The following is a 57,671-nucleotide window of genomic DNA, read 5'->3' as shown; positions in this document are numbered from 1 at the left end:
CACCCTCTCTTTGAAGGAGCCCAGCATGATTGTCTACGCATCCAATGTGCTAGAGGAAGACATTCAGCCGAAAGCAGAAGGCAATGTCCTCATTTATTCTACCCATACTCATGAAGCGTACGAACCTATTACTAAAGCGGTCGATGGAAAAGTGGCAGCCTCTCATCATTCAGAAAATATTGTAAAAGTAGGCGGCAAACTGAAAGATAACCTACTTGTCAATGGAGTGACGGCCGAACAGCTGGATATCGATATTGTGAAAATTATGCAACAAAAGAAAATTCCCTATCACCGCTCTTATGCGGCCATCCGTCCCTATGTTGAGGAAAAAGTGAAGAGTAAATCATACGACTTGGTTATTGATCTGCATCGAGATTCTTTAGGACCTTCAAGGACGACAATTACACATAACAACCAACGATATGCAAAGGTCGCGTTTGTTGTCGGAAGGGATCATCCTTTTTTCGAAAAAAACTTAACTAAGGCAAAACAATTAAAAAGTGAAATGGATAAGCGAGTACCCGGAATTACAAGGGAGATTATTGTTAAAGGCGGCCGTGGAGTAGATGGCAAATACAATCAGGATTTGGACACGAGCATGATCTTGGTCGAGCTTGGCGGTGTGGGAAATAACGAAGCAGAGCTAAATCAGACAGTTTCGATTATTGGAGAATCCGTATCTGCTTTACTGACTGTGCAATAATCTTTCAAATATTGAAGTCTGCACGGTTCACTGCTATAATTCAATTAGTCTAAATAGGTTCGTAAACGTAGGAGTGAACAGGGATGAATCAAGAACAAAGATTGGCACGTCAAAAGAATATACGAAATTTTTCTATTATCGCCCATATCGACCACGGGAAATCGACGCTGGCTGATCGGATTTTGGAGAAAACAGAAACAGTAAGCTCACGAAAAATGAAATCACAAACATTGGATTCCATGGACTTGGAACGTGAGCGCGGCATCACGATTAAATTGAATGCCGTCCAATTGACATACAACGCTAAAGATGGAGAAGAATATACCTTTCATCTAATTGACACACCAGGACACGTCGACTTTACCTATGAGGTATCGAGAAGTTTGGCTGCCTGTGAAGGTGCAATCCTAGTAGTGGACTCCGCTCAAGGAATCGAAGCTCAGACATTGGCAAACGTCTATCTGGCACTCGACAATGACTTGGAAATTTTACCCGTTATTAATAAAATCGATCTTCCGGCTGCTGATCCAGAGCGTGTCAAACAAGAGATTGAAGATGTTATCGGACTCGATGCGTCTGAAGCAGTTCTTGCATCAGCAAAAGCTGGTATCGGTATCGAAGAGATCCTTGAGCAAATCGTCGAAAAAGTACCTGCACCACAAGGAGATCCTGATGCTCCATTGAAAGCGCTAATCTTTGACTCTCACTATGATCAATATAAAGGCGTCATCGTCAATATCCGGATTGTTGAAGGAAGAGTAAAGCCTGGCGATAAAATTCGGATGATGGCGACAGGGAAAGAATTTGAAGTCATTGAGACGGGTGTCTTTACGCCCACCATTTCCCCACGAGAAGAATTAACAGTTGGAGACGTCGGGTTTTTATCGGCGTCCATTAAAAATGTAGGGGATACACGCGTAGGGGACACGGTCACAATTGTTGACAATCCTGCAAGTGAGCCGTTGCCAGGTTATCGTCGGATGAATCCGATGGTTTTCTGCGGTCTTTATCCAATTGACACATCAAAATACAATGATTTACGTGAGGCTCTTGAAAAACTGGAGCTTAATGACTCTGCCCTCGAATATGAAGCGGAGACTTCACAAGCACTTGGATTCGGTTACCGCTGCGGTTTCCTAGGTTTACTGCATATGGAAATCATCCAGGAACGGATCGAGCGCGAATTTAAAATCGACTTGATCACGACGGCACCAAGTGTTATCTATAAAGTCAATTTGACAGATGGTTCTTCCATTAATGTAGATAACCCATCCATGATGCCGAGCGCACAAAAAGTCGACTTTGTAGAAGAGCCATACGTCAAAGCTTCCATTATGGTACCGAATGATTATGTAGGAGCTGTAATGGAATTATGCCAGCACAAGCGCGGCGACTTCATTACGATGGATTATATGGACAGCACTCGCGTCAATGTGATTTATGAGCTTCCATTGGCTGAGATTGTTTATGACTTTTTTGATCAATTAAAATCGAGCACGAAAGGTTATGCATCTCTTGACTACGAGCTAATCGGCTATAAACGTTCGAAACTCGTGAAAATGGATATCCTGTTGAACGGCGAACAAGTCGATGCTTTGAGTTTTATCGTCCATAATGATTTCAGTTATGAACGCGGCAAAGCAATCGTAGAAAAGTTGAAGTCCTTAATTCCAAGACAGCAATTTGAAGTGCCGGTACAGGCAGCGATTGGTCAAAAGATCGTTGCACGTTCGACAATCAAATCAATGGGTAAGAACGTCTTAGCTAAGTGTTACGGTGGAGATATTTCACGTAAACGTAAACTTCTTGAGAAACAAAAAGAAGGTAAGAAGAAGATGAAGCAAGTGGGCTCTGTAGAAGTTCCGCAAGAAGCATTCATGGCGGTACTGAAGATGGATGAGGATTAACTAGCGTAGGTATGCGATTTGTATATTGTGTGGGTTGTTAATATAAATGATTTGCCACCGTGTTGCCATCATATAAAAAATACGGTGGCAGTGCAAAATAGTGAAAACTGTGTTTCATTTTAAAGCTTGCATGAATTGTTCAAAGATATCAAGCGTTTCAGTTTGCATCTTTTGCGTTAAGTGTGAATAGGTGCCGATGGTAATGGCTGATCTACTATGACCGAGTCTTGCTTGGACAACTTTCACCTTTGCACTATTTTCCATGAGTATTGTTACATGGGTATGACGCAGTGTATGGAAGTTGAAATCAATACTTGGAGTATCTTGCATCTCCCGGGTATTATATTTAATGACACTAGCGTGATAATGCTACCAAATTTTTCACTCAGACATGTTTGATTTTGTATAATGGGCACCGTACTTGAGCTGATTTTTCTGAATCCAAGTGCGGTGTTTTTTTAATGTCTGGACGATTGTAGTGCTCAATGAAATCTGACGTTCAGATGATATCGTCTTAGTTGTGTCGAATACCCACTGACTGTTTTCGTTGATCATAGCTTGCTCTACATGTAATGACCTCTCGCTAACTCGATATATCCCCGCAAGCCCACACTTCACTCACCTGCAAACCTGTATGCAGTCCAATATGGAAAGGAAAGTATAGCGGATGATCTTTTTTCAACTGCTCGCTAATCTTCTTTAAGTCCTCTATCGGTAAAATCTTTAATTCCTTCTCAGAACGCTTTCTTTCGTCATAAGATGGATTAGCATAGGATTTTTCTTTGTTTAAGCCCCATGGATGCACAGCGCGTCGTAGTGCGTGGTTAACGACATTTCCAAAGATACTCAATGACTTTTTGGCATAACTTTCTCTATATAAATCATTCGCAAATTGTTGCAAGATAGCGTGAGTCAAAGACCGCAACCGAAACCGGAACTTTCCAATTGCCGACTTAATTTGAAAACGAATAGCCTTTTCAAAGTTCAGCTGCGTATTATCCTTAAGACTCACTTCTGTGTATCCTTTGAACCGGTAATCCATAAAGTCTGCAACGGTCATTGTAGTTGGCTCGAAATACATACCCGTGTTTTCATATTCTGTTATTGCTTGTCTCGACGCTTACTCTACTTCTTTCTTGTCAGGCACTACCACGTGTTCAATCCTATGCCGTTTGCCATCCGCCATGCCCAAGTCAAAATAATAGAAACAGTTTTTACCTCTCTTACATAGTCATCCATGTATGATTTCCGCTTCCTTAAAATTATTCAAATAAACAAATGATTAAAATTTCATCCCCGCTTTCAATATTTGTAGGAACAGCAATACAAAGTGTTGGACGGGCGTGTCGGCTCACTGGAAGACACCATGTGGATTGATGGTTCACCAGGATAAAAGATTAACCGTAAATGGAAACGAAAGGTCATGGAATGTTTACGCTAAAATCTCATGACAAACAGACCGCAAAGCGCGGTCTACACTCACCATTTGGTGTAATTACAGTCTCAGCAAGTAGGGCTATTAATAAACATAGTAAATTTGGGACAACAGGAGAAGAGCATGAGCAAAATTTCGATTTATGAAATCAACACCATGCGGGAGCAATTGCCGTTAGAGGTATTGCAAGACATACACCTACACATAGATGATTGGCGTGCCAACGGCGGCAATCATGATGATCAGTATGTTTGGCAGCAGTTGAGATATCGGAAAATATAGTGGGGAGGAATCAGGATGAACAGTGAAGAGTTTTATATGAGGATGATACACATGAATGTACACCCAAGTCTTTTTAAAAAAATCATAGTTGTGCATGAGGAAACTACATCGAAACGTCAAGAGTTAGAGTTTCCTTCAAATATTGAAACGACAATAACCGATAGAGACATGTTGTTGATACAGATTGACCATGCGTTGGATTTGTGGGGACGCAGATCGTTTTATGCAGCTGACCAATGCGTTAAAAGGAACGGAGGTTTTGGTATGACAACTGAAACGAATGCGGCACGGTTGCAGGAGGTAGTGCGTTAGGTCGAATCGATACGGAAACTATCGTTAAATGACATGAGATGGCTCATCCAGCAAGCAGAACGATCGCAGGATGCGGAAATGCTAAATGAATCCCTGTCGGAAGAATCAAGAGGAAACTGTCAAGCGGCTTTAAATTATAAACGGGAAAACGCCTGTCTGCGGGAATTGGTAAAGATATTGAAACTACTTGCTACACATTGCGACGCTGATGGAAGAACGATACAACATAAGTGGTCAGCGTTAGGTATGAGCCATTCTACGTATTGTTAGAGGATGCGACAGTCAAGTGGAAGTGGAAAGTGAGCGAGCTGTTCCGTTTCCCGCAGATGTGGAATGCTGGCGCTGATAACAGTGAGCCGGCGAAGGAATTTAAGACGAATAAGCGCAGCATTGCGCTCGTTGTGATGGATCAGGCAGAGCGGGGCAAATTGAGCAGCGGCGGTTTGGGTTGTTTGGAAACTAAAAATCGGGGAGTGATTGGAATGGAAAATGTAAATGTGTATCAATTAGAAGTGCAAGCCGTTTATTGCATTATCGATGGAGTATTAAGACATAAAAAAGACAGGATTTCTCCCATCATGGCTGACATTATTATAACACACAAGGAGGGGTCCTTTGGGTGTTATTCAAGAAGATGTATACGTTAAGAGAGCAGGCAAGTTTGTAAAAGTGAAAAACGCGGTTTATCGAGTGATGGATAAGTTCATAGATGAGTCGGACAAGCCGGGAGAGGGATTCGGGAAGCAAATCTTCAACTGGCAGGATGATAAGCCGTTGTTTTATGAAGTTAGTTATACAAAAAGATTAAAATCAGTCCCTCGAATAGGGACTGACCTCACTTAATTATTCATGTCTTGTATACCAGGGCTGTGCTCATTAGGCATGTCAGGCATAAGTGGGACCGGGAAGCCAGCTGGTGGAAGGGTTACGTTAAGTTCTTCCTTATTTCTACTAGGAGACTGGCCTTGGAAAACTTCACCGATTCTAGTCGGGTCTAATCTGAAATTGAATTGTGCATTATGATAACCTAATTCAACATATTTTCTACATTCAGGATATTTATTAATATCGTAATTCGGGACTGGGAAAAGCTTGCCCCATTCAACGCCTAGAGTTTCCAACGCTTTAGCGAATGCATTTTGATGTGCATTATCTCTGACAATAAGAAACGCTAAAGTTTCACGGAAAGTTTTATTGGAGCTCATTTCATAAATTCGAGTTTTTTGTAAGACGCCAGTTGATTCCAATACTAGGTTATCAAGCAAATCACCAATCAAATTGCCGTGGCTATAAACCCAAGAACCGTTCCAAGGATTTCCTGCGGCGTCAACGGGAAGAGAAGCTTGAGCGCCCATGATGAAATGATGAGGATTTGCGTGTCTTACCGCATCTTCTAGTGGTGCATGATCTCTTCCGCTATTACCTGGTAAATCGGTATCACCAGAGCCATTTAGTAATTGATTGATTGTATTTTGCACAAGCTCAACATGAGCGATTTCTTCCAAAAATACACCGCGGAGTAAATCTCGATATTGTGTGTCTTTTCCGCGGAAATTAGAACTTTGAAAGAAGTACTGCATCATGGTTCTCATTTCTCCATAATGACCTCCTAGAATTTCCTGCAGCACCTTCGCAGCTGCAGGGTCTGGTTGATCGGGAGGAGTGATAGGGTTAATCAATTCTTCTTTGTAGTAATACAAATTTAGCACCTCATTTATTGTTTGTAATACTCAGTATCAGACAAAATGAAAAAAATATTCTTATTTTATAAAAGTCTACTGGAAAAACCGGGGACAACATTTGATTGCAGCATAGAGCTGCGTCATTTGTTGTCCTCTTTTTTTATTTCGCAAAAAGGGAGTGAGGTCATATGAAGTGCTGTTTCATTTAAAGAAATACCTGTCCTTTTCATAAAGCTATGTACATCAAGCTTGAATTGATAAGAGTAAACTTCCTTACTTTTCTTTCTTTCTAAATACTCCTTTAACACCATACTTCTCGTAAGACTTCCCCCAATTTCTAATTTGTGTATCAGCCTTCACGCCATATTTTCTGGCTAATGTCTTATATCTAGAATTACCATCAAGATATTCATGAATAATTATCATCTTAAATTCATTACTATACTTAGCCATAATAAAACACCCCAAAAGTTAGGTTTTGAAACTCTAACTTTTGGGGTGTACATCATATCCTTAATTGGACGGACCGCTTTTTTCCAATAATAGAGGCATCTTTATTGTTTAAAGCCGTCTTTATAAAAAGGAATAAAAGTAGTTAATTACTTTTTAATTATGTTGAGATGTTAATGTGCATCAGGGAATACTCGTTTCATTGCTTCTGAAAACTCATCAAAGAATCCTTCTACTGGCTCTCCCGCTCTAACTTTTTCCCTATAATCGGTCATTCTTTCGACGAAATCTGGATTAAGGGAAACGTAGACATTCTCGATAGCAGAATTAGAAGATCGGACTTTTTCTGCAACTTTATCCTCCAGCTCTTTTGTTGCTTCTTCCACTGCCTTATCCTTTAAGACAACAGCAACATAAGCGTTATGATCAGTAACCAGTACAGTGGCATTATCCACCTCTGTCAGTTCAGTGATTTTGTCTGCAGCTTCATCAGCAGTCTCTACCTTGGTCTCGTTAGTACTAGGGGAAGTAGCATCTTCGTCAACTGTATCATTTGATGTTTCATTCGTAGTAGTATTTTTTTCAACGGGAGTTGTGTTATCCTTTTTTGTTCCGCAACCCATCACGACCAGTGCAACCAAAAGAACAATCATTAAAAAACTTGTTTTTTTCATATACTTTCCTCCTTATAGCGTATTCACATCTAGTGTGTCCATATAGAAGATTTTTAATGTGTCTAATACCAATAAAAATCGTGACCCTTTAATAAGAGTCATGAAATCACTGCATGGATGCTTGAATAGATTTTTCCTCCTATTGCCATCCAGCCAAGCGAACAGCGAAAATTTTACTAAGCGACCCTAAGTAACTTTGTGTTAAAACAAACCTTGACAAACACGCATGGCTAAAACGTTTGTATAGTATCTCGCGATGCTGTATGATACAGTTTGTTAAGTCTAATCAGCAAGTAGCATTCATGGCGGTTCTGAAGATGGATGAAGATTAACTACGACTTTAAAGAGAGGGCAGAAGCGCCCTCTTTTTGACGTTTACATATTGAATTAAGATAGAAGGAAGTGACCGCATGCGGGGTGTGTATATCCATATACCGTTTTGCCAGCAAATTTGCCATTACTGTGATTTTAATAAAGTTTTCTTAAAGAATCAGCCTGTCGATCAATATATTGAATCGATCGGAAAAGAGTTTCAATTGATGAAGGAGGCAGGTCATTCATTTGAACAAGTGGAAACGGTCTTTTTAGGCGGGGGAACACCGACCGCCCTTTCTGTTCTGCAACTCGATCGATTGTTGACAATAGTCGGGCAGTACATTGATGTCCCGTCGTTGCGCGAATTTACGACAGAAGCAAATCCGGATGATCTATCCGAAGCACAACTCTTCATTTTAAAGGAGAAAGGGGTCAATCGTTTATCGATTGGCGTCCAGTCGTTTAATGAACGCTTATTAAAGCAAATCGGTCGAACGCATTCTGTCGAGGATGTGGAACGCGTGATTACTACTGCCCGATCCATTGGTTTCGAAAACATCAGCTTAGATTTAATGTATGGCTTGCCGAACCAAACAGTTTCGAAGTGGCAAGAAACGCTTGACCGGGCCCTAGCTCTCGACTTACCGCATTACTCTGCTTATTCCTTAATCGTCGAACCGAAAACTGTATTCTACAACCGAATGATCAAAGGAAAGTTGCCGTTGCCTGGAGTAGATACCGAAACAGAAATGTTTGAAATGGTCATTGACCGGATGAATGCAGCAAATAGACAACAGTACGAGATCAGTAATTTTGCCATTCCGGGCTATCCTTCGTTTCATAACTTGATTTATTGGGAAAACTCTCACTATGCAGGTATTGGTGCAGGCGCACATGGCTATTTAGGGACGAAACGTTATGCCAACGTAGGTCCGCTAAAACATTATATCGACCATTTGGAAGAGGGGATATTACCTCTTAAAGAAGTACATGAAGTTACAGCAGGCGAATCGATGGAAGAAGAAATGTTTTTAGGTCTGCGAAAAATCGAAGGTGTTTCCATGGAGCATTTCGCACGGAAATTCGGGCGGCCGATTCAAGAAGTATTTGGACAATCCATTGAAAAGTTGCAGCAGCAAGGCTTACTGCAAATGAAAGAGGATCGTCTCTGTCTGACGAAAAAAGGTGTCTTTCAAGGAAATACTGTATTTGAACAATTTTTACTTGAAGAGTGAGCTTGATTCATTGACAGGTAAAATGTAATTTGATAAATTATGAGTAGTATTAGCACTCGAAGTTAATGAGTGCTAACAGGAGTGATGATCATGTTGACAAACAGACAATTGCTCATACTACAATTGACGGTGAAAGATTTCATCGAGTCTGCTCAACCCGTAGGCTCTAGGCAACTGTCAAAGAAACCGGAGGCGCCGTTTAGTTCGGCCACTATCCGGAACGACATGGCGGACCTCGAGGATTTGGGGTTTCTTGAAAAGACTCACACTTCATCCGGAAGAGTGCCTTCTGAAAAAGGGTATCGATTCTTTGTGGATCATTTATTGCAGCCGCAAACTCTAGGCTTGGAAGACAGTCTGCAGCTGCGAACACTGTTTCAGGAAAAAGTAGGGGAATCTGAAGAGCTAATACGTAAGTCTGCAACGATTTTATCGGAGCTGACGAATTACACTTCGATTCTGCTGGGACCTGATACTTCGACGCACGCCGTCAAAAAGTTTTCAATTGTTCCTTTGGATCAAAAGAAGGCAGTCGCCATTATCGTTACAGATAATGGCCATGTGGAAAATCGGATCTTTGATGTTCCAGAAGGATTGACTGCTTCAGAAATTGAAAAGACGGTCAATATTTTAAATGAACGCCTAATAGGCACCTCGCTTGTACAGCTGCAGCAAAAGCTGTTACAGGAAGCAAAGCATGTTTTTGAACAACATATTCATCATGCCGAGAAACTCTTCAGCTCGCTGCAGCAAGCGGTTGCGGTAGAACCCGAAGAACGTCTTTATTTCGGTGGGAAAATGAATATGTGGAAGCAACCGGAATTCCATGACTTTCAAAAAATGAAGTCCTTCTTTGAGCTGATTGAAAAAGGCAATCCTGCCATGGCTATTTTTCAGAAGAACGAACAAGGGATTCAAGTTCGAATCGGTTCTGAGAACAAAGTGATCGACATGGAAGATTACAGTGTTATCACATCCACATACTCTGCAGGTGAGAATATGGAAGGTTCCATTGCAATTATCGGTCCGAAACGAATGGATTATGGAAGAGTGATCACGCTGCTCGATATTTTAAGCAGTGATTTATCTTCTGCACTTCATAGATTGACGATCGGACAAGACGCAGATAGGAGGCAAGACACGTGACTGAAAAAGAAGAACTCAATGAAAATGAACAACTTGAGAATGGTTCTGAAGAAGAACAAGATGCAGAACATACGACAGATCAGCCAGAAGAACAAGCTGAAGAAGTCACTGAAGAAGACGAACTAAAGAAAAAAATAGATGAATTGACAAAAGCCCTTGAGGAAGAAGAGGGTAAGAAATTGCGTGTATTGGCAGATATGGAAAACGTAAAAAGACGAGCTTCCCTCGACTATCAAGCGTTGCAGACCTATCGTGCACAAAATGTGATGGTCAATATTTTGCCTGTATTGGATAATTTCGAACGCGCTCTATCTGTTGAGGCAACAGAAACAGAAAGTCAGTCGATTTTGACGGGCATGGATATGGTCTACCGCTCATTGGTCGAAGCATTGAAATCCGAAGGTCTGGAAGAAATCGAAGCAATTGATCAGGAGTTTGATCCGAATTTCCATCAAGCAGTTATGACAGGAAATGATGAAGAGAAAGCTTCCGGCATTGTTTTGGAAGAACTTCAAAAAGGGTATAAGCTGAAAGAACGTGTGCTGCGTCCATCCATGGTCAAAGTAAACGAATAAAAACAGACAAAACTAACTTGCGAATAATTAGGAGGCAAATTGAACATGAGTAAAATTATTGGTATTGACTTAGGTACAACAAACTCAGTAGTAGCGGTATATGAAGGCGGAGAAGCGAAAGTTATCCCAAATCCTGAAGGTAACCGTACAACTCCTTCAGTCGTAGCATTCAAAAATGGAGAGCGCCAAGTAGGGGAAGTTGCAAAGCGCCAATCCATCACGAATCCGAATACGATCATGTCCGTGAAAAGACATATGGGAACGGACTTCAAAGTAAAAGTAGAAGATAATGAATATACACCTCAAGAAGTTTCAGCTATGATCCTTCAATATATGAAAGGTTATGCGGAAGACTATCTAGGTGAAAAAGTAACGAAAGCGGTAATTACCGTACCGGCTTACTTTAACGATGCACAGCGTCAAGCTACGAAAGATGCAGGCACAATCGCTGGTCTTGAAGTAGAACGTATCATCAACGAGCCGACAGCAGCGGCACTTGCATACGGTATGGATCAGACGGATGAAGACCAAACGATCCTTGTGTACGACTTAGGTGGCGGTACATTTGACGTTTCTATCCTAGAACTTGGTGACGGTGTATTCCAAGTACGTTCTACAGCGGGTGACAATAAGCTCGGCGGTGACGACTTCGACGACATCATCATCGATTATCTTGTACAAGAATTCCGTAAAGAAAATGCAATCGATCTATCAAAAGATAAAATGGCAATGCAGCGCTTGAAAGATGCAGCTGAGAAAGCGAAGAAAGATTTGTCGGGTGTAACTTCCACTCAGATTTCCTTGCCGTTCATCACTGCTGGAGAGGCTGGTCCACTTCACTTAGAAATCACGTTAACACGTGCTAAGTTCGATGAGTTGACAGCAGATTTAGTAGAGCGTTCAATGGTGCCGACTCGTCAGGCGCTTAAAGATGCTGAACTGTCTCCGTCTGAAATCGATCGTGTTATCCTAGTTGGTGGTTCTACTCGAATTCCAGCTGTACAAGAAGCGATCAAAAAAGCGACTGGGAAAGAGCCGTTTAAAGGCGTTAACCCGGATGAAGTCGTTGCAATGGGTGCAGCAGTTCAAGGTTCGATCTTGACAGGAGACGTAAAAGATGTTGTATTGCTTGACGTTACACCTCTTTCTCTAGGTATCGAAACAATGGGCTCGGTCTTCACGAAATTGATTGAGCGTAACACTACGATCCCGACTAGTAAGTCACAAGTGTTCTCCACTGCAGCGGATAATCAGCCAGCAGTAGACATTCATGTATTGCAAGGTGAGCGTCCAATGGCAACTGACAATAAAACGTTAGGTCGTTTCCAATTGACGGATATTCCACCGGCACCACGCGGTGTACCGCAAATCGAAGTAACATTCGACATCGATAAAAACGGTATCGTTAACGTAAAAGCGAAAGATCTAGGAACACAGAAAGAACAAAACATTACGATCCAATCCTCTTCAGGTCTCTCTGATGAAGAAATCGATCAAATGGTAAAAGACGCAGAAGCACACGCTGAAGATGATAAGAAGCGTAAAGAAGAAGCAGATTTGCGCAACGAAGCAGATCAGCTAGTCTTCATGGCTGAAAAGACACTAAAAGATCTTGAAGGCAAAGTAGATGAAGCTGAAGTGAAAAGTGCAGAAGAAGCATTAGAAGAGTTGAAAACTGCAAATGAATCTGGAGATCTTGATCAGATCCGCGAGAAGAAAGAAAAACTCGACGAATTGGTACAAGCGCTTTCCGTCAAGCTTTATGAACAAGCTGCAGCAGAAGCTCAAGCTGCTCAAGGTGATGGGCAACCAGGTGAAGCAGACGATAATGTAGTCGATGCAGATTTTGAAGAAGTAGACGACAAAGACACGAAATAATTGAATTGAAATAGATGTTGACGGAAAAGTCAAAGTCCGAAATTCCGGCTTTGACTTTTTCGTCTGTTATCATAACAAAAATCATTTCAACATGTTACAATGGACCACAGGTAAAATGCGATGAGGGGTGCAGTGAATGAGTAAACGAGATTATTACGACGTGTTGGGGGTCTCTAAGTCCGCCACAAAGGAAGAGATCCGCAAAGCGTATCGGAAGCTTTCCAAACAATACCATCCAGACTTGAACAAAGAAGCGGATGCTGAAGTGAAATTTAAGGAAGTAACGGAAGCATTTGAAGTGCTAAGCGATGAAAACAAACGTGCCAGCTATGACCAATATGGTCATGAAGGTCCGAGCCAAGGATTTGGCGGTTTTGGCGGCGGCGGTGCTGAAGGCTTCGGTTTCGAAGATATTTTCAGTACATTTTTTGGCGGCAGTGCGAGAAGAAGAGATCCAAACGCTCCTCAAAAAGGAAATGACCTTCAATATACGATGACAGTGGATTTCATGGATGCCATCTTCGGCAAAAAGACTGAAATCGAAATTCCACGTGAAGAAGTGTGTGACACATGCGACGGAACAGGTGCCAAAAAAGGTACAAGTGTCAAAACATGTACAGAATGTAATGGTTCCGGCGAAATTTCAGTGGCGCAAAATACTCCGTTTGGCCAAGTAGTGAACCGCAGAACATGCTCCACTTGTCAAGGAACAGGAAAGATCATTCCTGAAAAATGTGAAACATGTCACGGTAAAGGCCGAGTCACTAAAAAGAAGATTATTGAAGTTTCAATTCCGGCAGGAGTGGACCAAGGCCAGCGTTTACGCGTAGGAGGTCAAGGTGAGGCAGGAATTAACGGAGGACCTCCAGGAGATTTATATATCGTCTTTAACGTCCGTCCACACAAACGTTTTATCCGTGAGGAAGACGATATTATCCTAGAATTGTCCTTAACATTCCCGCAAGCTTCACTCGGCGATGAACTCGAAGTTCCAACCGTACATGGGAAAGTAAAGTTGAAAATCCCAGCTGGTACTCAAAACGGCACGACTTTCCGTTTGCGCGGTAAAGGGGTACCGAACGTACACGGACATGGAGTAGGGGATCAGCACGTCATCGTCAAAGTAATTACTCCGAAAAAGATGACAGAAAAACAAAAAGAGTTGCTGAGAGAATTTGCCTCAATTGAAGGCGAAACACCTGATGAATACTCCAGCTCATTCTTCGACAAAATCAAACGTACTTTCAAAGGCGAATGAAAGGATTGAAAAACTGTGAAATGGTCAGAAGTCTCCGTCCATACCACGCATGAAGCAACCGAAGCCGTGGCCAATATACTGCATGAAGCGGGAGCTAGTGGTGTCATCATAGAAGATTCCACAGAGCCGGATAAAGAACGGATAAACCAATACGGTGAACTCTATGCGCTGGATAAACAAGATTTTCCGGGTGAAGGTGTCATCATCAAAGCCTATTTGCCGGTTAATAGTTTCATCAATGAAACGGTTCAGGAATTAGAATTAGAAATCGAGGGGCTCCGTCAATTTTCTCTCGATCCAGGGCGCTTCACAATTGGAATTACAGAGGTCGACGAAGAAGATTGGGCAAACTCTTGGAAACAGTATTATCATCCGGTAAAAATCTCCAAGCGTTTTACAATTGTGCCTACTTGGGAAGACTATACACCGGTGGAAACGGATGAATTAATCATTGAACTTGATCCGGGGATGGCGTTTGGTACAGGAACTCATCCGACAACAGTTCTTTGCCTGCAGGCACTCGAGAAGTATTTGCTGCCTGATCAAAGTATTGTAGATGTCGGAACAGGCTCGGGCGTTCTGGCGATTGGTGCCGCTCTTCTCGGTGCGAAACATATTACCGCGCTGGATTTAGACGAAGTTGCTGTCCGGGCGGCGCAGGAAAATGTTTCATACAACCATGTGGATGATCGGATTACAGTTTTGGAAGCGAATTTGCTGGATGCGATAGAAGAGCCGCCTGACTTGATTATCGCGAATATACTTGCGGATGTCATCATGTCCTTTTCGAAAGATGCATTTAAGCTGATTAAGCCGGGCGGGCTATTCATCACATCTGGGATCATACTTCAGAAACGTGATGAAGTACGTGAAGATTTGATCGCGCAAGGTTTTGAAATTGTGGAGACGGTGCTCATGGAAGATTGGGTAGCAATTATTGCGCGCAAAGGGCGTGGATAATTTTGCAACGTTATTTTCTTGAAAAGCCTTTCGATGGAGAACAGCGGGTAGCGATCAGCGGAGACGATTATAAGCATATCGTTAAGGTTATGCGAATGACATCCGGCGAACAGTTACTGACAGTATATAACGGAGTCGTCTCATTGGCGTCTATTGAAGAGATTCTTGATGATGAAGTCATCGTATCTCAGCTAGAGGAACTCGATCAACACAATGAGATGCCTATACATGTCACGATCGCCTGCGGTCTTCCAAAAGGCGATAAACTGGACTTGATCACGCAAAAAGGGACGGAGCTCGGCATGAAGCGTCTAATTCCTTTGGCGGCTAGTCGATCAGTCGTCAAATGGGACCTTAGAAAAAGCGATAAGCGAGTGGAACGTCTCCAAAAGATTGCAAAAGAAGCGGCAGAGCAATGCCACCGTAATCACATACCCGAGATTCTCCCTGTCCAATCTATTAAGCAACTTGCAGAATATGCGGCTTCCTTTGACGTCAAGCTTTTCGCTGATGAAGAGGATGCAAAAAGCGAAGTGCCGCATAAGATTGCAGATCGTCTGAAAAACGTGTATCATAAACAATCGGTATTGGTTGTTTTTGGACCCGAAGGCGGCTTAGCCAGGGAAGAAGCGCATTTTTTGAAAGATGCGGGATTCCTTCCGATGGCACTCGGGCCTCGAATCTTACGGACGGAAACGGCCCCTTTATATTTATTGTCCGCTATGTCTTATGAATTTGAATGAAAGAGGTGAGCGACTGATGTCTTCGGTTGCTTTTCATACGTTAGGCTGCAAAGTGAATCATTACGAAACAGAAGCGATTTGGCAGCTGTTTCAGGAGGCAGGCTATGGTCGGGTTGAATTTGAAAAAAACTCAGACGTCTATGTGATCAACACATGTACGGTAACGAATACAGGAGATAAAAAAAGCCGCCAAGTCATACGTCGTGCGATCCGTCAAAATCCGGACGCAGTAATTTGTGTGACAGGCTGTTATGCACAAACTTCTCCTGCTGAAATTATGGCGATACCTGGCGTGGACATCGTGGTAGGCACGCAAGACCGCACGAAGCTTTTGGGGCTGATTGAACAATTCCGTGAAGAACGGCAGCCGATAAATGCTGTGCGGAATATTATGAAGAACCGTGTCTACGAAGAACTGGATGTACCTTCATTCACGGACCGTACACGCGCTTCATTGAAAATCCAAGAAGGCTGCAACAACTTCTGTACGTTCTGTATCATCCCTTGGGCAAGAGGCTTGATGCGCTCACGTGACCCGCAAGAAGTCATACACCAAGCGCAGCAGCTTGTTGATGCAGGCTACTTGGAGATCGTCTTGACGGGGATTCATACAGGCGGCTATGGGGAAGATTTGAAAGACTATAATCTTGCACGTCTATTGCGGGATCTCGAGAAGAACGTCAAAGGACTCAAACGTCTTCGAATCAGTTCAATCGAAGCGAGCCAATTGACTGACGAAGTAATTGATGTATTGAGAGAATCCAAAATTATCGTCCGTCACTTGCATATTCCAATCCAGTCAGGTTCCAATACAGTCCTGAAACGAATGCGCCGTAAGTATACGATGGAGTTCTTTTCTGAACGTCTCGTCCGCTTGAACGAAGCATTACCGCAGCTTGCGATTACATCAGATGTCATCGTCGGTTTCCCAGGCGAAACGGAAGAGGAATTTATGGAGACATATAATTTCATCCGCGATCATAAATTCTCTGAACTGCATGTGTTCCCTTATTCTAAGCGAACAGGTACACCGGCAGCTCGTATGGAAGATCAAATTGATGAAGGCGTTAAAAACGAACGTGTACATCGTTTGATTACATTGAATGATCAACTGGCGAAAGACTATGCGGCTCGATTTGAAGGCGAAGTGCTGGAAGTCATTCCGGAAGAGCGCTATAAACTAGACCCTGATAAAAACTTGTTTGAAGGCTATACAGACAACTATTTGAAAGTGGTCTTGCCGGCAGATGAAACGATGGTCGGCCAAATTGTCCGTGTGAAATTAACGAAAGCCGGGTATCCTTACAATGAAGGACAGCCGGTACGAATTATTGAAGATCAAGAAATCTTGATCTGATGAAGGCCACCTGTATGGGTGGTCTTTTTCGTGCAAGCAAAATGAAGCTTTGCTATACTAAAAGAAAAGATGTTAAAAAAGGAGCGCTTTCAGTGACGAAAAATTATGCCGCGTATATTGATCATACGCTATTGAAGGCAGATGCTACAAAGCAACAAGTAATTGAGTTATGTGAAGAAGCGAAAAAGTACGAATTCGCTTCTGTTTGTATCAACCCGACATGGGTTAAGACAGCTGCGGAAGCATTAGAGAATACAAATGTCAAAGTTTGTACCGTGATCGGCTTTCCTTTAGGTGCCAGCACGACGGAAACAAAAATCTTCGAAACGAAAGATGCCATCGCAAACGGAGCAGGAGAAATTGATATGGTATTGAACGTCGGTGCTCTTCACAGCGGATTAATTGAATATGTTCAAAAGGATATAGAAGGTGTTGTTGAAGCGGCAAAAGGAAAAGCGATTGTAAAAGTAATCTTGGAAACGTCATTGCTGGACGCTATGCAAAAACGTACTGCCTGCGAACTGTCAGTACTTGCAGGTGCAGACTTCGTAAAAACTTCCACAGGTTTCTCAACAGGAGGCGCTACTTCTGAAGATGTCAAGCTGATGCGCTCCGTAGTAGGACCGAAAATCGGTGTTAAAGCATCTGGCGGTGTCCGTAGCATCGAAGACGTCAACAAAATGATCGAAGCGGGAGCCACTCGCATCGGAGCAAGTTCAGGCGTCGCAATAATGGAAGGTCTCGAATCTACATCGGACTATTGATCTCAAGAGTGCAAAGCGCAGTCTAGTCTCGACAGGCACTTGTTTGAAATTGGCAGCCAGCGGTAGAAATTCTTATTAATATTCTAATAGTTTTTTATTGACCGATCGGAAATTCTACGTTATAATTTTCTAGTACATGGCAAACAGCTATGTTTCGAAGTGTGCTCGGAGGGAGGGACAAGAGATATGACTAAGACAGTCGTTCGCAAAAATGAATCACTTGAAGACGCTCTTCGCCGCTTCAAACGTACTGTATCCAAAAGTGGTACAATACAAGAGGTAAGAAAGCGCGAGTTCTATGAAAAGCCAAGTGTGAAACGTAAAAAGAAATCAGAAGCTGCTCGTAAGCGTAAATTCTAATTTCTGCCTACATTGAATTTTGAGATTAACTATTAATGTAATTTCGTATAAACCGAAAATCCATCAAAGGATTTTCGGTTTATTTTATTTTTACTCAGCGGGTGCCTTCCGCTCTTTAAGTGGCGAGATGAGTGTGGCTTTATCTTTGTTCAACGGGTGTTTGAAAACTCGCTGAACAATAGAAGTACGCAGGTTAGGATCGCCACATCTTGTGGCAACACCTGCATGACCTACTTCCTGTAGGCCTAAGCCTCCGGCGGATGTCACAGATTTTGAGATGGGCTTTAAAAGATGAAGTTAGCCAAAAGTCGCGGCTTCTTGCGACAAAGGCTAACTGACCTGCGTCATGCCGGCCTAAAGCTCGATACAAAATCTGGACACAATTACGCCTAGGCGTAATTGATATTTTTTTTTCGATAAAATGAAACCAAAAAGGTTTTCAAACGTAAATAGTTAGTATAATAGGCAGTAGAGAGAGGTGAGAAAACAATGACTAAAATGATTAGGTCTATTTTTCTGCTCATTTTATTCATCGGAACAATCGCTTTGCCTTTTATACACACGGCGGATGCAGCTGAAAAGAAAGTATATCGGGTGCCGCTCCATCAAGAGGTAGAGAAGGGACTGCATGCATTCCTGCAACGTTCATTTAAAGAAGCGGCTGACGAAGGTGCAGAGACGATTGTATTGGATATAGATACTCCCGGCGGATTTGTGGATGCTGCGGATCAAATCGCGAAGCTAATGACATCGACTGACGCCAAAATCGTCGCATTCATTAATGATCGGGCATTATCAGCAGGTGCGTTCTTGGCACTCTATGCGGATGAAATCTACATGACGCCAAATGGTTCCATAGGTGCTGCTCAAGTCATCGATGGATCCGGAAATGCAGCAGAAACGAAAGCCAACAGTTACTGGCTTGCACAAATGAAAAATGCTGCGTTGCACAACGACCGAAAACCTAAGTATGCTCTCGCGATGGCCAATCCGGAAATTGACATGCCGGAGCTTCGTGCCCCTAAAGGTGAACTGTTGACACTCACTGCAGATGAAGCTGAGAAAGTAGATTATAGTGAGGGGACGGTTGCAACATTTGATGAATTGTTGCAGAAGCTGGACTTGGAAGAGGCAACAGTCATTTCTACGACAGAAACATTTTCGGAAAAAGCGGCTCGGTTCATTACGAATCCGATAGTTGTCCCGATTTTACTTTCTGTTGCGAGTCTTGGACTGATTGTGGAATTGTACTCACCAGGCTTTGGTGTACCGGGAAGTATGGGGCTGACTGCCTTATTCTTATTTTTCTACGGTCATACAGTGGCTGGTCTGGCGGGTTATGAGACCTTGATCTTGTTCCTTTTGGGTGTAGGACTCATCATCGCCGAATTTTTTATTGCAGGTGGGATAGCGGGAATCTTCGGAGTCTTGGCTATCATAGGAAGTATTTTGCTGGCAGGCACAAACTTGGCATTCATGGCGGTTTCAGTGCTGATTGCGATGGCCGTGGCGAGTATAGGAGCGGTGGTTATTATGAAATTCTTCGGAAAAAAACTTCATCTGTTGAATAAAATCATTCTAATGGATACGATGGATACGGAAAACGGTTATGTATCCAACGAGAACCGTACGGATCTATTGCAGAAAGTTGCGACAACGCTTACCCCTCTTCGTCCATCCGGTGTCGCTGATTTAGATGGCGAGCGGATTGATGTTGTATCGGAAGGGCGCTATATTGATCGTAATAAAGAAGTAGTGATCGTGGCGGTGGAAGGCTTTAGAATCGTTGTTAGAGAAAAGAAGAATGAGGAGGAACAAGGCTTATGATGGGACTAGGAACAATAGGACTGGTAGCAGCAGTCTTTATCATCATTATCGTATTAGCGATATTCTTTACATTTGTTCCTGTGACGCTATGGATTTCCGCCATGGCGGCAGGGGTACGAGTAAGTATTTTCACATTAATCGGGATGCGTTTGCGTCGGGTAATCCCGAGCAGAGTCGTTAATCCGCTGATCAAAGCACATAAAGCGGGTTTGACTGTAACGATCAATCAACTGGAGAGCCATTACTTGGCGGGCGGTAACGTAGACCGTGTCGTGAATGCGTTAATCGCAGCACAACGGGCGAATATCGCGCTGACATTTGAAAGAGCACAAGCGATTGACTTGGCGGGACGAGATGTGTTGGAAGCAGTTCAAATGTCCGTTAACCCGAAAGTTATTGAAACACCATTCATTGCAGGTGTTGCGATGAACGGTATTGAAGTGAAGGCGAAAGCCCGGATTACGGTTCGTGCCAATATAGACCGACTCGTCGGGGGGGCCGGTGAAGAAACGGTTGTTGCCCGTGTCGGTGAAGGGATTGTCAGTACGATTGGTTCTTCCGTCAACCATGCCAAAGTGCTGGAAAATCCAGACATGATTTCTCAGACGGTCCTTACGAAAGGGTTGGATTCCGGAACTGCTTTCGAAATCTTATCCATTGATATTGCGGACGTAGATATCGGTAAAAATATCGGTGCCGAACTTCAAACGGAACAAGCAATGGCAGATAAAAATATCGCCCAAGCGAAAGCTGAAGAACGTCGCGCAATGGCTGTTGCCAATGAGCAAGAGATGAAGGCGAAAACACAGGAGATGCGCGCGAAAGTGGTGGGTGCAGAATCCGAAGTGCCTTTGGCAATGGCGGAAGCACTGCGTTCAGGAAACATCGGTATTATGGATTATATGAACTACAAGAACATCCAAGCGGATACAGGCATGCGTGACTCCATCAGCAAAGTTGGCGGAGACCAGCAGCCACCGCAACAGAAGAAAGACTAAAGTAAAACAATGAATTCCCGGGAAGGGGATGCATAATGGAACAGCTCATTATTTTGGTAATCATGGCGGCGTTAGGCTCCCTGTTCAGTAAAAAGAAAGAAAAGCCTGAACCGAAGAAAAGGCCTAGCGAACAAAAACCTGTTCATACGCAGACGGTATATGAGCCGGCGAGAAAGGAACCGCAGCGCACGAAGGCGGAACCGACGAATAAGCCGCGCACATTGAAAGATCTATCAAAAGATCTTTTTGAAGATATCCAGAAAGAGTTCAAAGAGTTGCAGCAAGAAACTCAGCAACCAGAAGCTCCACAGAAGACTCAGGCGCCGCAAACGGAAATCTTCTACCCGGAGCCTAAGGTTGAAAACAAACGTCCTGAACGAGCTGCAAAGCCGGTTTCTGTACCGAGATCTGAACGTCAATCCGGAAGAGGAAGACTCCAGACGGAACGACAATCGGTCATTCAGGAAGACCATCGTATCTTACAAGAAGATTTAATCCCGACAACTCCGCAACAGGTCCTGCAGGGAATTGTGTATTCGGAAATTTTAGGACCACCGAAAGCAAAACGGTAATCATGCGACCCCCATCTCCGTCATATGTTGAGATAGGGGGTTTTTTCGTGAAAAAATTATTCGCACTTCATCCATCTATTATTTTAGATGAATTCAATTCATTACGGATTACGGGCTTCTACCAATTGAAGGCGTTAAGCGAACAATCCGTGTCCTTTCAAACAGACGACTTTTTTTTAACGATCCAAGGTGAAGAAGTGACTGTACTTGCATTAACTGAACAAAATGCCCATATTTCCATCATAGAGCTGAAAGATTTATCAATTCGATATAAACCCAATGAGGGGCCGATGTATGAGTCCTAAACGTTTTGAGGTTCAATTGACTGCAGTTGGTGGAACATCTTCATTCCTTGGAAAATTGCAAGTAGAGCAAGTCAAAATAAAAAATTTGTATGTGGCAGGACGTTCCGTGTATTTTGAAACAGACAGTAAAGGGATTCAAACGATTCGTCGTTTCAGAAAAAAGTATCATGTGAAAGTGAAAGTTTCACATATAGGAAACGACACCGTCAATTATCGGCTTTTCTCATCTTTTCTATTTATCATCGGGTGTATGCTACCCCTCTGTGCTTCCTTGTTTTTGTGGAACATTGAAGTAGAGAGTGAGGTTCCTGAATTAGCTGAACGCATGGAGCTGAAAATGGAAAAAGCGAATATTAGGGTTCCATCTCTTCTCTCCAAGTTACCTGAAGAGGATGAGATTCGCCGACTGCTCATGCAAGACGAGTCTTCCTTGTCGTGGATCCGCTTTAAGAAAATGGGGACTTCTTTAATTGTTTCACCTATGTTGGCTCCGTTATCTGCTGAAGTGAAAGAAGATAAAAAAGAAAAACCATCTCATTTAGTAGCTAAAACAGGAGGGGTGATCACTCACTTTGCGTTGACGAGAGGTGAGCGTGCGAGTATTGTTCACCAAACTGTAAAAAAGGGAGATATGCTCGCTACAGGTATTCTGGAACAAGGAGAGAAGACGACAGTTGTAGGAGCGGATGGAGAAGTTTTTGCGGATTATTGGTTAGAATATCATTTTGAATTACCGCGAACCGTCAAGTATTCAACGCAAGGCGAAGAACAAGTCAATATTAATTGGAGAACTCCATGGCTTGAAAGTAAAGAAGGGGTTTTTCGTTTCAGAAACCCAATACTTTTCAAAGAGTCACGGGAGGATCCGATTCATACTGTCCGTTTAGAAAAAGGAATGGAGGAGACCGTTATTCTTCCGCTTTTGAAGCACGATCTATTATCAAAGAAGACGAATGAACTTGTAATTAAAGAGGAAAACATTTTACATGTATCGTTCACTAATGATAAAGTTAGTGGGACTCTTTTATTTTTGATTAATGAAAACATTGCTGAAAAACGACCGATAACTCAAGGAGACTGAATATATTGAGCGAACAAATCATTCAACTGCATATTGAAGAACCGAATGAAGCGATTATGCTTCTTGGAATTTCCGATCAAAATATGAATTTAATTGAAGAAGAATTGAATATCTCCATTAGAACAAGAGGAGAAACAATATCGATCAGCGGGGAAATCGAGCAAAGTGAAGCAGCGAAAGCACTGCTGGAACAGTTATTGAAAGTAATTCGTAAAGGCATCAACATCAATTTGCGTGATGTTGCCACCGCGATTGAAATGGCGAAAAACGGTACAATTGAATATTTCTCATCTTTATATGATGAGGAAATCGCACGCAATACTAAAGGTAAAGTGATTCGTGCGAAAACAATTGGCCAACGGGAGTATGTACAATCGATCCGCTCAAGAGACCTGGTTTTCTGTATTGGCCCGGCTGGAACGGGGAAGACCTATCTTGCAGTCGTCATGGCAGTGCAGGCAATGAAAACAGGCTCAGTGAAACGTATTATTCTGACTCGTCCTGCCGTAGAAGCAGGAGAAAGCCTAGGTTTCCTACCAGGAGATTTAAAAGAAAAAGTGGACCCATACTTGCGGCCACTGTACGATGCACTCCACGATATACTGGGGGCAGAGCATACAGAGCGTCTAATTGAGCGAGGCGTGATTGAGATCGCTCCGCTGGCTTATATGCGAGGCAGGACACTCGATGACGCATTCGTTATTTTGGATGAAGCTCAAAATACCACAAAAGCGCAAATGAAAATGTTTTTGACTCGTCTCGGTTTTGGTTCGAAGATGGTGATCACCGGAGATAAAACACAGATTGACCTGCCGCGCGGCGTGGACTCCGGCTTAAATGTAGCGGAACACATATTGAAGAAAGTACAAGACATCGAATTCATTTACTTGGAACAAGGGGATGTTGTACGGCATCCGATTGTAGCAAAAATCATTGATGCATATGACAAAGAACAGAAATCGAACTGATGACTGCTGAATAACCCTCAAGCCTTTATACTAAAGGCTTGAGGGTTTTCGGTTTATAGTACGGATTGTTTAAGCGTCTGCTAAAAAGTGAAGAGAAGTTCATTTGGATTTCTATTCACAGGCTCTCGTAAAGGTCGGGATCGCTTGAAATACTTCTAAATTTAGAATTGAGTAATGAATTAGGCTAAGCAACCAATAGTTAATCTCATCCTCAGATTTTCAGTGTCAGGAAAATAAATGCAGTTTGACCCTCTAATAAGGTATAATGGCTAACATAGCTGTATTTACTAGTACAACGTATGATTTTCATTATCGGTCTCCATTCATTAAGCGGTCTAAGTCATCCAGTAAATGACTGCTTTTTTATGAATTAAATATATATATACATAAGGCAAGGCGGCAAAAATTGTCGAGGGGGGCAAGAAATTTGGCGGACTTAAAGGGGTTATTTTCACAAATGAGGAAGGTGAAGTTTACATTCCTATTGCTCGTTGTCATTAGTCTTTCCAGTATCCTTTTATTCGTATTAATGTATGGCAACAGTACAAATGAAACCTATGAAATCTCAGCATATGAGATCTCTCCAAAAACGATACGATCACCGAAGACGATTGAAGATACTGAGAAAACCGAACTTGAACGTGTTCGAGCTGAGCAAGCGGTCCCGGCTTCCTATCGTTTTTCAGAAGATATCATGAAAAATAGACAAGCCATTATCAGTTCGATTTTCACTGCTGTCAGCGAAGTGAAAATGGAAGAAAACAAAGAGACTGGTATGACGGCCGGTAAGAAACTGAAACTTCTCAGGGGAAAGCTGGAAGGATTGGAGAAAGAACAATCTTTTTTACGCTTATCAGATGACCAATTGAAACAATTATTGACATCCGATCAGACTGAAATAGACAATCTGCATGAGCAACTGCTTACGATTATTGGTGAAGAGCTGTCCAAACCTTTCAAGGCTGACCAATTATCCACCCATCGATATGAAGTGGAAAGACAGATTCGTCAATCTAGTATATTACCAAGTGGATTACTGGACGTGGCGTTGTCCTTAGGTCGAACGGCTGTTGTAGAAACAGAAGTGATAGATGAAGAACTGACTGAAAAAAATAAAGCCGATGCGCGTGAGTCGATTGAGCCGATTCGTATTCTTCAAGGACAAGTCATTGTACGCGAAGGGCAGTTGATTGATCGTGATATTTATCAACAATTGAAATTAGCGGGTGTCCTGACAAATCAGTCATCTATTAAACCAATCTTAGGGATTGGGTTATTCGTACTCTTTATCTCAAGCCTGATTGGGATTCATTTTTCTACATGGTCAGAAAATAATCAGTTCAAAAAGAAAGCTGTATTGATGTTTTATGTCATAATTTTCGCAGTTGTTGTCCTCATGAAGATCATCAGTTATATCGATAATGAATTTGACGTGCAAATTGCGTTTTTATTTCCGACTGCGCTGGCGCCTATGTTGATCAAGCTGCTGATTAATGAGCGAACGGCCATACTATCTGTAATTATAACCGCAGCAACCGCGGGCATTATGCTGCAGGAAGGCATTGCCGCCATCTTGCAGATGGAAGTCGCTTTGTATATTTTATTTGGTGGGATCGTCAGCATATATGTTCTCAGCGCACATGGCAGGCGCTCAACGATTTTACAATCGAGTCTTGCAGTCGCGGCTTCTAATACGATCTTCATCATATTTTATCTGTTAATGACACAAACTAGTTATACATTACCGGAGCTGACTTTTTATGCAGTAGCAGCGGTTTCATCAGGAGTACTGTCAGGTGCGTTGACGATCGGACTATTGCCGTTTTTCGAATCTGGCTTTCAATTGCTTTCCAACATGCGGTTGGTTGAGTTGTCGAATCCAAACCATCCGTTACTGAAGAAAATTTTAGTGGAGACGCCAGGAACGTATCATCATAGTGTGATGGTTGCGAATTTGGCAGACGCTGCATGTGAGTCGATAGGAGCGAATGGCTTGCTTGCACGCGTAGGGAGTTATTATCATGATATCGGGAAAACGGTTCACCCTGGTTTCTTTATTGAAAATCAGCATGCCGGACAGAATTTACATGATTCCCTGCCACCTGAGAAAAGTCGTGATATGATTATAGCTCACGCTGAAGATGGTGCGAAAATATTGGAGAAGCATCATATGCCTGCAGAGTTAATAGCGATTGCCAGGCAGCACCACGGAACAAGCTTACTGAAGTTTTTCTATGTAAAAGCGAAAGAACAAGGTTCAGATGTGGCGGAGGATCAATTCAGATATCCGGGTCCAAAGCCGCAAACGAAGGAAATCGCTGTTATTATGATTGCGGATAGTGTAGAAGCAGCGGTACGTTCCATGAAAGAGCCGACACCCGATAAGATTGCGGCACTCGTCGAAGCGATCGTTCGGTCAAAAGTTGAAGATGATCAATTTGAAGAATGCGAATTATCGATGAAAGAAATCAAACAGGTGAAAAAAGTGATATGTGAGACTTTGAATGGAATTTTCCATAATCGAATCGAATATCCGGATTAAAAAAGGAGTATGGGCAATGATAGACTTTTATTTTCAAGATGATACAGATGCAGTTGACGAAACGTCGGAAGTGTTAATTACCGATCTATTGAATCACGCAGCGAAAATGGAAGATTTGGAAGGTTTATACGAGCTTTCAATCACTTTTATGGATGATGATGCGATCCAAGCAGTAAATGCAGAATTTCGAGGCAAGGATAAACCGACCGATGTCATTTCATTTGCCTTAGAAGAACTGTCTGAAGGGGAAGTGGCGATCGTACATGAAGGAGATATGCCAGTTGTGCTTGGTGATATCATCATCTCTATTGAAACGGCGCAACGCCAAGCGGTTGAATACAATCATACCTTTCAACGAGAATTAGGGTTTTTGGCGTTACATGGATTTCTTCATTTACTCGGATATGATCACATTGAAGAGGATGATGAAAAAGAGATGTTCGGAAGACAAACAGAAATCTTAACTTCTTTTGGCTTGGAGCGACAGTGATCAGATGAAAAGATTTTTCAAATCTTTTGTCTATGCGTGGGAAGGGATGAGAGACGGTTTCGTCAATGGACGCAACATGAAATCTCATGCCCTGTCAGCCATCATCGTCATCCTTGCTGGCTGGTTCACTGGTCTTTCTATGACCGAATGGCTGATTGTTCTTTTATTGATCAGCGGAATGCTGGCATTGGAATTGATGAATACTGCTGTTGAGTACGTCGTAGATCTCGTAACAAAGGAATACCATCCACTAGCAAAAAAGGCCAAAGATATCGCGGCTGGGTCGGTACTGATTTTCGCTATCGCCAGTGCAGTCATTGGCTGTTTGATCTTTTTTCCGAAATGGTTTGGCTGAATTATATGAATTGGAGTGAACTAGATGAAATTTGAACAACTGAAAAACGAAGCAGAATCAGCAATGAAAACTGCATATGTCCCGTATTCTAAGTTTCCGGTGGGTGCTGCCTTAGAAACAGAGGACGGTACGATTTTCCGAGGGTGTAATATCGAAAACTCTGCTTACGGACTTACGAATTGTGCAGAGCGGACAGCGATTTTTAAAGCAATCTCTGAAGGCGTTAAATCTTTCAAGTCGCTTACTGTTATCGGGGATACAGAAGGACCGATTGCACCGTGTGGCTCATGCCGTCAAGTGATCGCGGAGTTTTGCGCACCGGGCATGCCGGTCTATCTAACGAATCTTAAAGGAGACGTTCAAGAGACGACCGTTGCAGAACTATTGCCAGGCGCTTTTTCTAAGGAGGATTTAGACTATGCAGAAGAACGATAAACCATTCAAATCAGGCTTTGTTTCAATAATTGGTCGTCCGAATGTCGGGAAATCGACATTCATCAATCGGATGGTCGGTCAAAAAATCGCCATCATGAGTGATAAGCCGCAAACAACGCGAAATAAAGTACAGGGCATTGTGACAAGTGACACATCCCAAATGATTTTCATCGATACGCCAGGCGTCCACAAACCAAAGCACCGTCTAGGCGATTTCATGCTGAAAGTGACGCGCAGTACATTGAGTGAAGTAGATGTCATCATGTTCATGGTGAATGCAGATGAAAAGATCGGTACAGGGGATCGCTTTATTATGGAATGGCTTGAAAAGTCCGAGACTCCTGTATTCCTGGTCATTAATAAAATCGACCTTGTGCATCCCGATCAATTACTCGAGATCATCACGACGTACACAGATGAACTGAAGTTTGCTGAAGTCGTTCCGATTTCAGCTTTAAACGGCAATAATATTGAACGTTTAGTGGAAACGCTGGAAAGTTATTTGCCGGAAGGTCCTCAATATTATGCTGCCGACCAAGTAACCGACCATCCTGAGCGCTTTATCATTTCAGAAATGATTCGGGAAAAGGTGCTGCATACGACACGTGAAGAAATTCCTCACTCCATTGCGGTGGCCATTGAAAGCATTGAACAGGATACATCCACTGGAAAGACGCATATACGAGCTACGATTATAGTGGAAAGAGATTCACAAAAAGGGATTGTCATTGGCAAAGGCGGTAAATTGCTAAAAGAAATTGGAACGAAAGCACGAAAAGATATTGAGATGCTGCTTGGAGAAAAAGTATTTCTTGAATTATGGGTAAAAGTTCAGAAAGACTGGCGCAATCGACCAAGCCGCCTAAAAGAATTTGGATTCAATGAGGAAGATTATTAATTCTTCATCTATCCAGTATGTTTGATTGGGGGAGAGCACTTTGTTAAACAAAGTGGAAGGATTTATTATAAAGAGCATCCCTTACGGTGAAACAAATAAAATCGTAACGATTTATTCAAAAGAGGCAGGTAAAATAACCGCGATGGCAAGAGGTGCGAAAAAGCCGGCGAGTCGACTAGCTGCCATTACGCAAACGTTCACACATGGTTTTTTTATGATACGGGCAAGCAGGGGAATGGGATCTCTTGAACAAGGTGAGTTGATCAGCAGTGTACGGCATATTCGCGCCGACCTGGAGACAACTACATATGCGGGACTGGTCGTTGAGTTGATCGATCGCTTAACCGAATCGGAGCAACCGAATGCAGGGATTTTTCGACTGTTGGAAGAGGCGTTCCATGCCATGGAAGAGGGTTATGATGCAGAGGCAATTTCGTTATTTGTTCAATGGAAGATGCTGCCCATCGCTGGTATTCACCCCATCCTTCATGAATGCGCCAATTGCGGGGCGACGGAAGGGGAGTTTGCTTTTTCATTTCAGCAAATCGGCTTTCTTTGTCATCGTTGTTTTGGAGTGGATCCATACATTATTCGCTTGTCTCCGACTCAGATCAAGTTGATTCGGATGTTTTATAATGTGCCATTGGATCAGATCGGTAAGCTGGAATTAAAGAAACCGACGAAAACCTTTATGCAGAAACTGGTCTCGACGATTTATCATGAACAAGTGGGGATTTACTTGAAATCCAGAAAATTTATCGAGCAGTTGGAACGGACACCAGAATTACAAAAACCAAAAGAAAACCCGGAGAATGAAGGCTAATGCCGATTCTCCGGGTTTTTAAAATTAAAATTGTAGATGTTTTTCAATATATGCTTTAACGTCTGCAATTGGCATACGCTCTTGTTCCATAGAATCGCGGTGACGGACAGTCACTTGCTGATCTTCTAATGAATCAAAATCGTATGTGATACAGAAAGGAGTTCCAATTTCATCTTGGCGACGGTAGCGACGGCCGATTGATTGGGAATCGTCATACTGTACTGGGAAATGCTTCGCCAGTTCCGTATACACTTTATCTGCATCGTCTGCAAGCTTTTTAGATAATGGCAAGATCGCAGCTTTAATAGGAGCAAGTGCCGGGTGGAAACGCAACACTGTACGTGTATCGCCGTCTTCCAACTCTTCTTGGTCAAATGCGTCACATAAGAAAGCTAGTGTAACACGGTCTGCACCAACAGAAGGCTCGATGCAGTAAGGAACGTATTTTTCATTCGTTACAGGATCTTGGTAGTGGAAGTCTTCGCCTGAATATTCCATATGGCGCTTCAAATCGAAGTCCGTACGGTTGGCAATACCCCAAAGCTCTCCCCAGCCAAACGGGAATTTATATTCGATATCTACAGTTCCTTTAGAGTAGTGGGAAAGTTCGTCTTCATTATGCTCGCGAAGACGGATATTCTCTTCTTTCAATCCAAGGTTCAACAATAGGTTCTTGGATTGGTCGCGCCAGTATCCATACCAATGCTCATCTTCACCAGGCTTACAGAAGAATTCCAGTTCCATTTGTTCAAATTCACGCGTACGGAACGTGAAGTTACCCGGCGTGATTTCATTACGGAAACTTTTACCGACTTGCGCAATTCCAAATGGTACTTTCTTTCTCATCGAACGTTGAACGTTTTTAAAGTTGACGAAGATTCCTTGTGCTGTTTCAGGACGAAGGAAAATTTGGTTTGCGGATGAATCCGTCACTCCTTGACTCGTCTTGAACATTAAGTTAAATTGACGGATTTCTGTATAGTCCATCGCACCGCAAGTCGGGCACACGATGCCGTGTTCTTGGATTAGTTCGAACATCTTTTCAAATGGCAAGCCGTCAACTACGAGTTCAATCCCTTTGGCATCTAATGCTTCTTCGATTAATTTATCCGCACGGTGACGCGTCTTACATTTTTTACAGTCGATCATTGGATCATTGAAGTTCCCGATATGACCAGATGCTTCCCAAACTTTCGGGTTCATCAAGATGGCTGAATCCAGCCCTACGTTATAAGGCGATTCCTGAATAAATTTTTGCCACCAAGCACGTTTGATGTTGTTCTTCAACTCAACGCCGAGCGGACCGTAATCCCATGTGTTCGCCAAACCGCCATAGATTTCAGAGCCTGGGAACACAAAACCCCGTTGCTTTGAAAGATTCACTACTTGTTCCATAGATAACATTATAAATCCCTCCAATTAAAATAAGCACTCGTCTCCGGACATAGACATGTCCGGGGACGAGTGCATGATGACCCGCGGTTCCACCCCGATTGGTTTTTCAACCCACTTTCATAATGAATGGTTCAACTCCCGGCTGCCGTCTTCGTGTAGTACAGGCTCTCACTGTCCCTGTTCGCTCATCTTTACACTACTTATTGACCGTTCTTCGCTTACTTCATTCAAAATTAGTTTAGCATGGTTCTCCTTTCTTCGCAATAGTGAGCGTCTTGTTATATAATTGGTTAGTAAATACTACTTTGAAGTGTGAAGGCGGTGACATGTTTGGAATTAAATACACGTCAAAATGAAATCCTTGACATCGTCAAAGAAAACGGACCGATTACAGGAGAGCAAATAGCTGAGCGTCTACACTTAGCGCGTGCAACTATCCGACCTGACTTAGCAATTTTGACGATGGCGGGTTATTTGGATGCACGACCGCGTGTGGGTTACTTCTATTCTGGCAAAAAACCTATTCAATCGGTAGCGGACGGTATGGTAGATATGACAGCGGCGGATTTTCAATCAAGACCGGTCGTGATCACGGAGAATCTATCAGTTTATGATGCGATCTGCCAATTGTTTCTGGAGGATGTCGGAACCCTTTTCGTAGTGGATCAGCAATCCTTATTGACAGGTGTACTATCCAGAAAAGATTTGTTGCGGACAAGTATCGGAAGAACGGAATTAGATAAAATTCCTGTGCATGTCATCATGACAAGAATGCCGAATATTATGTATTGCAGGAAGCAGGATACCCTCATTTCAGTAGCAAAAAAAATGATGGACAGTCAAATTGATTCATTGCCAATCATCAATGAGAAAGAGGGCGGATTGGAAGTAATCGGGCGGATTACAAAGACCAATATAACAGCCGCATTTCTTTCATTAGCGGAAGATCATGACTTATGAGGAGTGACGGTATGCCGAATTTTACATTATTCATCGTCTCTGATTCTGTCGGGGAAACAGCTGGCCTTGTTACGAAGGCGGCTGCTAGTCAATTCCGGCATGATTTGGAGAGCGTTTCCATAAAGAGATTCTCCTATATTGAGGAGAATTCACAGTTAGAGGAAATTGTGTTTTTAGCTAAACAACAGCAAGCTTTGATTGTCTTTACTTTAGTCAAAGAGTCAATGCGCGATCATTTGCGTATTCTTTGTGAAGAATTGGACGTAAAGTCCGTAGATCTGTTAGGACCGCTTATCGACGAAATTGGAAATCAGTTAGGCCTAGAACCCTTTGAGGAACCAGGCTTGGTCAGGCAGTTGGATGCTCATTATTTCAAAAAAATCGAGGCTATTGAGTTTGCGGTAAAATACGACGACGGAAGAGATATGCGCGGTGTATTGGAAGCAGATATTGTACTGCTCGGTGTATCGAGGACATCCAAAACACCGCTGTCACAATTTCTGGCGAATAAAGGATATAAAGTGGCTAATGTGCCGCTTGTCCCTGAAGTCGATCCGCCAGCAGAGATATTCTCAATCGATCCAACTAAATGTTTCGGACTTTATATATCAGTAAATCAATTAAACTCTATTCGAAAAGCGCGTTTGGAAACGTTGGGCTTGAAAGATGACGCAAACTATGCGAAAATAGCACGTATTCAACAAGAAATAGACTATTTTAATGAGATTACGACAAAAGTCGGCTGCGAAGTCATTGATGTGACCAATCGCGCAGTTGAAGAAACAGCCAATACGATTCTCAAAACATTTACAGCAAGGAAGGCCAACTAACGGATGGTTAGGTCTTCTTTTTTCTGTGTCTAGTTGGATAGTAGGCCGAAATGTAGCAACAGAGTATATGAATTGATCATTATTAGCAAACTATAGGGGGAATTGGAAGCAGCTGTTTGGAACAGCGGTCAACTGTGTTGGGAAGTACATGTTTCCTACTTGAATACTCAATTCATGCGAAGTTAAAAGTTTTCGAGGCGAATGATGTCGATAAAAAAGGGTTTTTGAGAAAGTCCTCGAATTTATGTATATAGAGTGGAAATGGTGATAGAATGACAAGAATATCTGACGACACGATTGAGGAAATCCGCTCAGGAACAGACATTGTCGATTTGATCAGTGAATATGTCCAATTGTCGAAAAGGGGAAAGAATTGGTTTGGACTGTGTCCGTTCCATGAAGAAAACAGCCCATCCTTCTCTGTTTCCGAAGACAAGCAACTATTTCACTGCTTCGGATGCGGAGCAAGCGGGAATGCCATCACCTTTATGATGGATATGGAAAACCGTTCGTTCATCGATTCCATTCTGAAACTCGGAAGTCGTATTGGAATGGAGCTAGAAGCTTCAACAAACGATGCGCAAACGACGAAAACCTCTTCTAACCAACAAATGCTTAAAGCGTATACGCTTGCCGCCAATTTTTATAGCCATCTGCTCTTAAACACCATAGAAGGCGAAAAAGCATTAGAATATCTAGAAAATAGAGGGTTTACGCGTGATCAAATCGAACAGTATGAAATAGGATGGTCTCCTGTTCAATCAGATGCTTTGTCTTCATTATTAACTAGGCAGGGCTTTGATCTGAAAGAAATGGAAACCGCAGGACTTTGTTTTCAAAAAGAGGATGGATCGGGATATTTCGACCGCTTCAGGGGAAGAATCATGTTTCCAATTCAGGATGATAATGGCATGACCATTGCCTTCTCTGGAAGAAGATTGGAGGATTCGTCTTCAGACGCTAAATATATCAATAGTCCAGAGACTCCGATATTCGAAAAGAGCAAGGTTTTGTTTAATTTTCATCGGGCACGTCTTAATGTTCGGAAATCGGGTAAAGTAATACTATTCGAAGGTTTTATGGATACGATTGCTGCAGACCGTGGTGGAATCGGGAATACGGTCGCAGTCATGGGTACTGCTTTATCATCACATCATATCGTGAAACTGAAGCGAATGGCAAAGAAAGTGGTCATTTGCTGTGACGGAGATTCTGCTGGCTGGGGGGCCGCCAAACGATTTGCCGACAGTTTGATTGATAGTGGAATGGATGTGCTCGTGGCCACTCTGCCAGATAGAATGGATCCCGATGATTTCATCGCCCAACAGGGAGTCGACGCATTTACAGAGAAAATCTTAGATCAGCCACTTTCGTATATTTCTTTTGTCGCTGCCTATTATAGAAGAGACAAAAACTTATCGATTGATCATGATATTAAGCAGTATGTTCATGAAGTTTTCAATGAACTTGCTCACCGTTGTTCTCCTATTGAAAAGGATTTATTGATTCAACAACTCCATAGTGAAACAAATGCTTCCAAAGAGTCACTCGGACAGGAGTTTACAAAGTCTATAGCACGAAAGGCGAAACAGACACGTGATGCAGATCCAGTGGAAGAAAGCCGATCGGTAAGCTTAACCAGTGCTACAGCGAACAGAACGGAGACAGATCGCGCGGAACAGCTGCTCCTTGCTCACCTATTGATGGACGCCGACTTGTTTGAAGAAAAGCGTGCAGAACTTCAAGATTTATTTGTCAGAGACGACGTCATCAAAATATTTTTCAAGTTGGCCGCGTTTTATGAACAATATGACTTGCCCAACTATCAACGATTTGCTGAAATGTTGGAAGACCGGCAATTGAAGAAAATCGTCATGGAAGCTATTTTGACAGAACGTTCACAAGAGCATACAGGGCAAGAAGTAGAAGATTGTATCCGTCACTTAAAACGCAATCAACTAAAACGTTTGATTGAACAAAAACAACATGAATCAAAAGAAGCAGAAAAAAAGAACGACCTACTAAAAGCAATGGAGTTGGCCACAGAGGTAATCCAACTTGTGAGATCGTTAAAGGTTCTGTAAGGAGGTATAGTCGCTATGACAAAAGAAGAACAAACGGGAGAAGTAGAATTGACTATTGAAGAAGCAAAGGCAGCTATTATAGAGGCTGGTAAAAAAACAGGCGAACTAACACTAGAGGATGTAACAGAAAAACTGGCATCTTTTGAAATGGAACCTGAACAATTTGAAGAGTTTCTCGATCAGATAGAAGCACAAGGTATCGAAATGGATAGAAAAGAAGAAGCAGATGCCAAGAGTGATGCGGAAGAACAATTCGACTTAAATGATTTGAGTGTGCCGCCAGGAGTCCGGATCAACGACCCCGTTCGTATGTATTTGAAAGAAATCGGGCGTGTCGACTTATTGACAGGTAAAGAAGAAGTTGATTTGGCGATTCGGATTCAAGAAGGTATTGAAGCGGAAGCAGAGTTGGCAGAAACAAACGAAATGACACCTAAAATAGATGCAGCTATTATTCGTGGAGAAAATGCCAAAAAGAAATTGGCGGAGGCGAATTTGCGATTGGTTGTCAGTATCGCTAAACGCTATGTCGGCCGTGGTATGTTATTCCTTGACTTGATTCAGGAAGGGAATATGGGTCTGATTAAAGCTGTCGAGAAGTTCGACCATACAAAAGGCTTTAAATTCAGTACGTATGCTACGTGGTGGATCCGCCAAGCAATTACACGTGCGATTGCAGACCAAGCCCGTACAATTCGTATTCCTGTGCATATGGTAGAAACGATCAATAAATTGATTCGCGTACAACGTCAACTCCTGCAAGACTTAGGACGAGAGCCTTCTCCAGAAGAAATCGGAGAGGAAATGGACTTAACTCCTGAAAAAGTACGTGAGATCCTGAAAATCGCACAAGAACCTGTCTCTTTGGAAACACCGATTGGAGAAGAAGATGATTCTCATTTAGGTGACTTCATCGAAGATTCAGAAGCACAATCTCCTTCAGATCATGCGGCGTATGAATTATTAAAAGAGCAGCTCGAAGATGTCTTGGACACATTGACAGACCGGGAAGAAAATGTCTTGCGTCTGCGTTTCGGTCTGGATGATGGCCGTACACGTACGCTGGAAGAAGTAGGTAAAGTCTTCGGCGTCACACGTGAGCGGATTCGCCAGATTGAAGCCAAGGCACTTAGAAAATTGCGTCATCCATCACGCAGCAAACGCTTAAAAGACTTTTTAGAGTAATAGATGCATCGGCTTCAAATTAGCCGATGCTTTTTCTTCTGGATCCATAAAAAGAACAATTTTATTGATTGGTATTAATGGGGGAGAAAGGATGACAAAAGAAAAGAAGCAAATAATCATTTCAGAAATCCGCTATTGGAAACAGAATAAACTTCTTCCTGAACACTACTGTGATTTTTTGATTACACTGTACGCGCAAGGAGAAGATCCTGACGAGATGGTCATAAAGGAATCTTCCGCTCTGCACAAAGAGAAAAAACAGTTGCGAACAAAGCAATTGATGATTCTGCTCATCAGTTTGTTGCTGGCAGGCTTGGTATCTGTCGCCATGTTTTTACTGAAAGAATATCCGATAGCCACGTTACTTGCAGCCACGGTCCTTTCGCTGCTTTTTCTCGTGATTGCCTCAGGAAAATCGTTCATCAAGAGAGGCTTTGCTCCTTTCCTATACATATCGATGGCCTTTCTGTTGCTGATGATGTCCTTGAAAATCTGGACAGCATTTTTTAATGGTGAGACTACATTATTAATTGGATTACTTGTTTTGAATTGCAGTCTGTGGCTATTTACAGGCAGACTAATGAACTTACTATACTTTACGATTTCCGGTTCTTTAGGCTTGTTGACGATCGTCGGCTTTTTAATTTTATCATTTTGATTTAAATCAATTACACCGCGGTGTAATTGCTTCCAGATTTTGAACTGTGCTTAGGCGTACGTGCCGCAGGTTGTGGGGCGATCTTAGCCTGTGTACTTCTATTGTTCAGCGGGCGTTTAAACATCCGCTGAACAGATTAATAAACCGCATTCATCTCACGACCTATAGAGATGGGAGTTGTCTGTTGAATAAAGATAAATAGGATGAAGGATAATATATTCATTGTTATATTTCATCCAATCTCTATATAATGTTATGTAAGGGCTTTCATAGAGAGGATGATCAAAATGAACTTTGATTTAACTCAAGAACAGCAGATGGTTAAGAAGTTAATGAAGGATTTTGCGAATGAAGAAGTCGCTCCTGGCGCGGTTGAACGAGACAGATCAGGTACATTCCCTATTGAAATTTTTAAGAAGTTGTCTCAAATGGGCATGATGGGCTTACCGTTCCCTGAGAAATACGGCGGGGCTGGAGCAGATACGATCAGTTTCGCCATTGTGACAGAAGAATTGAGCCGTGCGTGTGCATCAACAGGGATAACGTATTCAGCTCACATCTCGCTTGGAGGTGCCCCGTTGCATCTGTTCGGTACAGAACAGCAAAAACAAGCGTATCTGACACCTATTTGCACAGGGGAATCATTTGGAGCATTCGGACTGACGGAGCCGAATGCCGGGTCAGATGCAGGGGGGACAGAAACGACAGCACGATTAGAAGGCGGAAAGTTCACGATCAATGGTTCCAAGGTTTATATTACAAATGCAAGCTATGCAAAGCACTTAGCTATAACAGCCGTCACAGGTCGCACGGACGGTCAAAAAGAAATAAGTGCAATTATGGTGCCGACAAATTCAGAAGGCTTTACGGTCATGGATAACTATGAAAAAATGGGTCTTCATGCGTCTAATACGACAGAGTTGTTACTTGATCAGGTTGTCGTACCGGAAGAGAACTTGCTTGGTGCAAGAGGGAAAGGGTTTCAACAATTTTTAGTGACATTGGACGGCGGACGTATCGGAATCGGCGCAATGGCGGTTGGGATTGCTCAGGCAGCATATGACCGAGCGTTGCGTTATTCAAAAGAACGTAAGCAATTCGGAAAGACCCTATCTTCATTTCAGATCACCCAATTTAAACTTGCAGATATGGCTATGAAAATCGAATTGGCGCGGAATATGGTTTATAAGGCAGCTTGGTTGAAAGACCAAGGCAGGAAATTCACGAAAGAAGCATCGATGTGTAAATTATATGCATCTGAAATCGCCATGGAAATTGCCAACGAAGCAATTCAGATACACGGCGGTTATGGTTATATGCGTGAATATGAAGTCGAACGATATTTGCGGGATACGAAGCTGCTCGAGATAGGGGAAGGTACTTCAGAAGTACAGCGTATGGTGATTGCCCGACAAATTGGTTGCTGAATGTTGAATTATGTCCAATCTGTCACAAAAGGTGAAAAGTCGTTCAATAACACTTTCAGTTTTCTCATAGATACAGTACAATGTTAATTGTGTACTGTATCTTTTACAGAATAGATTCTGATGAAGGAGGGTAATCCAATGAATAAAAATCCTGTTGTACCTTATCTTTTGATTTTTGCGCTAGGAATTGGACTGATTTTCTTCATGTCACTTTATGGTTTAGATCAAAAGAAAGAAATTGCTGGACCAGATGAAGAAGAAGCCACTACTGAAGAAAATGCAAATACCGGCGAATTTGACGCAGAAGCTGTCGCACAACAAAAGTGCGTAAGTTGTCACGGAGATAACTTATCAGGCGGAATGGGACCTGCTCTAAACGGACAAGCATTCCCTGCGGAAGAAATGCATGACGCAATCAAAGATGGCGTTCCAGGAACTGCTATGCCAGCTGGACTTGTTCCGGACGAGAACATAGATGAAATGGTTGAATACATTTTATCGTTAGACTGAGTATCTACTTACTAATAGAGCCATTAAACCAGGAAGGGAACCACTCTTCCTTGGTTTGATGGCTCTTTTGCATTGCATGTACGGTTTGTCAAATATACAATAGAATGGAATGAAAGGCGGGGACTTATGAACACCAACCAATTATCCAAACGCCTTGCAATGGTCGCAAGGTTCGTTCCAAAAAACACTGTGCTCGCTGATATCGGCAGCGATCACGCCTATTTGCCATGCTATTTGATGAATAAAGGCGTTATTCAACGAGCGATTGCAGGGGAAGTCGTGAAAGGTCCATTCGAATCAGCAAAACGCAATGTACAAGCGAATGGTTTTGCCGATCGTATTGAAGTGCGTCTAGCGAATGGTTTACTGGCCATTGAAGATGCAGATGAAGTAGAAACCGTAACCATCGCGGGAATGGGCGGAACGTTGATCACATCGATTTTAGAGGCAGGGAAAGAACGTCTGCGTCATGTAAAACGAATTATTGCTCAACCGAATTTGCATGCGATTGCCATTCGACAATGGGCGATAGAAAACGGATTTCAACTTGTGGATGAAGAGATTTTAGAAGAAGACGGTAAAATTTATGAAATTCTGGTATTGGAAAGGGGATCAGCAGAGTATTCGCCAACAGACCTTCTGCTGGGACCCATCTTGCGACAAAAATCTTCACCCGTTTTCCGTGCGAAATGGGAGAGGGAAACACGGGAATGGGTACGTGTATTAGAAGCTTTGGATAAAGCAGAACAAACAAACGAAATTCGACTGAAAAAGCAATCAATCCAAACCAATTACGATTTAGTCAGGAAGGTGTTAGCTGAATGAAAAAAGTAAATGGATATCAGATTATTGAGGTTTTTGAAAAGTGGTCACCTAAGAAGCTCGCATTTGAAAGAGACCCGATTGGTCTGCATATTGGTCAACTAAATCGACATGTGAATAAAGTGCTTGTGACGCTTGACGTTAACGAACAAGTAATTGACGAAGCGATTGAACAAGAAGCTAATCTCATCATCGCGCATCATCCGCCCATTTTCCGGCCATTGAAAACGATATGGACAGATACACCGCAAGGAAAGATGATTGAAAAGTGCATCAAGCATGATATAGCCGTTTATGCGGCACACACCAATTTAGATATCGCAAAAGGCGGTGTCAATGATATGCTGGCAGACCGTCTCGGCATTACGGATACAGAACCAATCGAGGAAACGAGTTCTGAGCACTTAGTAAAACTGGCTGTATTTTGTCCGCAGACAGATGCAGATCAGCTCCGTAAAGAGTTAGCGGCAGCAGGTGCCGGGGCTATTGGAGACTATGTCGGATGCAGTTTCAGCTCGCATGGAATCGGACGTTTCACGCCGGTTGACGGAGCGAATCCAACAATTGGAGAAGTGGGAGAGCCTACTTCAGTGGATGAAGAACGAATCGAAGTCGTTTTTCCGGAAAGTCTTCAGCCGAAAGTCATTAAAGCCTTGTTTGCAGCGCATCCATATGAAGAGCCGGCATTTGATTTGTTCAAAATGCAACAAAAAATAAATGTGCATGGCATCGGAAGAGTCGGTCGCATGTCCGAAGAGATGACACTAAAACAATTTGCAGAGCATGTCAAAAACGCTTTTAAGGTGCCAGCTTTACGCTTTGTCGGGGACCCGGAAACATCTATTCGCAAAGTAGCGGTGTTAGGCGGCGACGGCAACAAATACATCACAGCAGCTAAGCGTAAGGGCGCGGACGTGCTGGTGACCGGCGATTTATATTACCATGTCGCACAAGATGCACAAAGCTTAGGACTGGCTGTAGTCGACCCTGGACATAATATAGAGAAGATTATGATTGAGGGAGTCGCCCGAAACCTATCCAAACTCTGCAACGAAATGAAATACGATATAGAATTCATCGAATCAAAAGTGAATACGGAGCCTTTTCAATTTTTATTCTAAAAAACCGGCGAGAGATTTATTCTCTCGCCGGTTTATTCGTACGTTGCGTTTAAGGTTCAATCCGAATGACGGGACTCGGGTTTTTGATTTTCGGTAAGATTTTCTCCAACTTAAATTGCCGTTCTGGTTGATGTGTCGAAGGATCTGCTGCATCAAACTTGTTCAAGTAGGCAATAACTTCTCTAACGATTACAGTAGGCGTCGAAGCACCTGCCGTTACCGCAACTGTCTCGATATCCATCAACCATGCGGGATCGATTTCTGAAACATCGGAGATACGGTAAGATGGCGTATTGGCAATCTCCACAGATACTTGCGTCAGGCGGTTCGAGTTATTACTCTTCGGATCTCCTACAACGATTAATAAATCCGCTTCTCCAGCCTGTTCCGCGACTGCTTCCTGTCTCACTTGAGTCGCCAAACAAATTTCCTGATGCACTTCAATATGAGGAAACTTGCGCTGCAGTTCTTCCATTAAATGTGCGACATCCCATTGACTCATCGTCGTCTGATTCGTCACCAACAGACGATCATTCTCGACTTCCAAGTTTTCGATATCTTCCAGCTTTTCGATTAAATGAACCGACTCTGGCGCCACACCGATTGCCCCTTCAGGCTCGGGATGGTGTTTTTTTCCGATGTAAAGTATGTCATAGCCTTCTGCCACTTTTTCCTCAATCAAATGATGAGTGACGGAGACATCCGGACACGTAGCGTCAATCGCGACGAGACCTTTTTCTTTTGCCAGTTTACGCACTTCAGGAGAAACGCCGTGTGCTGTATAAATAACGGTACCTTTGTCGACTTTACGCAAAATATCTAAGCGGTTTTCCCCATCCAAGGTGATGATCCCATCTTCTTCAAATGCATCTGTAACGTGTTTATTATGGACGATCATGCCTAATATATAAATGGGTCTCGGCAGGGATGTATCGAGAGCTGCGTTTCTCGCAATGACCATCGCATCAACCACACCATAACAATAACCTCTTGGTGAAATCTTGAGTACTTTCATTTATTCCACTCCACTCCTCTACTAACTTCTCTTTCATTATAGCGGAGATTGGCGGGTGATTCAAAGAGTTCAGAAGGGAGGCTGGAAAATACGCGGTGCGGAAGGCTGGCTGACAGGTGCAGCGCTTGCTCGGGCACTAGGCGCGGGTGAACTACCTGGTTGTGCAGTAGGTGTTGCTGCAGGTGCATTTGGCATAGACTGGAATCCTTTATATAATCTCCACATGGCGGGTAAATTTTGGAGCATAGGTGCAAACTGTTGTACAAGCGGCGCGAATTGCTGAGCGGTATTCAAAAATCGATTGGCAGTCTGCATGTATTGATCTGCTCGTGAAGGCCCGCCAGCCCCACCAGCGCCGGCTTGCTGTCCGCTTGCGCCTGCTTGCGGGAACCCTGAAGTCGGCGGCATGCCGGAAGAAAATGGCTGCCGCATCCCGCCGCCAGTAAATTGCGGGGGAGGAGTACTGGGCCTCATGGCTGACTGTTGATTACTGAACGGATAAAATGATTGATATCTCATCACGAACTCCTTTCTAAACGTTTTGAGTACTTCTCATAGTATCCTATGCGAAAAAAACTACTGATGGCACCGAATCATGGTACAATAAGAAATACGCTAGAGGAGGAACGATATGTCGAAATATACAGATTATCAATTCAAACCATTTTTGAGGGAAGCGATTCAAAAATTGGGTTTTGAAGAACCGACACCCATTCAAAAAGAAATGATCCCGCTTATAATGAAGAACACAAGTGCTATAGGACAAGCACATACAGGTACAGGGAAATCACATAGTTTCCTGATCCCGCTCGTCGAAAAGATCGATACAGCACAAGATGAATTGCAAGTAGTCATCACGGCACCGACCCGTGAATTGGCGACGCAGCTCCATACAGAATTAAAGAAACTAATCGAAGAGACAGATATTAAAAGTGCCATCTTGATTGGTGGGACGGATAAGAAAAGATCAGCAGAGCGCTTGAGAAGTACTCCTCATATTATCGTGGGCACGCCAGGCCGTATTCGAGATATGGCGGAAGTAGGAGCGCTGCCGATTCATACAGCTACTCAGCTTGTAATCGATGAAGCGGATCTCGCTTTTGATATGGGGTTCATTGAGGATATCGATCAATTTGCCTCAAGAATGCCTGATAAGCTTAGCATGTATGTATTTTCAGCGACCATTCCGGAGAAATTGAAACCGTTTTTAGCTAAATATATGAATTCTCCTGTTCATGTGCAAATGGATGATAAAAAACCACTGACAGAGAATATGCATTATTCATTAGTACCAGTCAGAAGTATGGACAAAAAGAAAAAGTTGCTTCACGTTATGGATGCCATTCAACCGTATTTGGCGATCATCTTTACGAATACCAAACAAAATGCAGATGAACTTGCAGATTATTTAGCAGAGCACGGTTATAAGCCGGGCCGGATTCATGGGGATTTGACGCCGCGTGAACGGACAAGAATGATGAAACAAGTGCGTGACCTTGAGTATCAATATATTGTGGCAACAGATCTTGCTGCGAGAGGGATCGATATTCCGGGCGTAAGCCATGTAATCAACTTCGAATTACCGGAGGACCTAGAGTTCTTCATCCACCGTGTAGGGCGGACGGCACGTGCGGGTCTCGGCGGTATGGCCATCACGCTATATGCTCCATCAGACGAAGATCAAATCAACCGTATTGAAAAACTAGGCATTCCATTTGTCCATGAAGACGTGAAAAATGGTGAGTGGATCGAAGTGAAAGAACGACAAGCCCGGAAGAAACGTATAAGAGAAGTCGACGAAATTGATAAGAAGGCTGCATCTATAATCCGTAAGCCGGATAAAGTCAAGCCAGGCTATAAGAAAAAATTAGCTGAAGAACAAGAAAAATTCAAAAAGAGACAAAGGAGAATGAAAAAGAAATAATGACAGCAAATGACATCCTTTTGGGCTCCCACGTATCGATGAGCGGCAAGAAAATGCTTCTCGGCTCAAGTGAAGAAGCATTAGGATATGGAGCGAACACCTTCATGATCTATACTGGAGCACCTCAAAATACGAGACGTAAACCAATCGAAGAATTGAATATAGAAAAAGGAACGGCGCATATGGAAGCTAATGGCCAATCCAAAATCGTCGTCCATGCACCGTACATCATTAATATTGCGAATACGACGAAGCCTGAAACGTTTCGTCTAGGCGTGGATTTTCTGCAGCAGGAGATAGAGCGGACAGAAGCACTCGGAGCTAATCAAATCGTACTGCATCCAGGAGCACACGTCGGCGCTGGAACGGACATGGGTATAACAAAAATCATAGAAGGTCTGAATGAAGTGCTCTCTAAAGACGCCAATGTCCGGATTGCCTTGGAAACGATGGCTGGAAAAGGTACAGAATGCGGCAGAAGCTTTGATGAAATTGCGAAAATTATCGACAGTGTGACACACAATGAACGTCTGTCGGTCTGCTTCGACACGTGCCACGTCCACGATGCAGGCTACGACATTGTCAATGACTTCGCAGGCGTACTCGACGAATTCGATAAAATCGTCGGCCTAGACCGAATCTCCGTTATTCATGTCAACGACAGCAAAAATGTCTGCGGCGCCGGAAAAGACCGTCACGAAAACATTGGCTTCGGCCACATCGGTTTCGACCCTCTTGCATACATCGTCCACCACCCAACATTCAAAGACATTCCAAAAATTTTGGAAACACCTTTCATCGGGACGGACAAAGCAAACAAAAAAGCACCTTATGCAGTTGAAATCGAAATGCTGAAAAATAAAAAATTCACACCTGAGTTACTGCAAGAGTTGAATAACTAACATACCTAATTAGCGCTGCTAGTTTGCAGCGCTTTTTCTATTGCAACTTGTATTGATCTAAATAAAGCATCGTTTGTTCGTATCCGATGACAGAAGATACTTTCTCTAGAAAAACAGATGGAATACCAGTGAACAGCCAAGACAACGACACCTCATCCAATAAAGGGCGCAACTGCTGAATTTGCTTCACTGACAACTGCACACCATGACTTGCCGCATACTGTTGCGCCTCATTATCGGACAACTGTTTGATCTCCTGAATCAACTGTAGTAAATCCATTCTCCTCAAATCCTTTCAATTGGTTGTATCCTTTAACATATTCCGCTATAATTTATTAAGTAATCGTAATGATTACGAATTACAGGAAGGGATATGTATATGACAAATTCCATTATCAAATTAGATCATATTACACATAAGTATCACCACTCCGTTGCACTTTCTGATGTCAGTCTAGAAGTGAAACAGGGGGAGTTTTGGGCGTTAATTGGCCCGAATGGTTCCGGTAAATCCACGTTGCTCAGAATCATTTTAGGCTTGCTGAAACCGACGGAAGGTACAATTCAATTATTTGGAGGACCGATCGATTCGTTCAAGCAACAACAGAGAATCGGTTATGTTTCGCAAAAGTCCAATGCCTTTACGACAAGGTTCCCTGCTACGGTCTTGGAAGTCGTGAGAAGCGGCTTGACGAGTAAAAAAGGTCTCTTCAAACGATTTACTAAAGAAGACGAACAACGGGCATTAGATGCGTTACAGGTCGTCAAAATGGCGGACTATCATGGAAAAAGTATTGGTGATCTGTCGGGCGGCCAACAACAGCGTGTGTTTATCGCGAGAGCATTGGTGAGCAAGCCGGATCTTCTTATCATGGATGAGCCGACAGTCGGAATTGACCGTCAAAACGTCGAATCCTTTTATTCTATGCTTAGTGAATTAAATCGTGATTATGGTATTGCGATTTTATTGGTAACACATGAAATTGATCTGGTGACACAGCTTGCGACGCATATAGCTTGTTTAAATCGCACCATTCATTTCCATGGCGTGCATGCAGATTACGAGAAGATGAGTGAGTCGGAGTTGTCCGGCTGGTATGGACATCCAGTTCGCCGGCTTCATCAAAAAGAAACGGAGCGTGCCAGATGATTGAAGCGATTTTCACTTATGAATTTTTACAAAACGCAGTCCTGTCCGGGCTGATCATCGGATTGATCGCGCCTATGCTTGGATTGTTTATCGTCGTTCGGCGCATGGCGATGATATCAGATGCGTTAAGCCATGTTGCTTTGGCGGGGATAGCAGGTAGTTTGTATTTAAGTCAGCAAGTATTGTTCTTTGCAGCATTGAATCCTGTATATTTAGGGATGGGAGCGGCTGTCGTTGGTTCATTGTTGATTGAACGATTGCGCAGAGTATACCGCAGCTTTGAAGAATTGGCGATTCCGATTATCCTGTCTGCCGGTATCGGTTTTGGAGCGATTTTTATTTCGTTGGCAAAAGGCTTCGGTACGGATTTAGTTGGCTATTTGTTTGGCTCAGTCTCAGCTGTTAGTCGTCAGGATTTATATATTGTGCTATTGATTGCAATCATCGTTATAGCGTTCTTATATTTTCTTTACAAAGAGTTGTTTTCATTGGCGTTTGATCCTGAGTATGCTAGAGTATCAGGCATTAATGAGCGGATCATTCAAGCGGCATTCATGGTTATTACAGCGCTTGTCATCGGAGCCTCGATGCGGATCGTCGGGATCTTGCTCGTGTCTTCGCTGATGACACTTCCCGTTGCTGCAGCCATCCAACTTGCAAAAAGTTATAAGGGAGCGCTTGTTTATTCAGTAATCTTCGGTGAAATTGCCGTGATTATCGGACTTATTTCTGCTTATTATTTAGATATCGCACCGGGCGGAACAATAGTAGTGACTTCAGTTTTCATCTTACTGATCGTACTATTTTGGAAAAAGGTTCGCGCGTAAAGAGTGAGAAAGGAGGCGGTTCAGGATGACAATGGACGAAGCGTGGAAAATTCTTTTGAAGCATGATTATAAACGTACGAAAAACCGTGACATCCTGTTACGTTTTTTTGATCAAGTTGATCGTTATGTTACAGCAATGGAGGTTCGAAATGCAGTTGAACAGGACAATCCAGGTATAAGCTTCGATACGATTTATCGTAATCTGGCGGTCTTCTCTAGATTGGGAATATTGGATGAGACAGAACTGAATGGGGAACGTCTTTTCCGCATGCAGTGTGCTTCAGATAGTCACCATCATCATTTTATTTGCACAACCTGCGGAAATACGAAATCCATTCCTAGTTGTCCGATGGATCAGGTGACAGTAAATTTATCGGATTATGAAATAGAGGGCCATAAGTTTGAAATTTATGGGAGATGTCCGAGGTGTATTGAATAAAAACAGGCAGTCCCAAAAGTCGGGAAAATCGACTTTTGGGACTGCCTTTTTGTGTCGAGGAGTTAAGCAAACAATCGTTGAACTTGCTGATTTGCCTCCTGCCAATCCTTGACTCGGATTACGCCTTTAGGGATCGGATTCCGGTTATAAGGGGTATCAAACAAGAATACCGGTATGTCCAGCTCTTCGTGGATTCCTACCGCATTGTCATGCTTGTCTTCAAAAAAAGCATCAACAGAAAATTTTTTCGCTGTTTCGATTTTATGATGTGTTCCGATCAATTCTACGTGATCAAAAGGAATTTGATGCTCACGGAACCAAGCGGTCGTACATTCCAACACATTTTGCCCGCGGGCAGAAATATAGAACAGCTCATAATTTTTTTGCCAATTCGTTAATATTTCTTTCGCGTACTGCTGTGCAGGAGACGTTTGGTATATCAGTTCCTCTGCTTCCTTATACCAATTTCCGAACTGCACAGGATCTACGTCAAATGCTTTTGTCAGATCGTATTCTTTAACATCGTCAAGCGTCAGGTTTGAGCCAAAGCGCTTATTGATATGGGGCAATAGAGAAGTAGGGCATGTTACAGTTCCATCAATATCGATGCCGAAACGAAGTTGCTTCATTCGGCTGCGCCACCTTGGGCAAGTGCTTCCTCTTGTCGTTTTTTTTCAAAATATTCTTCTGCTAAAATATCGATTTCTTTCTTCAGCTCGTCGACCATTGTTTCTTCCGGAACCTTCCGAACCGTTTTACCGTGCATGAAGAGCAACCCTTCGCCACGAGCTCCTGCAATCCCGATATCTGCTTCTCTAGCTTCTCCGGGACCGTTTACCGCGCATCCCAGTACTGCGACTTTAAGAGGAGCCTTAATAGTGGAGATATATTCTTCCACTTCATTGGCAATTGAAATTAAATCAATTTCGATCCGACCGCATGTCGGGCAAGAAATAAGTGTTGCAGCATTCGAAGAAAGACCGAATACTTTCAGAAGTTCTCTCGCCACTTTAATTTCCTGAACAGGGTCCGCGCTTAATGATACGCGCATCGTGTTGCCGATACCTGCTGATAGCAGCGTACCGAGTCCAGCTGCACTCTTGATGGAGCCTGCAAATAGCGTACCGGATTCCGTGATACCTAAATGCAACGGATAATCAAATGCAGCTGCAGCCAGCTTATACGCTTCGATCGCCAAGTTGACGTCAGATGCTTTCAGCGACACGATAATATCATGGAAATCCAAGTCTTCTAGGATCTTAATATGATGCAAGGCACTTTCTACCATGCCTTCAGCTGTTGGATAACCATACTTTTCAAGGATCTTCTTCTCAAGTGAGCCAGCGTTAACGCCGATTCGGATTGGAATGCCTTTCGCTTTGGCGGCATTGACGACCGCTTCTACTTTGGATTGGCGTCCAATATTTCCAGGATTGATACGGATTTTATCTGCACCTTGTTCGATTGCGATCAAGGCTAGTTTATAGTCAAAATGAATATCTACGACGAGTGGAATATTGATGCGTTTTTTTATTTCGCCAATCGAATACGCTGCACGCTCATCTGGGCATGCTACACGTACAATTTGACATCCTGCTTCTTCCAAACGATTGATTTCAGCGACAGTTGCCTCCACATCGTGAGTTTTCGTAGTCGTCATGCTTTGAATAAATAGTTCATTGCTTCCCCCGATCGTTAAATTACCGACTTTAACGGGACGGGTGTTCGCACGATGAATCATTTCGGTCATTGCTTTTCTCTCCTTCAAATAGATAAATACCATCATAGATGGAATGGTAAATTAACGTTCGTTGCTTTCCTCGCATTCCGTATCCGGCTGTTCGCCAAGCGGCAGTTTGATTTCTTCGCCGGCCAGGAACTGCTGTCGTTCCAGATGAGGATTCAAGGAATAAAATTTCTCCAGCCTCTCTAGAAAATTAAGCGTGGGATCTGGATATAATGCAAATAACGATTCTATTGTATCACCTTCAACGGCCCGAATGACAATTGAATGATTAACGGTTTCCTCTATACAGGACGATTCTTCATCGAAAAAGGCTGCAAGAGGGATTGTCCCATCTGTTAAATCCACACGCACAAAATGAACAATGCAAAATACAGCGAGTGCCAACAAAAATATTCTCATAGATCATCCCTCCTGCATCACACTATGCAGGCAAGGACAAGACTATTCATTTTGTCGGCTTTTTTGGATAATAGGTTGCAGCGCGCCAAACATAGAGTAAATGGACAAGTGACGCAACCAAGAGGCCGTAAGATTGCATGTCTGGTATGAATTCAAAAATCATTGTCAATAAAATAGGCAGCGTGGCAGCAATTGCCGCAGTGCGCCACATAAATCGAAACTCGCCGCGACGGTGCAATAGTTTCAGCAGCAATACTCCTATAATACCAAAAATACTGACCCGAATAAATAAATACGACGTGATAATCACAAGTTGCAAAACGAATGCAAAAGGATATATTAAGATACCGATTGTTTTTCCGATTTCTGCTACTTCAGGTGTCGATTGAAAAAGGGAATGATCACCAAATAAAAAACGGGTAAACGATACAGCAGTGTAAAGAAAGACAAAAATAAATATGTATTGAATGACTTTTCCGATCGGTAGCAAGCGAAATGCAGCCAATTTTTTCGGTTCATGCAAAGAAGCTTTGAATATTTGATGGAATTTCACGAAATAGGCCTCCCTTTCTACTGTATAGTCTATCATTTATGTGAAACCTGCAGGATACGTGAAATTTCGACATTCTTATGACAAATTATTGCGGCTTTGTAAAGGTGATGTAAAGATTTGTGTTCAGTACTTTACAATTGGTGTATGGTCCGAACATAATAGGGTGAAACTTCACATGAATCCATGCGGAGGGGCAACTGTAAGACTATACATAATCGTTTGATGGAGGTTGACAATTAAATGGAAGTGAACTGGCAGGAAGTGCTGTTCCAATTTCTTGGAGGCTTAGGTATTTTCCTATTCGCAATTAAGTATATGGGGGATGGATTGCAAAAAACTGCAGGGGACAGACTCCGTGCAATCTTAGACCGTTTTACAACTAACCCATTTATGGGCGTTCTTGTCGGTATTATTGTAACTGTTTTAATCCAATCCAGTTCGGGTACTACAGTTATTACTGTAGGACTGGTAAGCGCAGGATTCATGACGCTCCGTCAGGCAATCGGTGTCATTATGGGTGCCAATATCGGTACGACGGTGACTGCGTTTATTATCGGTTTAGACGTTGGGGCTTATGCATTGCCTATCATGGCGATCGGTGCGTTTCTTATTTTCTTCATTAATAAAGCTAAAGTCAAAAACTTGGGAGAAGTTATTTTTGGTTTTGGTGGCTTGTTTTTAGGTTTGGAGTTAATGAGTAACGGAATGAAACCTCTGCGTTCGTTGGAAGCTTTCTCAGACTTCACGCTGGCGATGAGTGAACATTCGTTGTTAGGTGTAGTAGCCGGAACAATTTTTACATTAATCGTCCAAAGTTCCAGTGCGACTGTCGGGATTTTACAAGGTCTATACGCGGAAGATTTAGTTACAATGAAAGCGGCATTGCCGATACTTTTCGGTGATAATATCGGAACGACGATCACGGCCGTTCTTGCTTCTATTGGTGCATCCGTAGCGGCTAGACGGGCTGCTGCTACACATGTTTTATTCAATATTGTCGGTACAATCATCTTCATGTTGCTGCTCATTCCGTTTACGGCATATGTGGAATGGGTGTCTGGCGCCCTGAATTTAGAAAGTAAGATGCAAATTGCATTTGCTCACGGCTCATTTAACATTGCGAACACAGTACTGCAATTTCCTTTCATTGGTGCCTGGGCGTATCTCGTCACCCGTTTGATTCCTGGGGAAGACGTGACGATCGAATACAAACCGAAGCATCTTGACCGGCATTTCATTACACAGTCGCCGGCAGTTGCGATTGGACAGGCAAAAGAAGAAATTATCCGAATGGGAGATTTCAGTGTGCAAGGACTGCAGCAATCATTCGAGTATTTGAAAACAGGACAGAAAAAACACGCTGAAATGGCTTATCAGATAGAAGATGCCATTAATAATCTCGATCGGAAAATCACAGATTACTTAGTCGAGATTTCAGCTGTAACCGTATCCCCAGCGGAATCCGGCCGTCATGTTATGTTGATGGACAGCGTACGGGATATCGAACGGATCGGTGATCACTTCGAAAACATTATTGAATTAATTGATTTGCGTGAGACGAATAAATTAAAACTAACAGATGGTGCGATCGATGATTTGACAGAGATGTTTACTCTGACGATCGAAACGGTCCAAAAAGCTATTGAATCTTTGGATAAAAATGATACTGGATTAGCGCGGATGGTTTCCGAGAAGGAAGATTTGATTGATAATATGGAACGTCGTTTCCGTAAAAATCATATCGTTCGTTTGAACGGAGGCCAATGTAGCGCACAAGCAGGTATGGTATTCGTAGATATCGTTTCTAATTTGGAACGGATCGGGGACCATGCGGTGAATATTGCGGAAGCGATCTTAGGAAAGCACGCATAATGAAGAAGGAGTGACAGTTTATGATATGGATCGGTTGGATCGTAGCTATTTTGATGTTTTGTATAGCATTCGCCGGACTTATCTATCCGGTCATTCCTTCTGTTGTTTTTATACTGGCCGGTTTCTTGTTGTATGGCGTCATTGTTTCATTCGAAGAGCTTACGTGGCTGTTCTGGGTAATAGAGGGGTTGTTTGTGATCTTGCTGTTCGGAGCAGATACGGTTGCGAATCTCGTAGGTGTCAAACGCTTTGGGGGCAGTAAGGTAGGGATGTGGGGCAGTACGATTGGCTTGCTGATCGGTCCATTTGTTATTCCGGTCGCTGGTATTTTAGCTGGCCCATTTCTTGGGGCGATCGTGGCGGAATTACTCGTTACGCGCTCGGGTCTCAAACAAGCGTTCAAGACGGGAGTAGGCTCTGTTGTCGGTTTTCTGACATCTGTGGTAGTAAAAGGGACCGTGATGGGAATCATGATTGCTATTTTTCTGTTTTTTCTCCGTTAATAGTCCATTTTCTTTGAATGCTGACTCATATTTTGATAATGTGAATAGGTAGGGCAAAACAGATATAACTAGAGGAGGAATGGAAAATGGCTTACAAATTACCAGAACTACCATACGCTTATGACGCGTTGGAGCCACACATCGACAAAGAAACGATGAACATCCATCACACAAAACATCACAACACGTATGTAACTAACGTGAACAATGCACTAGAAGGTCATGACGAACTTCTTAGCATGCCGGTTGATGAATTGGTTGCAAACTTGGACAAAGTTCCAGAGGACAAGCGTACAGCAGTCCGCAATAATGGCGGTGGACATTCTAACCACTCATTCTTCTGGCAAATCCTTTCTCCAAATGGTGGCGGAAATCCTAAAGGGCAGGTTGCTGAAGCAATCGACAAGAAGTTTGGTAGCTTTGACGCGTTTAAAGAAGAATTCGCAAAAGCTGCAACAACACGCTTCGGTTCAGGTTGGGCTTGGCTCGTTCTGAACAACGGTGAGCTTGAAGTAACTTCTACGCCAAATCAGGATTCTCCTTATATGGAAGGCAAAACGCCTTTACTAGGTTTGGATGTTTGGGAGCATGCGTACTACTTGAACTACCAAAACCGTCGTCCTGATTATATTTCAGCATTCTGGAACGTAATCAATTGGGATGAAGTTGAAAAGCGTTACCAAGACAATAAATAATTGAAACCTGACACACATCTGATTCGTCAAGATGTGTGTTCTTTTATGGGTTCATGATATACTGAGGCATACATAAAAAAATATAGAAAGGAGATTCCCGTTGAAAAAGACAACAAGAAAAGCAGATCAGGCGAAAGCCCGGCAACGTAAACATATTGCTTTTCGAATGAACTTTCTTTTCGTGGCAATTTTCGTCCTTTTCTCCTTGCTCATATTCCGGCTAGGTTATCTGCAAATTGTAAAAGGGGAAGATTATACACGGATGCTTGAGCGAACGGAAGAAATTGCCGTCAATACGAGTACGCCGCGAGGAAGAGTTTACGATCGAAATGGTCAAGTACTTGTAGACAATGAACCGAAAAATGCAATTACCTATACGAAAACTTCATCTACTTCTACTGCAGATATGTTGGAGCTCGCAAGGAAGTTATCGAAGTTAATCGATCAAGATACAAAGCGAGTGACAATGGGAGATAAGCGTGATTTCTGGATCTTGCTCAACCCTGAGAAAGCTGCTGAGAAAGTATCAAAAAAAGAACAAAGCAGTATTGGTAAGGACGATAAAAAATCTAAAAAAGATATCCAGAGGGAAATCAACCAATTGACGAGAGATCGGATCACAGACGAAGAAATCAATTCGTTATCGGATGAAGACATCAAGGTCCTGGCAATTTATCGAGAAATGATGGCAGGATATGCCTATTCGCCTCAAATTATTAAGAGTGATGGAGTGACCGATAAAGAATTTGCGGTCGTTTCGGAACGGCTGAATGAATTGCCCGGCGTCAATACGACGACGGATTGGGACCGTGTCAAGAAATCGGATAGCGCAATTCTCGGTTCTACAACGAGTCCAGTAGAAGGGATTCCACGTTCCCATTTAGATTATTTCCTAGCCAGAGGTTACTCTCGTAACGACCGGGTCGGCAGAAGTTATTTGGAAGCTTACTATGAAGATCTATTAAAAGGGCAAAAGACCATCGTAAAAAACATTAAGGACCGCACGGGTAAAGTGATTGAAACCAAAACGGTGAAAGAAGGAGAGCCTGGTAAAGATCTCATCTTGACAACGGATAGTGAACTGCAAAAGGCACTGGAAGAAGTCGTGTCCAATAAATTATTGAAATTGAAGCGGAATGCAAGTGCAGGTGCACTGGAGTCTGCCTTTCTTGTCATGATGGATCCGAATAATGGTGAAATCTTATCGTTGGTGGGCAAAAAAGTCGTAAGAGACGAATCGACTGGCCAATGGGCAATTCAAGATTATACTTTTGGCACGTTCACTTCTGCTTATGAAGCGGGCTCAACTGTAAAATTGGCTACCATGCTAACAGGCTACAGTGAAGGGGCTATCCGAATCGGAGATGTCAAAATTGACGAACCGATCCGAATCGGCCGCACGGTAAAACGATCCCTATTTAATCAGAACGGCCGGGTCGCACTAAATGATATTCAAGCTATTGGGCGTTCGTCTAACGTCTATATGTTCCGGATTTCTTTTGCATTAGGTGGTGCAAGTTATCGACCAGGTCAGGCGCTGCCGATTGACAAAAAAGCGTTTGACACATTCCGTCAAAATTTCGCTTCATTCGGCTTAGGCGTTAAGACGGGTATCGATTTGCCGGGAGAATACACAGGTGTGACGGGTACTGAAACAATCACAGGTAAACTGATGGACTTTGCGATCGGTCAGTTTGACACCTATACGCCGCTGCAACTGGCGCAATATGTTGCCACAATTGCAGCAGACGGTAATCGAATCGCCCCGAAAATTTTAAAAGAAATTCGCGAGCCTTCACCAGACGGAGAGTTTTTTGGAAATTTGGTAGAAGAAACTCCTGTAAAGGTTCTCAATCATATTAACAATACACAAGCTGAAATCGATCAAGTGAAAAAAGGAATGCATTATGTATATTATGGTTCGAATGGAACAGCTTCAGGATTATTAAAAGGGGCTTCCTATGATGGGGCGGGGAAGACGGGAACGGCACAGTCGTTTTATTATACTGGTAATAAATCAAATCCAGTCATTCCGACAATCAATTTATCCCATGTTGGCTATGCACCTGCCGAGAATCCACAAGTTGCTTACTCTGTAATGATTCCATATATTTCAACGAATACAAGACGCTATCCTTCTGCGACTGCCAGTGAAATCGTCCGAGAAGCACTCGATATATATTTTGACCTGGAAAAAGAGAGAAACTCAAAAATCCCCAATTCTTCTCCGGATATCAAAATCAAGAAAGCTCCAGAAGACGAATAAAAAACAACCTCCTGTACTCACAGGAGGTTGTTTCATTTTGTCAATACATCGGCCATCTCTTTAAAACTCATGTCAGAGTTCAATTCAAATGTGCCGATCTGGATTTTTCCGGCATAACCGTTTTCTTTCATATACGTATCGAATTTCGATGCATCTTCTATTAAATGGGCACGTTCGAGCGTCCCGGATAAATCTGCTGAACTGGATCCAGCTTGCACAGCAATTTTCTTTTTGATGACGGTTGTTTCAACTTCTTTCTTGGGCTCTTGCTGATCAACTGGTTTAGTTTCCGAAGCAGTTTCTTTGTTTGGTTCACCTTCAGACGTCAAGGTTTGGGATATGGCCAATTCTTTCTTAATAACTTCCAATTCTTTTTGAGTTGCCGTCAATTCTTGTTGTAAGGATGCTTCCGTTGTTTTCGGTAAATTGTCAACGGTATATAAAATACCGCCTGCCAGCAAACAACCGATGCCTACCGAGCGAAATGCTTCTTTGATCATGTGCGCACTCCTTTTGAACGGAGTACAGCAGCCACTTCATCTTCCTGCATGGAAGCTCTTTGTGCAATCTCAGACATTGTATAGCCTTGACTGTGTAAAGAAGTGATCTGATTGACGATAATTGCGTGAACAGGTTTTTTCGGGGAAGCCGTGTAACTTTCTGTCATAGGCGGGGCAACCATCAACTCATCTTCGAGCACCCGCACCCTTTTCTTTAGATTACTTGTTTCCTGATGAAGACTGACGGAAACCTTTTCCAATTCATCTTCATATGTACGAGTGGGGTTCCCTACAAAGAAAGAAGCCAAGACAGCCAGCAGCCCGATAATGAGTAAAATTAAGGCGATATCCATTTCGTTTCCCTCCAAAATAACTAGAGTTTCCTTCATAATACCATAGCGACCCGGCGAATGAAATTTCAATCTTTCTGCTGTACAATGAAAGAAAATATGCTATAATTTATAAGTCGTATAAATCATGCTCATATTTAATCTTATATCTATCGCTAATGAGTGGGAGGGACAGTAATGCGCGTAAATATTACACTCGCTTGCACGGAATGTGGAGAGCGCAATTATATTTCAAAGAAAAACAAGCGTAACAATCCAGAGCGTCTTGAAATGAAAAAATATTGCTCACGTGATCAAAAACAAACTTTGCACCGTGAAACGAAATAATTAGTGAAACCAAAACCTGCTTCGGTTTTGGTTTTTTCTTACGGGAGGTAAAGCAGTGGAAAAGCAAAAACTTCGCGAACAGGTTTTAAAGCAATTACATCAATTAAGTCCATCTGATCACGAACAGAAATCTGCTCTGATACAGAAACGCGTTCTTGCTTCGGATGAATTTAAGTATGCCAAGACGATCGGGATCACGCTTTCTAGATTTCCGGAAGTGGCGACGCATCATTTGATTGAATTCGCTTGGCAGTGCGGGAAACGAATTGCTATCCCGAAGTGCATCTCTTCGACGAGGGAAATGGACTTTCGCTTAATCGACTCCTTTGACCAGACTGAAGTCGTCTATATGGATTTAAAAGAACCGTGCGTCGATCTGACGGAATCTGTCCCTCCTGAAGAGATTGACTTGCAAATCGTACCGGGTGTTGTCTATTCACCGGAAGGTTACCGTATTGGTTTCGGTGGCGGCTATTACGATCGGTATTTGGCAGGATATCCATTTCAAACGATATCACTAGCATTTGAACGACAAATACTGGATAATGTAATTAGGGAGCCGCATGATTTTCCTGTATCATATCTTTATACAGAAGATCGTATCATAGACTGTCAGAAAGCTCGTGAGATGAATGAATAGTTTCTACGATGTCCTCCAATTGTTAAAAAGATTCGGAGTCATTATCTATACAGGCAATAAGAAGCAAGACAGCATACTAATGGAGTCTGAAATAAAAGAGTTATTTGATCATCAATTTATTGATCAGCAAACATATATGCAAGCTGTTTTAGTATTGCGAAAAGAACAAAAAAATGATAGTTTCCCTAACAAATTATAGGAGGATCGACTCATTCCCGGTGGTATTTGAAACTTTTCTTTCAGTCAACCGTCTATCTGTTAGGCAACTATCAATTATGCTTTTGCATAAATGGGACCGGATTATATTCGAGCTTGCCTGAAAAGCTCCTGTAAAAAATCCGTAATGTGCGCCAAAGGCTTTATCTGAGTTCAGCAAGCGTTTGAGCATCCACTGAACAGTAACAAAATCGCATTCACTTCATTACCTATAGAGGTGGGAGTTTTCTGCTGAATTTAGATAAATAACACTACAACTCTTTATTAGATATGAAAGGAAGAGAAGGAATGAGAAAATTCGAATGGCCAAAGCATTCCGTACTCATTATCGCCGTGATTGCAACTTGGTTGACTACTTATATCGGGTATCTCACCAGTTTTAATATGAAGATCGATAATGCGATGCAACAGTTTATATTATTTATTAATCCACTAACATTCCTGTTGTTTGTGTACGGAATCGCCTTGTTTATCAAAAAAACTAAGACAAGAAATCGATATATAGTAACAGTTAGTTTGCTGACATCGATTATTATGTTCAGTAACGCTGTGTTCTATCGCTTTTTCACAGACTTTATTACACTGCCATTGCTATTCCAAACGAATAACTTTGCAGATTTGACTTCATCAATTACAGAGAACATGAGATTTCTAGATGTGTTCTTCTTCACAGATGTCATCATTGTCTTGCTGGCAATTCGCTTCATACCACAAGAGCCGGTTCAAGTAACAGGGCGAAAAGTGGGGCGTAAAGTCTATTTCGCGGCGGCAGCTACATTGCTGATGTTCAACTTGGCGATGGCAGAAGCACAGCGTCCACAACTTCTGACTCGAAGCTTTGACCGTGAGTTGCTTGTGAAAAACATCGGGACGTATAATTATCATCTCTATGATCTATTTGTCCAATCGAAATCACACGCACAGCGAGCTTTCGCAGATGGAACTGAGTTGACGGAAATAGAGAACTATGTAAAAGCCAATCACGCGCAGCCGGATCCTGAAATGTTCGGCGTGGCAAAGGACC

65 protein-coding genes (2 of these 65 cut by a window edge) are annotated in these 57,671 nt (G+C 42.7%); 50 read left to right on the top strand and 15 right to left on the bottom strand.

What is annotated here, in order from left to right:
- Nucleotides 1-703 carry the 3' portion of a stage II sporulation protein P gene (spoIIP, locus tag H7J92_RS01045; RefSeq protein ID WP_246602383.1) on the top strand. It extends 98 nt beyond the left edge of the window, so only the last 703 of its 801 coding nucleotides appear in the window; its start codon lies beyond the left edge, outside the window; the stop codon is at nt 701-703.
- Between the two features lie 83 nt (nt 704-786).
- On the top strand, nt 787-2,610 hold the full coding sequence (gene lepA, locus H7J92_RS01040; protein WP_009496938.1) for a translation elongation factor 4: 1,824 nt from the start codon (nt 787-789) through the stop codon (nt 2,608-2,610).
- Nucleotides 2,611-2,724: 114 nt separating this feature from the next.
- Here the strand turns inward: lepA and H7J92_RS18005 are convergent, their stop codons facing one another.
- Both H7J92_RS18005 and H7J92_RS01030 read right to left on the bottom strand, forming a co-directional pair.
- Entirely contained in the window at nt 2,725-2,940 is a 216-nt protein-coding gene (locus H7J92_RS18005; protein ID WP_009496937.1) for a tyrosine-type recombinase/integrase, read from the bottom strand.
- Nucleotides 2,941-3,193: 253 nt separating this feature from the next.
- Entirely contained in the window at nt 3,194-3,622 is a 429-nt protein-coding gene (locus tag H7J92_RS01030) for a hypothetical protein (RefSeq protein WP_221835039.1), read from the bottom strand.
- A gap of 546 nt (nt 3,623-4,168) precedes the next feature.
- Between H7J92_RS01030 and H7J92_RS01025 the strand changes: the two genes are divergently transcribed.
- The 4 genes from H7J92_RS01025 to H7J92_RS01010 all read left to right on the top strand — a co-directional run bounded on the left by H7J92_RS01025 (nt 4,169) and on the right by H7J92_RS01010 (nt 5,482).
- Nucleotides 4,169-4,327, top strand: a complete 159-nt coding sequence (locus H7J92_RS01025) for a DUF6877 family protein (protein WP_221835037.1) — start codon at nt 4,169-4,171, stop codon at nt 4,325-4,327.
- 15 nt (nt 4,328-4,342) lie between these two features.
- Complete coding sequence (locus tag H7J92_RS01020) at nt 4,343-4,639, top strand: hypothetical protein (RefSeq protein WP_078816526.1); 297 nt, start codon at nt 4,343-4,345, stop codon at nt 4,637-4,639.
- A 299-nt stretch (nt 4,640-4,938) separates the two neighbouring features.
- A complete protein-coding gene (locus H7J92_RS01015; RefSeq protein ID WP_143759247.1) occupies nt 4,939-5,286 on the top strand; it encodes a hypothetical protein in 348 nt (115 codons plus the stop codon).
- Complete coding sequence (locus H7J92_RS01010; RefSeq protein WP_009496931.1) at nt 5,255-5,482, top strand: hypothetical protein; 228 nt, start codon at nt 5,255-5,257, stop codon at nt 5,480-5,482. The genes H7J92_RS01015 and H7J92_RS01010 overlap by 32 nt, the downstream gene beginning before the upstream one ends.
- Here H7J92_RS01010 and H7J92_RS01005 read toward each other — a convergent pair.
- From H7J92_RS01005 to H7J92_RS00995, 3 genes are all read right to left on the bottom strand, one after another.
- Nucleotides 5,479-6,339 carry a manganese catalase family protein gene (locus H7J92_RS01005; protein WP_040758135.1) on the bottom strand — a complete coding sequence of 287 codons (861 nt, stop codon included), beginning with the start codon at nt 6,337-6,339 and terminating at the stop codon, nt 5,479-5,481. The genes H7J92_RS01010 and H7J92_RS01005 overlap by 4 nt on opposite strands.
- 255 nt (nt 6,340-6,594) lie before the next feature.
- Nucleotides 6,595-6,774, bottom strand: a complete 180-nt coding sequence (locus tag H7J92_RS01000; RefSeq protein WP_009496927.1) for a transposase — start codon at nt 6,772-6,774, stop codon at nt 6,595-6,597.
- Between the two features lie 170 nt (nt 6,775-6,944).
- The gene (locus tag H7J92_RS00995) at nt 6,945-7,445 is read right to left on the bottom strand and encodes a YhcN/YlaJ family sporulation lipoprotein (RefSeq protein WP_009496925.1); all 501 of its coding nucleotides are present in this window, start codon (nt 7,443-7,445) and stop codon (nt 6,945-6,947) included.
- A gap of 410 nt (nt 7,446-7,855) precedes the next feature.
- On the opposite strand from H7J92_RS00995, the gene hemW reads away from it, so the two are divergent.
- From hemW to recO, 22 genes are all read left to right on the top strand, one after another.
- A complete protein-coding gene (gene hemW, locus H7J92_RS00990) occupies nt 7,856-8,995 on the top strand; it encodes a radical SAM family heme chaperone HemW (RefSeq protein WP_221835035.1) in 1,140 nt (379 codons plus the stop codon).
- A gap of 90 nt (nt 8,996-9,085) precedes the next feature.
- Entirely contained in the window at nt 9,086-10,141 is a 1,056-nt protein-coding gene (gene hrcA, locus H7J92_RS00985; protein WP_050804625.1) for a heat-inducible transcriptional repressor HrcA, read from the top strand.
- Entirely contained in the window at nt 10,138-10,716 is a 579-nt protein-coding gene (grpE, locus tag H7J92_RS00980) for a nucleotide exchange factor GrpE (RefSeq protein ID WP_009496919.1), read from the top strand. The genes hrcA and grpE overlap by 4 nt, the downstream gene beginning before the upstream one ends.
- 45 nt (nt 10,717-10,761) lie before the next feature.
- Nucleotides 10,762-12,594: a molecular chaperone DnaK gene (dnaK, locus tag H7J92_RS00975; RefSeq protein ID WP_009496917.1), complete on the top strand. Its 1,833-nt coding sequence runs from the start codon at nt 10,762-10,764 to the stop codon at nt 12,592-12,594.
- A gap of 136 nt (nt 12,595-12,730) precedes the next feature.
- On the top strand, nt 12,731-13,852 hold the full coding sequence (gene dnaJ, locus H7J92_RS00970; RefSeq protein ID WP_009496915.1) for a molecular chaperone DnaJ: 1,122 nt from the start codon (nt 12,731-12,733) through the stop codon (nt 13,850-13,852).
- A 15-nt stretch (nt 13,853-13,867) separates the two neighbouring features.
- The gene (prmA, locus tag H7J92_RS00965; RefSeq protein WP_009496913.1) at nt 13,868-14,812 is read left to right on the top strand and encodes a 50S ribosomal protein L11 methyltransferase; all 945 of its coding nucleotides are present in this window, start codon (nt 13,868-13,870) and stop codon (nt 14,810-14,812) included.
- 2 nt (nt 14,813-14,814) lie between these two features.
- Nucleotides 14,815-15,555: a 16S rRNA (uracil(1498)-N(3))-methyltransferase gene (locus tag H7J92_RS00960; protein WP_009496911.1), complete on the top strand. Its 741-nt coding sequence runs from the start codon at nt 14,815-14,817 to the stop codon at nt 15,553-15,555.
- Between the two features lie 16 nt (nt 15,556-15,571).
- Nucleotides 15,572-16,912, top strand: coding sequence for a tRNA (N(6)-L-threonylcarbamoyladenosine(37)-C(2))-methylthiotransferase MtaB (gene mtaB, locus H7J92_RS00955; RefSeq protein WP_040758132.1), 1,341 nt, complete (start codon nt 15,572-15,574; stop codon nt 16,910-16,912).
- A 92-nt stretch (nt 16,913-17,004) separates the two neighbouring features.
- On the top strand, nt 17,005-17,676 hold the full coding sequence (deoC, locus tag H7J92_RS00950; RefSeq protein ID WP_221835033.1) for a deoxyribose-phosphate aldolase: 672 nt from the start codon (nt 17,005-17,007) through the stop codon (nt 17,674-17,676).
- Nucleotides 17,677-17,862: 186 nt separating this feature from the next.
- A complete protein-coding gene (gene rpsU / locus H7J92_RS00945) occupies nt 17,863-18,036 on the top strand; it encodes a 30S ribosomal protein S21 (RefSeq protein ID WP_009496905.1) in 174 nt (57 codons plus the stop codon).
- Between the two features lie 489 nt (nt 18,037-18,525).
- On the top strand, nt 18,526-19,863 hold the full coding sequence (locus H7J92_RS00940; protein ID WP_009496903.1) for an NfeD family protein: 1,338 nt from the start codon (nt 18,526-18,528) through the stop codon (nt 19,861-19,863).
- Nucleotides 19,863-20,861, top strand: a complete 999-nt coding sequence (gene floA / locus H7J92_RS00935) for a flotillin-like protein FloA (RefSeq protein ID WP_040758796.1) — start codon at nt 19,863-19,865, stop codon at nt 20,859-20,861. The genes H7J92_RS00940 and floA overlap by 1 nt, the downstream gene beginning before the upstream one ends.
- 35 nt (nt 20,862-20,896) lie before the next feature.
- Nucleotides 20,897-21,433, top strand: a complete 537-nt coding sequence (locus tag H7J92_RS00930; protein ID WP_009496899.1) for a hypothetical protein — start codon at nt 20,897-20,899, stop codon at nt 21,431-21,433.
- Nucleotides 21,434-21,480: 47 nt separating this feature from the next.
- A complete protein-coding gene (locus H7J92_RS00925; RefSeq protein WP_040758131.1) occupies nt 21,481-21,738 on the top strand; it encodes a YabP/YqfC family sporulation protein in 258 nt (85 codons plus the stop codon).
- Entirely contained in the window at nt 21,728-22,819 is a 1,092-nt protein-coding gene (locus H7J92_RS00920; protein WP_221835031.1) for a sporulation protein YqfD, read from the top strand. Before H7J92_RS00925 ends, H7J92_RS00920 begins: the two co-directional genes overlap by 11 nt.
- A 5-nt stretch (nt 22,820-22,824) precedes the next feature.
- Complete coding sequence (locus tag H7J92_RS00915) at nt 22,825-23,787, top strand: PhoH family protein (protein WP_009496893.1); 963 nt, start codon at nt 22,825-22,827, stop codon at nt 23,785-23,787.
- A 457-nt stretch (nt 23,788-24,244) separates the two neighbouring features.
- The gene (locus H7J92_RS00910; protein ID WP_221835075.1) at nt 24,245-26,329 is read left to right on the top strand and encodes an HD family phosphohydrolase; all 2,085 of its coding nucleotides are present in this window, start codon (nt 24,245-24,247) and stop codon (nt 26,327-26,329) included.
- Nucleotides 26,330-26,345: 16 nt separating this feature from the next.
- Complete coding sequence (gene ybeY, locus H7J92_RS00905; RefSeq protein WP_425441319.1) at nt 26,346-26,819, top strand: rRNA maturation RNase YbeY; 474 nt, start codon at nt 26,346-26,348, stop codon at nt 26,817-26,819.
- Nucleotides 26,820-26,823: 4 nt separating this feature from the next.
- A complete protein-coding gene (locus H7J92_RS00900; RefSeq protein ID WP_009496887.1) occupies nt 26,824-27,174 on the top strand; it encodes a diacylglycerol kinase family protein in 351 nt (116 codons plus the stop codon).
- Between the two features lie 24 nt (nt 27,175-27,198).
- On the top strand, nt 27,199-27,609 hold the full coding sequence (locus H7J92_RS00895; RefSeq protein ID WP_009496885.1) for a cytidine deaminase: 411 nt from the start codon (nt 27,199-27,201) through the stop codon (nt 27,607-27,609).
- Nucleotides 27,593-28,507, top strand: a complete 915-nt coding sequence (gene era, locus H7J92_RS00890; protein WP_009496883.1) for a GTPase Era — start codon at nt 27,593-27,595, stop codon at nt 28,505-28,507. The genes H7J92_RS00895 and era overlap by 17 nt, the downstream gene beginning before the upstream one ends.
- A gap of 40 nt (nt 28,508-28,547) precedes the next feature.
- Complete coding sequence (gene recO, locus H7J92_RS00885) at nt 28,548-29,330, top strand: DNA repair protein RecO (protein WP_221835030.1); 783 nt, start codon at nt 28,548-28,550, stop codon at nt 29,328-29,330.
- 24 nt (nt 29,331-29,354) lie between these two features.
- Here recO and H7J92_RS00880 read toward each other — a convergent pair whose 3' ends face one another.
- Nucleotides 29,355-30,734 carry a glycine--tRNA ligase gene (locus H7J92_RS00880; protein ID WP_009496879.1) on the bottom strand — a complete coding sequence of 460 codons (1,380 nt, stop codon included), beginning with the start codon at nt 30,732-30,734 and terminating at the stop codon, nt 29,355-29,357.
- A 312-nt stretch (nt 30,735-31,046) separates the two neighbouring features.
- On the opposite strand from H7J92_RS00880, the gene ccpN reads away from it, so the two are divergent.
- The 9 genes from ccpN (at nt 31,047) to H7J92_RS00835 (ending at nt 40,322) form a co-directional block, all read left to right on the top strand.
- Nucleotides 31,047-31,685: a transcriptional regulator CcpN gene (gene ccpN, locus H7J92_RS00875; protein WP_040758128.1), complete on the top strand. Its 639-nt coding sequence runs from the start codon at nt 31,047-31,049 to the stop codon at nt 31,683-31,685.
- Between the two features lie 11 nt (nt 31,686-31,696).
- Nucleotides 31,697-32,515 (top strand): pyruvate, water dikinase regulatory protein, encoded by an 819-nt coding sequence (locus H7J92_RS00870; protein ID WP_040758127.1) that lies wholly within the window; start codon nt 31,697-31,699, stop codon nt 32,513-32,515.
- 272 nt (nt 32,516-32,787) lie between these two features.
- A complete protein-coding gene (dnaG, locus tag H7J92_RS00865) occupies nt 32,788-34,599 on the top strand; it encodes a DNA primase (protein WP_009496873.1) in 1,812 nt (603 codons plus the stop codon).
- Nucleotides 34,600-34,614: 15 nt separating this feature from the next.
- Entirely contained in the window at nt 34,615-35,784 is a 1,170-nt protein-coding gene (gene rpoD / locus H7J92_RS00860; RefSeq protein WP_078816534.1) for an RNA polymerase sigma factor RpoD, read from the top strand.
- A gap of 91 nt (nt 35,785-35,875) precedes the next feature.
- Nucleotides 35,876-36,442 (top strand): hypothetical protein, encoded by a 567-nt coding sequence (locus tag H7J92_RS00855; RefSeq protein ID WP_009496870.1) that lies wholly within the window; start codon nt 35,876-35,878, stop codon nt 36,440-36,442.
- A 287-nt stretch (nt 36,443-36,729) separates the two neighbouring features.
- The gene (locus tag H7J92_RS00850; protein ID WP_221835028.1) at nt 36,730-37,869 is read left to right on the top strand and encodes an acyl-CoA dehydrogenase family protein; all 1,140 of its coding nucleotides are present in this window, start codon (nt 36,730-36,732) and stop codon (nt 37,867-37,869) included.
- 138 nt (nt 37,870-38,007) lie between these two features.
- Nucleotides 38,008-38,379, top strand: a complete 372-nt coding sequence (gene cccA / locus H7J92_RS00845; protein WP_040758125.1) for a cytochrome c550 — start codon at nt 38,008-38,010, stop codon at nt 38,377-38,379.
- 126 nt (nt 38,380-38,505) lie between these two features.
- The gene (locus H7J92_RS00840; protein WP_009496866.1) at nt 38,506-39,204 is read left to right on the top strand and encodes a tRNA (adenine(22)-N(1))-methyltransferase; all 699 of its coding nucleotides are present in this window, start codon (nt 38,506-38,508) and stop codon (nt 39,202-39,204) included.
- Nucleotides 39,201-40,322, top strand: coding sequence for a Nif3-like dinuclear metal center hexameric protein (locus tag H7J92_RS00835; protein WP_221835027.1), 1,122 nt, complete (start codon nt 39,201-39,203; stop codon nt 40,320-40,322). The genes H7J92_RS00840 and H7J92_RS00835 overlap by 4 nt, the downstream gene beginning before the upstream one ends.
- A 49-nt stretch (nt 40,323-40,371) precedes the next feature.
- Here the strand turns inward: H7J92_RS00835 and H7J92_RS00830 are convergent, their stop codons facing one another.
- Nucleotides 40,372-41,337: a 4-hydroxy-3-methylbut-2-enyl diphosphate reductase gene (locus tag H7J92_RS00830; RefSeq protein ID WP_009496862.1), complete on the bottom strand. Its 966-nt coding sequence runs from the start codon at nt 41,335-41,337 to the stop codon at nt 40,372-40,374.
- A 69-nt stretch (nt 41,338-41,406) separates the two neighbouring features.
- Nucleotides 41,407-41,856: a YqfQ family protein gene (locus H7J92_RS00825; protein WP_221835026.1), complete on the bottom strand. Its 450-nt coding sequence runs from the start codon at nt 41,854-41,856 to the stop codon at nt 41,407-41,409.
- Between the two features lie 112 nt (nt 41,857-41,968).
- Here H7J92_RS00825 and H7J92_RS00820 point away from each other — a divergent pair, with 112 nt between their 5' ends.
- The gene (locus H7J92_RS00820) at nt 41,969-43,261 is read left to right on the top strand and encodes a DEAD/DEAH box helicase (RefSeq protein WP_009496858.1); all 1,293 of its coding nucleotides are present in this window, start codon (nt 41,969-41,971) and stop codon (nt 43,259-43,261) included.
- Entirely contained in the window at nt 43,261-44,163 is a 903-nt protein-coding gene (locus H7J92_RS00815; protein ID WP_009496856.1) for a deoxyribonuclease IV, read from the top strand. The genes H7J92_RS00820 and H7J92_RS00815 overlap by 1 nt, the downstream gene beginning before the upstream one ends.
- Nucleotides 44,164-44,200: 37 nt before the next feature.
- Here H7J92_RS00815 and H7J92_RS00810 read toward each other — a convergent pair whose 3' ends face one another.
- Nucleotides 44,201-44,443, bottom strand: coding sequence for a hypothetical protein (locus H7J92_RS00810; protein ID WP_009496854.1), 243 nt, complete (start codon nt 44,441-44,443; stop codon nt 44,201-44,203).
- Between the two features lie 99 nt (nt 44,444-44,542).
- On the opposite strand from H7J92_RS00810, the gene H7J92_RS00805 reads away from it, so the two are divergent.
- Genes H7J92_RS00805 through H7J92_RS00795 form a run of 3 tightly spaced genes read left to right on the top strand, consistent with a single transcriptional unit; the run spans nt 44,543 to nt 46,579 of the window.
- Entirely contained in the window at nt 44,543-45,313 is a 771-nt protein-coding gene (locus tag H7J92_RS00805; RefSeq protein ID WP_040758124.1) for a metal ABC transporter ATP-binding protein, read from the top strand.
- A complete protein-coding gene (locus H7J92_RS00800; protein ID WP_009496850.1) occupies nt 45,310-46,140 on the top strand; it encodes a metal ABC transporter permease in 831 nt (276 codons plus the stop codon). Before H7J92_RS00805 ends, H7J92_RS00800 begins: the two co-directional genes overlap by 4 nt.
- A 25-nt stretch (nt 46,141-46,165) precedes the next feature.
- Nucleotides 46,166-46,579 carry a Fur family transcriptional regulator gene (locus H7J92_RS00795; protein ID WP_009496848.1) on the top strand — a complete coding sequence of 138 codons (414 nt, stop codon included), beginning with the start codon at nt 46,166-46,168 and terminating at the stop codon, nt 46,577-46,579.
- Between the two features lie 62 nt (nt 46,580-46,641).
- Here H7J92_RS00795 and H7J92_RS00790 read toward each other — a convergent pair whose 3' ends face one another.
- The 4 genes from H7J92_RS00790 to H7J92_RS00775 are packed head-to-tail and all read right to left on the bottom strand — an operon-like array spanning nt 46,642 to nt 49,278.
- Nucleotides 46,642-47,208 carry a 5' nucleotidase, NT5C type gene (locus tag H7J92_RS00790; RefSeq protein ID WP_221835025.1) on the bottom strand — a complete coding sequence of 189 codons (567 nt, stop codon included), beginning with the start codon at nt 47,206-47,208 and terminating at the stop codon, nt 46,642-46,644.
- On the bottom strand, nt 47,205-48,329 hold the full coding sequence (gene ispG, locus H7J92_RS00785) for a flavodoxin-dependent (E)-4-hydroxy-3-methylbut-2-enyl-diphosphate synthase (RefSeq protein WP_040758122.1): 1,125 nt from the start codon (nt 48,327-48,329) through the stop codon (nt 47,205-47,207). The genes H7J92_RS00790 and ispG overlap by 4 nt, the downstream gene beginning before the upstream one ends.
- A 51-nt stretch (nt 48,330-48,380) precedes the next feature.
- A complete protein-coding gene (locus H7J92_RS00780) occupies nt 48,381-48,725 on the bottom strand; it encodes a hypothetical protein (protein ID WP_078816540.1) in 345 nt (114 codons plus the stop codon).
- Between the two features lie 46 nt (nt 48,726-48,771).
- Entirely contained in the window at nt 48,772-49,278 is a 507-nt protein-coding gene (locus tag H7J92_RS00775; protein WP_176132466.1) for a DUF1189 family protein, read from the bottom strand.
- 240 nt (nt 49,279-49,518) lie between these two features.
- Here H7J92_RS00775 and H7J92_RS00770 point away from each other — a divergent pair, with 240 nt between their 5' ends.
- From H7J92_RS00770 to H7J92_RS00755, 4 genes are all read left to right on the top strand, one after another.
- Nucleotides 49,519-51,150, top strand: a complete 1,632-nt coding sequence (locus tag H7J92_RS00770) for a Na/Pi cotransporter family protein (protein WP_078816542.1) — start codon at nt 49,519-49,521, stop codon at nt 51,148-51,150.
- Between the two features lie 20 nt (nt 51,151-51,170).
- On the top strand, nt 51,171-51,653 hold the full coding sequence (locus H7J92_RS00765) for a DUF456 domain-containing protein (protein WP_221835024.1): 483 nt from the start codon (nt 51,171-51,173) through the stop codon (nt 51,651-51,653).
- 86 nt (nt 51,654-51,739) lie between these two features.
- Complete coding sequence (locus H7J92_RS00760; protein WP_009496832.1) at nt 51,740-52,348, top strand: superoxide dismutase; 609 nt, start codon at nt 51,740-51,742, stop codon at nt 52,346-52,348.
- Between the two features lie 100 nt (nt 52,349-52,448).
- Nucleotides 52,449-54,614: a peptidoglycan D,D-transpeptidase FtsI family protein gene (locus tag H7J92_RS00755; protein WP_009496830.1), complete on the top strand. Its 2,166-nt coding sequence runs from the start codon at nt 52,449-52,451 to the stop codon at nt 54,612-54,614.
- A 32-nt stretch (nt 54,615-54,646) separates the two neighbouring features.
- Here the strand turns inward: H7J92_RS00755 and H7J92_RS00750 are convergent, their stop codons facing one another.
- Both H7J92_RS00750 and H7J92_RS00745 read right to left on the bottom strand, forming a co-directional pair.
- The gene (locus tag H7J92_RS00750; protein WP_009496829.1) at nt 54,647-55,114 is read right to left on the bottom strand and encodes an endolytic transglycosylase MltG; all 468 of its coding nucleotides are present in this window, start codon (nt 55,112-55,114) and stop codon (nt 54,647-54,649) included.
- Complete coding sequence (locus H7J92_RS00745; protein ID WP_040758120.1) at nt 55,111-55,467, bottom strand: hypothetical protein; 357 nt, start codon at nt 55,465-55,467, stop codon at nt 55,111-55,113. Before H7J92_RS00745 ends, H7J92_RS00750 begins: the two co-directional genes overlap by 4 nt.
- Before the next feature lie 174 nt (nt 55,468-55,641).
- On the opposite strand from H7J92_RS00745, the gene rpmG reads away from it, so the two are divergent.
- The 4 genes from rpmG to H7J92_RS00725 form a co-directional block, all read left to right on the top strand.
- Nucleotides 55,642-55,791 carry a 50S ribosomal protein L33 gene (rpmG, locus tag H7J92_RS00740; RefSeq protein ID WP_009496827.1) on the top strand — a complete coding sequence of 50 codons (150 nt, stop codon included), beginning with the start codon at nt 55,642-55,644 and terminating at the stop codon, nt 55,789-55,791.
- Between the two features lie 55 nt (nt 55,792-55,846).
- Nucleotides 55,847-56,431 carry a 5-formyltetrahydrofolate cyclo-ligase gene (locus H7J92_RS00735; RefSeq protein ID WP_009496826.1) on the top strand — a complete coding sequence of 195 codons (585 nt, stop codon included), beginning with the start codon at nt 55,847-55,849 and terminating at the stop codon, nt 56,429-56,431.
- On the top strand, nt 56,424-56,630 hold the full coding sequence (locus tag H7J92_RS00730) for a YqgQ family protein (protein WP_009496825.1): 207 nt from the start codon (nt 56,424-56,426) through the stop codon (nt 56,628-56,630). Before H7J92_RS00735 ends, H7J92_RS00730 begins: the two co-directional genes overlap by 8 nt.
- Before the next feature lie 305 nt (nt 56,631-56,935).
- A protein-coding gene (locus tag H7J92_RS00725) for an LTA synthase family protein (protein WP_221835023.1) crosses the window boundary here: on the top strand, nt 56,936-57,671 show its start. It continues 1,157 nt past the right edge of the window; only the first 736 of its 1,893 coding nucleotides appear in the window; its start codon is at nt 56,936-56,938; the stop codon falls past the right edge of the window.

The organism is Sporosarcina aquimarina, assembly GCF_019748715.1.
Classification (GTDB): domain Bacteria; phylum Bacillota; class Bacilli; order Bacillales_A; family Planococcaceae; genus Sporosarcina; species Sporosarcina newyorkensis.
The sequence above is the reverse complement of the archived record's forward strand: the minus strand, read 5'-3'. Positions and strand labels throughout refer to the sequence as shown.

Bases quoted from the DNA above. Each gene is read 5' to 3' on its own strand.
- rpsU (WP_009496905.1), top strand. From the start codon at position 17,863: ATGACTAAGACAGTCGTTCGCAAAAATGAATCACTTGAAGACGCTCTT.
- floA (WP_040758796.1), top strand. From the start codon at position 19,863: ATGGGACTAGGAACAATAGGACTGGTAGCAGCAGTCTTTATCATCATT.
- H7J92_RS18005 (WP_009496937.1), bottom strand. From the start codon at position 2,940: ATGCAAGATACTCCAAGTATTGATTTCAACTTCCATACACTGCGTCAT.
- H7J92_RS00730 (WP_009496825.1), top strand. From the start codon at position 56,424: ATGAATAGTTTCTACGATGTCCTCCAATTGTTAAAAAGATTCGGAGTC.
- ybeY (WP_425441319.1), top strand. From the start codon at position 26,346: ATGATAGACTTTTATTTTCAAGATGATACAGATGCAGTTGACGAAACG.
- H7J92_RS01020 (WP_078816526.1), top strand. From the start codon at position 4,343: ATGAACAGTGAAGAGTTTTATATGAGGATGATACACATGAATGTACAC.
- H7J92_RS00840 (WP_009496866.1), top strand. From the start codon at position 38,506: ATGAACACCAACCAATTATCCAAACGCCTTGCAATGGTCGCAAGGTTC.
- H7J92_RS00760 (WP_009496832.1), top strand. From the start codon at position 51,740: ATGGCTTACAAATTACCAGAACTACCATACGCTTATGACGCGTTGGAG.
- H7J92_RS00800 (WP_009496850.1), top strand. From the start codon at position 45,310: ATGATTGAAGCGATTTTCACTTATGAATTTTTACAAAACGCAGTCCTG.
- H7J92_RS00870 (WP_040758127.1), top strand. From the start codon at position 31,697: ATGCCGAATTTTACATTATTCATCGTCTCTGATTCTGTCGGGGAAACA.
- H7J92_RS00855 (WP_009496870.1), top strand. From the start codon at position 35,876: ATGACAAAAGAAAAGAAGCAAATAATCATTTCAGAAATCCGCTATTGG.
- H7J92_RS00820 (WP_009496858.1), top strand. From the start codon at position 41,969: ATGTCGAAATATACAGATTATCAATTCAAACCATTTTTGAGGGAAGCG.
- H7J92_RS00835 (WP_221835027.1), top strand. From the start codon at position 39,201: ATGAAAAAAGTAAATGGATATCAGATTATTGAGGTTTTTGAAAAGTGG.
- hrcA (WP_050804625.1), top strand. From the start codon at position 9,086: ATGTTGACAAACAGACAATTGCTCATACTACAATTGACGGTGAAAGAT.
- H7J92_RS00825 (WP_221835026.1), bottom strand. From the start codon at position 41,856: ATGAGATATCAATCATTTTATCCGTTCAGTAATCAACAGTCAGCCATG.
- dnaJ (WP_009496915.1), top strand. From the start codon at position 12,731: ATGAGTAAACGAGATTATTACGACGTGTTGGGGGTCTCTAAGTCCGCC.
- H7J92_RS00745 (WP_040758120.1), bottom strand. From the start codon at position 55,467: ATGGATATCGCCTTAATTTTACTCATTATCGGGCTGCTGGCTGTCTTG.
- H7J92_RS00880 (WP_009496879.1), bottom strand. From the start codon at position 30,734: ATGTTATCTATGGAACAAGTAGTGAATCTTTCAAAGCAACGGGGTTTT.
- hemW (WP_221835035.1), top strand. From the start codon at position 7,856: ATGCGGGGTGTGTATATCCATATACCGTTTTGCCAGCAAATTTGCCAT.
- lepA (WP_009496938.1), top strand. From the start codon at position 787: ATGAATCAAGAACAAAGATTGGCACGTCAAAAGAATATACGAAATTTT.
- H7J92_RS00750 (WP_009496829.1), bottom strand. From the start codon at position 55,114: ATGATCAAAGAAGCATTTCGCTCGGTAGGCATCGGTTGTTTGCTGGCA.
- rpmG (WP_009496827.1), top strand. From the start codon at position 55,642: ATGCGCGTAAATATTACACTCGCTTGCACGGAATGTGGAGAGCGCAAT.
- mtaB (WP_040758132.1), top strand. From the start codon at position 15,572: ATGTCTTCGGTTGCTTTTCATACGTTAGGCTGCAAAGTGAATCATTAC.
- dnaK (WP_009496917.1), top strand. From the start codon at position 10,762: ATGAGTAAAATTATTGGTATTGACTTAGGTACAACAAACTCAGTAGTA.
- H7J92_RS00910 (WP_221835075.1), top strand. From the start codon at position 24,245: ATGAGGAAGGTGAAGTTTACATTCCTATTGCTCGTTGTCATTAGTCTT.
- H7J92_RS00895 (WP_009496885.1), top strand. From the start codon at position 27,199: ATGAAATTTGAACAACTGAAAAACGAAGCAGAATCAGCAATGAAAACT.
- ispG (WP_040758122.1), bottom strand. From the start codon at position 48,329: ATGACCGAAATGATTCATCGTGCGAACACCCGTCCCGTTAAAGTCGGT.
- H7J92_RS00805 (WP_040758124.1), top strand. From the start codon at position 44,543: ATGACAAATTCCATTATCAAATTAGATCATATTACACATAAGTATCAC.
- H7J92_RS00770 (WP_078816542.1), top strand. From the start codon at position 49,519: ATGGAAGTGAACTGGCAGGAAGTGCTGTTCCAATTTCTTGGAGGCTTA.
- H7J92_RS00790 (WP_221835025.1), bottom strand. From the start codon at position 47,208: ATGAAGCAACTTCGTTTCGGCATCGATATTGATGGAACTGTAACATGC.
- H7J92_RS00920 (WP_221835031.1), top strand. From the start codon at position 21,728: ATGAGTCCTAAACGTTTTGAGGTTCAATTGACTGCAGTTGGTGGAACA.
- H7J92_RS00940 (WP_009496903.1), top strand. From the start codon at position 18,526: ATGACTAAAATGATTAGGTCTATTTTTCTGCTCATTTTATTCATCGGA.
- H7J92_RS00765 (WP_221835024.1), top strand. From the start codon at position 51,171: ATGATATGGATCGGTTGGATCGTAGCTATTTTGATGTTTTGTATAGCA.
- dnaG (WP_009496873.1), top strand. From the start codon at position 32,788: ATGACAAGAATATCTGACGACACGATTGAGGAAATCCGCTCAGGAACA.
- H7J92_RS00780 (WP_078816540.1), bottom strand. From the start codon at position 48,725: ATGAGAATATTTTTGTTGGCACTCGCTGTATTTTGCATTGTTCATTTT.
- H7J92_RS00995 (WP_009496925.1), bottom strand. From the start codon at position 7,445: ATGAAAAAAACAAGTTTTTTAATGATTGTTCTTTTGGTTGCACTGGTC.
- H7J92_RS00830 (WP_009496862.1), bottom strand. From the start codon at position 41,337: ATGAAAGTACTCAAGATTTCACCAAGAGGTTATTGTTATGGTGTGGTT.
- H7J92_RS00900 (WP_009496887.1), top strand. From the start codon at position 26,824: ATGAAAAGATTTTTCAAATCTTTTGTCTATGCGTGGGAAGGGATGAGA.
- cccA (WP_040758125.1), top strand. From the start codon at position 38,008: ATGAATAAAAATCCTGTTGTACCTTATCTTTTGATTTTTGCGCTAGGA.
- H7J92_RS00815 (WP_009496856.1), top strand. From the start codon at position 43,261: ATGACAGCAAATGACATCCTTTTGGGCTCCCACGTATCGATGAGCGGC.
- rpoD (WP_078816534.1), top strand. From the start codon at position 34,615: ATGACAAAAGAAGAACAAACGGGAGAAGTAGAATTGACTATTGAAGAA.
- H7J92_RS01025 (WP_221835037.1), top strand. From the start codon at position 4,169: ATGAGCAAAATTTCGATTTATGAAATCAACACCATGCGGGAGCAATTG.
- era (WP_009496883.1), top strand. From the start codon at position 27,593: ATGCAGAAGAACGATAAACCATTCAAATCAGGCTTTGTTTCAATAATT.
- H7J92_RS00850 (WP_221835028.1), top strand. From the start codon at position 36,730: ATGAACTTTGATTTAACTCAAGAACAGCAGATGGTTAAGAAGTTAATG.
- H7J92_RS00810 (WP_009496854.1), bottom strand. From the start codon at position 44,443: ATGGATTTACTACAGTTGATTCAGGAGATCAAACAGTTGTCCGATAAT.
- H7J92_RS01000 (WP_009496927.1), bottom strand. From the start codon at position 6,774: ATGGCTAAGTATAGTAATGAATTTAAGATGATAATTATTCATGAATAT.
- H7J92_RS00795 (WP_009496848.1), top strand. From the start codon at position 46,166: ATGACAATGGACGAAGCGTGGAAAATTCTTTTGAAGCATGATTATAAA.
- H7J92_RS00930 (WP_009496899.1), top strand. From the start codon at position 20,897: ATGGAACAGCTCATTATTTTGGTAATCATGGCGGCGTTAGGCTCCCTG.